The sequence below is a fragment of the Bacillus cereus group sp. TH152-1LC genome (assembly GCF_027710505.1).
Taxonomy (GTDB): domain Bacteria; phylum Bacillota; class Bacilli; order Bacillales; family Bacillaceae_G; genus Bacillus_A; species Bacillus_A mobilis.
Genome location: NZ_JAQFNK010000009.1, coordinates 115343 through 173013 on the forward strand (window position 1 = coordinate 115343; position 57671 = coordinate 173013).

Consider the following 57671-nt stretch of genomic DNA (forward strand, 5'->3'; position numbering starts at 1 on the left):
ATATTAAATGCAACACTTAAAGATTTAATCTCATCATCTGTTTTTGGTAACGGGACATCTTCACGAATATCGCCATCGGCCGCCTTCCGTGCAGCCTCCTCCAACTTTCTAAGTGGTTTAATTAAAAAGATTGCTGCTCCATACGCTAAAATTCCAGACCATACTACACCTAATAACATAACGATAATATTATAAACAGTTTGACTTACATAACTTTGAAAATAATCGTATATCACGTAGATAAAAAATATACTTGTTGAATATGTAATAAAAGCTAAAACTGTAGTAAATAGCATAAGTTGTGTACGTAAACCAAAAGAAAATGTTTTCCTTTCTTTTTCCATCTTCCCTTTCCCCCTTTTTATAAGCAATATAAATACTACCTATATATTATTATCCATATTTTCATTATAGAAGGATATAGGGATTTTAAAAATCATTATTTCTTTGAATATCCAATTGCACGAAAAAAATAAAGGATTCTGACAATTCGTGGCTAATAACAGAAATAAGGGGCAACATTTGTAAAATATATTTTTGACTGGGGGTTTTGTATGATTCAGGTTCGAAATCTAGTAAAATCATTCGGCTCACTTGATGTTTTAAAAGGAATTGATTTAGAAGTCAAAGAAAAAGAAGTTGTTGTTTTAATTGGTGCCAGTGGTTCCGGTAAAAGTACATTACTTCGCTGTCTTAACTTTTTAGAAATGTACGATGAAGGTGAAATTCACTTACAAGGTGAACGAATTGATCCTAAGCATTCAAATTTAAACAAAGTCCGTGAAAATGTCGGTATGGTTTTTCAGCACTTTAACCTTTTTCCCCATATGACCTCACTAGAAAACATCATAGAAGCACCTATTCATGTAAAAAAATTAGAAGCAGCAAATGCAAAGGATATCGGAAATCAACTATTGCAAAAAGTCGGCCTACAAGATAAAGCAGATGTAACGCCTCACCTCCTGTCAGGTGGTCAAAAACAGCGCATTGCCATTGCACGAGCTCTTGCTATGAACCCTAAAATTATGCTATTTGATGAACCTACCTCAGCCTTAGACCCTGAACTTGTTGGAGAAGTATTGCAAGTTATGAAAGAACTTGCTGAAGAAGGAATGACCATGGTTATCGTTACTCATGAAATGAATTTCGCAAGAGATGTAGCTGATCGCGTCATTTTTATGGATGATGGAAAAATTGTAGAGGACGCTCCGCCAACGCAATTCTTTTCAGCTCCATCACATGAACGAGCAAAACAATTTTTACGCAACGTTTTATAATGTAACTTCTGTTTCAAACGAAAAGAAATACATTCATACGGTGCACAACTCAATAACATACTTAAAACCATCCGTATGATCAATATATAGGAGGGGTTTTATGAAAAGAAAACTATTAACCATTGTTGCGAGTATTACATTATGTACATCCTTCATACTAGGAGCCTGTAGTAAGGAAAGTGCTACTACTTCTTCAAATGGTGAAAAAGAATTCCGTTATGCGATGAGTGGCTTATATAAACCTTTTAACTATAAAGAAAATGACGGAAAGCTTGCCGGTTTTGATGTGGAAATTGGTGAGGCACTCGCAAAAAAAATGAATATGAAACCCACTCCTATTACAAATCCGTGGGAAACGCTAATTCAAGGTCTACAATCGAAAAAATATGATGCTATATTGGGCAGTATGGCAATTACAGAAGAACGCTTAAAAGCTGTTAATTTCTCAAATCCTTATTATCGTTCTGGTGCCCAAATTTTTGTGGCTAAAAAGAATACATCTATCTCTTCTCCAGAAGATTTGAAAGGTAAGAAAATTGGTGTTGTAAAGGCTAGTACCTTTAAAGCCCTTGTTGCAAAACATACAGATCAAATCACAGAATATGACAGCGATATTACTGCACTTATGGACCTAGAGCCTGGGCGTGTTGACGCAGTAATCACTGATCAAATGGTCGGTTTACGTATGATCAAAGAAGGTAAATCAAATATAAAAGAAGCTGGAAAACCATTAAATCTGGATGAAATGGGAATTGCTATTCGTAAAGATGATAAAGCAATGGTTGAGAAAGTAAATAAAGCTTTAGATGAAATCATTAAAGATGGTACGTATGAAAAAATCAGTAAAAAATGGTTTGGGCGTAATATTCTCGGTGAAGAGGAAAAAACGAAGTAAATTAGCCCTTCAAATGTTTCATACATTATGCCCCACTTTTTATGTGGGGTATTTCATTCCCTACCAAAATCCATACAATATGAGGTGACACATATGTTTGAAATTTTTATGTCTACTTATCCCACACTCTTAAAGGCTACTATTGTCACATTACAATTAACATTAACTTCCCTAGTACTCGGTTCACTAATTGGATTACTATTCGCTTTTTTTCGAATCTCTAATAATAAGATTTTAAATAGTATTGCTCATGTATATATCGCCATTATTCGTGGTACACCTTTAATTGTTCAAATTGCCATTCTCTATTTTGGGATTACATCCGTTGTTGTTTTCACTCCTTTTTGGGCAGGAGCAATTGCTTTAGCAATCCATAATGGTGCATATATTACTGAAATTTTCCGCGGATCCATTCAATCTGTCGACCGTGGACAATTAGAAGCTGCTCGCTCTCTAGGTATGCCTTACCCTTTAGCAATGCGCCGTATTATATTACCGCAAGCATTTCGGCAATCTCTTCCTCCTTTAGGAAATCAGTTTATTATTGGATTAAAAGATTCTTCACTTGTTGCTTACGTAGGAATGTCCGAATTATGGGGATCAGGTTTATCTATTGCTGCAGGTAACTTCCAACAATTAGATACATATGTAATCGTTGGTTTATATTATCTCGTGCTTGTTCTCCTATTCACTTACCTTGTTAACCTTTTGGAAAAACGACTACAACGAAAAGAAATGAACTCCGGCCAAGTCCATAGAAAGAATAAAAAAGAAGTCTCTTTATAAAAAAAGCAAGCCAGAGATGGCTTGCTTTTTCATTGCAAAATATATCAATTTTTACTGATTTACTTTTTTAATACTCTCTTTTTCCTCTATATGTTCCTCACGATATGAAATATTATGAGGATCTAGTCCATTTCCTAAAGAACCATAGAAATGCTCTCTATGCGGATCCACTAATTCGCTTCCTTGATAATACACACGTGGTGTATTCCATAGTGCTGCCAAAGCTTTTGTCATTGGCATCTCATGATAGCGTTCCGGCCACATTTCTTTAATTTTATCTTTTACTAACGGATAGTATTTAGAGCTCATAGCAGGGAACAAATGGTGTTCTGTATGATATGAGAAATTGAAATGTAAAACATCTACCCAGCGCGGCACTGTTACTGATAAACAGTTTGCTAACGGATCATTTACTGGAACAATTGGATTTAAGCGGTGATTTGTTGCGATATATGCCATTACAATAAAGTTGGCAATTAACAACGGAATCACATATGCAAATAACCATTTTGCTGGTCCCATAATAAACAATAAACTAATCCAAACTGTCCAAGGCAAAAGAAGTTGAAGCCATACAGATTTTTGATTGGATGACTTAAATTCTTTTATAAAATGAAAGAACATTCGAGTCGAATGCAATGTAAATTGAATGGTTAATGACAGAAAACTAAAGAATGAACGTACATGAAGAGGCATACGATATACCCAGCTCAAAAACTTACTCTTTTTAAGCTTCTCAAGTGTCGGCCATGCATCTGGATCATTCTCTTCATGTTGTGTATGAACGTGATGCGTTGCATTGTGCCACTTTCTCCAAAGTTTAGGTCCTGTTGATAATGGCATAAACGCAATTGCTCCTAAGAAATCTCGAAGCCATGCCTTTCTTACAACAGTTCCATGTAAAATTTCATGGCCTAAAAACCCAAGTGAAGCAAAACATAATCCAAGAACAATCGCAATTCCTAGATTCGCCCACACATTCAATTCAAATACACCAATCGATATTAACCCCGCCAATGCCACAAGCAAATAAGCCAGTCCACCAAATAAACGAGTAGGAACTGGTTTAAATGCTTTTTTCGGCAAATGTGGTGATACACGTGCTGCATACCACCCAAACGTATGAAGCTCCTTCATCCTTTTGCCCCTTTCTTATGCCGCGCCTTGCGCAACTTACATATATCAATTCTTGCTTCCAGATTGATTTTACTAGGTGATCAAAAAAGCATCTATTATAAGGAAAATATACTCACTCTATCGTCACTTATTTTTTCGCTTTTATTATCAATGAAAAACATTTCTCTTTTTACTCTCTATCAACCTTTCCACATGATGAATCATATCAATAGAATTTCTATATTGTCAACAACTTTTATGACCTAGTAATAAAAGTTGGCTATATTTTTATAATCATACTTTATTTCACTAAAGAAAAAACATAGACTTTATAAGGTTTCACCCATTATGCATATACATACACTGACATACTATAGACTCTATCTTATTCAAGAACTCTCTATGTAAACAACAAATAAACTCACCTGAATCTAGCTTTACACAACTCCTACCTCTTCATACCGATGACATTAAATAATTATATTAAAATAATGTTATCTTTCTTTTAATAAAAATAGACTCCTTCTAAAACAGCACACATGAATTTCCTATCATATGGAAATATTAAAAGGAAAATTGTTCTAAAATCGGGAGGTTTCTATAATGACAAGCGATACATTTCCACAATTCCCATTATCTTATTGGATTGAATCTACTCAAATCCCTGCTTTTCCAACTTTATCTGAAAATATAAAGACGAAAGTTGCTGTTATCGGTGCTGGTATTACAGGTATTACTACTGCCTATTTACTTGCGAAAGAAGGAATCGATGTTGCTTTAATTGATTCTGGTCTTATTTTAAATGGAACGACTGGGCATACAACTGCAAAAGTAACAGCTCAACATGATCTTATTTATGATGAATTAATCAATCATTTCGGTTTGGAAAAAGCGAGGCTTTACTATGAATCAAATAATCATGCTCTACAATTCATCAATGAGACTGTGCAAACATATAAAATCGACTGTAATTTCTCAAGTGAAGATTCATATTTATATACAACTACTGATAATGGATTAAGAAATTTATCGAAAGAATATGAAGCCTATCAAAAATTAAATATACCTTGTGACTATGTTCAATCTCTATCGATTCCGATTCCCATCCAATCCGCACTTGTCATGAAAAATCAAGCACAATTCCATCCCATCCTTTATTTAAAAACACTTTTAGAAAAGTTTGTGGAGATGGGCGGAAAAGTTTATGAACAAACAACAGCTATTGATGTGGAAAAAGGTGATTATCCACAAGTCATTACAAAGGGCGGACATCGCATCACTTGTGAATATGTTGTCTCTTGTTCACATTTTCCCTTTTATGATGCAAATAGCTTTTTCTTTACGCGAATGTATGCCGAACGCTCTTATGCTCTTGCAATCAAAGCAAAAACAAATTATCCAGGTGGCATGTATTTAAGTATTGATGATCCAAAACGCTCCTTACGCTATACAACAAACAACGGGGAAAAATTAATTTTAATTGGCGGAGAAAGTCATAAAACAGGACAAGGAATAAACACGATGCTTCATTACGAAGCACTGTATTCTTTTGCAGAAGCAACGTTTGGAGTAGATGAAGTTCCCTATAGATGGTCAGCACAAGATTTAATCACGCTAGATAAGCTTCCTTATATCGGACATATTAACGAAAGGAATCCAAATATATTTGTTGCAACTGGATATCGTAAATGGGGAATGACAACTGGAACTGCTGCTGCTCATTTATTGAAGGATTCCATTCTAAAAGTACACAGTCCATATAAAGAACTGTATGCACCATCACGCTTCCATGCAAATCCAGATATAAAAACGTTCCTCTCCCAGAACATAGATGTTGCGAAACATTTAATTGAAGGAAAGATCGAAACCGCATTACGTAAACCAGAAGATCTCGAAGTTGGTGAAGGATCTGTCGTGCATGTTAATGGGAAACGAGCAGGTGCTTATAAGGACAAAGATGGAAAATTACATATTGTCGATACAACTTGTACACATCTTGGCTGCGAGGTTGAATGGAACAATGGTGATTGTACTTGGGATAGTCCTTGCCACGGTTCCCGCTTTTCAATTGAGGGCGATGTTATGGAAGGTCCAGCAGATCAACCGTTAAAACGAGTTGATAATGAGTAAACAAATAAATTCCGACATAAGAAGGAAAATTTTAACATCAAATAAAATAATATATTTATCTATAAATCAAAAGGGGTGAACATTATGCAACCTTCAGCTCCACCTCATCTAGAATCTACTGAAACTGTCTTTTCAAGCTCTATTACAAAACTTGTTGTTTTTATTTGTTGGCTAGCCATTCTAGCTGATGGATATGATTTAGGTATTTACGGTGCCGTTCTACCAAAACTCCTAGAAGACAAAAGCTGGGCACTTTCACCCGCACACGCTGGTACAATTGCTAGCTATGCTTTATTTGGGATGTTTATTGGCGCTATTCTAGTTGGAACCATTACAGATCTAATTGGACGAAAATGGACACTTATATGCTGTTTAGCACTTTTTTCTATCACAATGGGCCTAGCTGCACTTGCTCCTTCCCCCGAATTATTTGGGTTATTTCTATTTATTGGAGGAATCGGATTAGGCGGTGTTATTCCAACAGCTTCAGCACTTACTGTTGAATATTCACCAAAAAAGCGGCAATCTTTTATTTATGCTCTTATGTTTACTGGCTATCCTTTAGGGATCGTGTTAGGGGCTATTTTGTCTATGTTTATGTTAGAAGATTTCGGATGGAGAATTATGTTTGGCATCGGAATGATTCCACTGCTCCTCATTCCTTTCATCATTCGTTATTTACCTGAATCCATTCAATTTTTATTATCACGTAATCGCCAAGAAGAAGTGAACCAAATTCTTAATCGTTTTCAAATTAAATTCCATGAAAAAGATGAAATTCCTGAAACACTAGCTAATACACAAAAGAAAAACGGATTTCTTACTTTATTCTCAAAAGAATACATAAAAGCAACGCTACTTTTTTGGATTACTTATATAATGGGAATGTTTTTAATATACGGTTTAAATACTTGGTTACCGCAGATGATGCGCCAAGCAGGATACCCTCTTGGATCTAGTTTATCATTTTTACTTATGCTAAATATTACTGCCGCTATCGGTGCTTTATTTGCTGGAGCAATCGCGGATCGTATAGGGGCCAAAATTGTTATTAGCATCTCCTATCTTATGGCAGCTATATGTATTGGACTATTAACCATTAAACCATCCGTTACAATCATTTATCTTTTAATTGGTCTTGCTGGAATTGGATCAGTCGGTATTACTCAAATATTGAATGCATATGTAACACAATACTTCCCATCCCATATCCGAGCTACTTCCTTAGGCTGGGGACTTGGACTTGGCCGAGTTGGTGCGATTGCTGGTCCTATTCTTGTCGGTATTATTATGACAATGCAATATGACTTAGCATGGAATTTTTACTTATTCTCATTCGCAGGTCTCATCGCAGCTATGTCTGTTTTCTTTATTCCTACAAAATAAAAAAGAGCACAAACTCACTTGTGCTCTTTTTCAATTCTTGCTAACTCCGCTTTAATTTTCTCTCTCATTTCATACCCTCTCCATTTTTTGATTATTTCCTTGGAAATTCGACAAATGTATTACTAAGTTTACTACATGCTAAAATAGCTGTCAGAAAATTCCCGACAGCCTGCCAAAATCCCTTATTTTTTACTTGTTCTTTTCTGTTACACTAACCGCAATTCGTTCAAACTCTTTTTGAATCTCCTCTTTATATGCATCTACTTTTGAAAAATCCATAGCAGCAATATAAATTCGTTCTAATTTATCACGAACTGATTTCGCTTTCGCTAAGAAAGACATCGCCTCATTCATTTTTGCTCTATATTGAATCGACACGTCGCGAATTTCTGTCGCATACTTCTCATCTGTCCCTGGTGTCACAATCAGGGCATACATATCTATAATTTCATCACCTTCACGGCTTGGAAAATATTCATGTGGTGCGGTACTATCAAAAATTGCAAAACCTAACTCTCTTACGATAACCATATCAAGACTATTTGGATCAAATCCACAATGATATACTTCAACCGCAAAGCCTTTTTCTTCTGCTACCTTAGCTAATTTTTTGAGCATTGTTGATTTCCCAGAGCCTGGGCGTCCTTTTATAAAATAACGATGTGGTAATCCTTCTGTTAAATTAGGAACAAAATCAACTGCTCCTTTCGGTGTAGCTGCTCCTAAAAAGCGATGTTTCACAAGCGATTGTTTCCCGCTTTTATCTGTAAATAGCTTCTGAATCAGCTGATCTGTTAGTTCATTTGCTTTATTAAAATCAATATTATTAATATATATTTTCTCCCACTCATCATGTATAATTAGCGCCTCGTGAAAACAAGCGTAAGCAGCTTGAAAAGCTTTGCTTGCTTCTGAAACAAATCGTTCAATTTCCACCTTCTGCTTTCTTAATTTATCTGAGTCCCAAGCAACCCCTAAATTGATATACTCCTCAACAACTCCTGGCATTTTCGGCTCGATAACATGCGGAGATGTTCCATCAACAATTCCTACTTTTAACTTCGGGATAATGACACCATCAACCGATTTATTATCGGAAGAACAATGTAAAAATTCAATACCATATCCTTTTTCAACCCATTCACGACCTATTGCCTTAATTAAAGAAGATTTCCCCGTTCCAGGGCCACCCTTTAAAATAAATAATCTGTCTAACCCTTTTAAATTCTCATCGTATAAATTATGAAATCCTCTAGCTGTATTTCCACCAGCATAATAATTCAATACAGTCCCTGTCACTGCACTCACTCCTTCGCAGCATTCTATTTACATAAGCTACAATATGCAAGCAGCTTTATTTGGGTGAATACCTATTTTGTATTGCACGAAAAAAGGAAATGAATTATAATTTAAATACAATGAATATTCAGAACTAAAATTAAATATGTCTTTATCAAGAGAGGCAGAGGGACCGGCCCTTTGACGCCCAGCAACCTCAGTTTATAGAAACTGAATAGGTGCTAATTCCTGCAAAATGCATTGCATTTTGAAAGATAAAACGTAACTATTGTGTGCACAACTCATCTTTCTTGATTACGAAAGGTGAGTTTTTTTATTTCAAAACATATACTGGAGGTATTTAAAGTGAAAGTAATTGACCTATCACAAACATTTGAAAACAATATGTCCCAATTCCCTGGAACACCAAAAATCAATTTAGGGGCCATTACAAGCGTTGAAGAGACAGGCTATCAAGTTACAGATTTTCATTCTGTCGTTCATGTTGGCACGCATTGTGATGCTCCTGCTCATTTCATTTCAGGCGCAACGACTATTGATCAATTACCCCTAGATCAATTTGTAGGCGAAGCGGTTCTTATTGATGTAACTCATGTACAAGAACGAAAACTACCGAAAGAAGTATTGCACAACGCTGACATAAAAAAAGGTGATATTGTTATTTTCCATTCCAATCTATCTACTAAATGGAATACAGAGGCATATGAGCAAGAATCTTTTTATCTTTCTGAAGAATTAGCCGAAGAACTAGTTCAATTAAAAGTAAAATCGGTCGGCCTAGATTTCATTTCTCCTGATGAGGTATCGACAGAAACATCACCAATTCATCACATACTACTTGGAAATAATATTTATTTAATTGAAAACTTAACAAACTTAGATGCCATTCACACGAAACGTTTCTTTTTCTCAGCGGCACCTTTAAAAATTAAAGATAGCGACGGTGCTTTCGCAAGGGCATTCGCTGTAATTTTTTAAACAAACTATACAAAAAAGCAAAGATCATCATTGACCTTTGCTTCTATTTTTTTTATTTAAACTAAGAAAGAATTGCTCAACACGAGGACGTAACCAAGCTAAATAATCTTTCTCTTTCTTCTTTGTACAAGCTATTTCTTCTCCATCTACCATTCCGACAAGCTCTAGCTCTAACAGTTGCCTCGTAAATGCTAACATATTTATTTCTTCGTCTGGATACTCTTCTTTTAATTTCTCCTCAATTTCCCCTAATAAAAAACCGTCACGCATCATTGCCAATGCATCAATCCAAAGTGGCGGCATTTCATATTTCTCTCCTGTAATTGTATCTTTTACAATATAATTCTTTTGCTCTTTTCGAAATTGAATCGTGTGTAAGCATACAGTCGAATTTAATGTTAATTCCATCATACCACCTCTTTCATAATATCTGCATAGAAAAAAGGATGCGCGTGCACCCCTTCTTTTCCTAACACTACCGAACCGTTACATGAATAACAAATCTCATGTCGATATTTTCCTCCATTATAAACGAAGTATTTTATAAAAAAAACCCTTCTTGGAACATTTTATAAAATGTTTATATTTACACAACAAGAACACTTTTCTGAAAAATATTTTCTTCTAGCACATTATACTGTCGGTAAAGAAATTTCCACTTTCGTTCCTATTCCCACGTTACTTTGAATCGCGATACTTCCTTGATGTTCCTTAATAATTTTATATGTAATCATTAATCCAAGTCTCGTACCATTCTCCTTTGTTGTATAAAAAGCCTTTCCAACCTTCTCTAGCTTCTCCTTCTCTATACCAAAGCCTTGATCTTCAACAGACATGCACAAATGCCCTTCCGTTTTTCGATATGCACGGATATGAATACCTCCACCTTCTGGCATTGATTCTGTTCCGTTTTTAATAATATTTATCTACTTGTAAATGAAATCCCACTCTATACTGCGCTGCATAACTTTCCATTAGCTGTACAGCATATAAAAGGATTGCTTGTATATTACACCATTCATAATTTGTTGGCTTTGGTTTCCTTAACAAATCCGTTAATTTTTTAAAATACTTTTAAGGCTTCCCTTTCCTCATAAATCAAGCTTCATATAAATACTCCTCATGGATCCATACAAAAACTCTGCGTGTTATCTCCTTAAATTATAGCCTTCAGGGCAATATACAACCTTATCATACGAAAAGGAAGGAGATCTCTCCTTCCTTTTCGCTATAACTTATATCCATCTTACCCGATCATGTAGCAGACCATCCGTAAAATTATTATGTCCTATTACAAAATTATTCATATATAAATCTAGATATTCGCCGTACTTACTTTCTGTATTTAATAATAATTCCTCGACATAGTAAGCACCTTGTTTAAAGTTATCGAACAGTAAACTACACAAGCCAGCATAAATTCCGCACCCTACTTGGAAGTAAGTCGCGTTCGTTTTATATTTATGAAAAACTTGACTGCTATTCATCACGTTATACATATACATCTCGCTATTTTCATAAACGAGTAGCACACCAACCAGATCCTCCCCTGCAATCTCTTCTTCCGCTGGATTAAATACTTTACGATTCCAATTCCATAAATCTTCAACTTGATCTAAGTTCTGTCTAATTATATTAGTCGTATACTCATTAATTTGATAAAGAAAACCCACTTCCATATTGAAGTTTTTTCCTAAAATTAAAACTTCCTCATGTGGCATTAAACAACCATAAAACTCTTTCTCTCCTAACTTTACTTTATACTCTGAAGCATATACATCTTCATAAAAATAAAGAGGTCGATGATGGCTCATATACATCGGATAACTCCATATTGCTTCATCTAGAAATCGCTCTACTGCCCATGAAGCATAAAGTGTATGAGGCTTTATAAGTGCTGTATCATTTAAAAATGACGTATCATGTTCTACTATATAACATGCTTTGGGCTTTTCATTTGGACGTTCCTTCATAAGTTCAACAACCATCCATTGAACAACACCTGGATTCATACCTGATCCTATAATTGCTTTTGTATTTGTAAATTTCTCTTTTTCCTTCTCAAACCGCGTATATCTTTCCGTAAGCTGAAAGCCAATTAAACTATCGTCTTGATCTACTGCCTCATTTTCCAAAGCTGAATTAATATAGCAAATTCCAAGTTCATTACAACAGCTTAATACTCTGATTGTATCTGCCCCTGAAACATCAATAACAACACCGGTTCTTTTTTCTTTCAAATGTTGTTTGAATTTCACTACATCTTGAAGGTCAATTTCATATAAAAACAATTGCTCTTTCAAATTTGGAAACAACTCATCATAATAAGTCCTATCTTTTTGTTTTATATCAACCAAATGAAATGTAACATTCTTTATCGCTTCATAAATCGGGTCTTTTTCATTTACTATCGCTTGATTTAAAATGGCTAAAACTGCTTTTGCTGCTCCACCAGCACTACCAAGTAATGTAATCGATAACGGATTCGAAAACTGCTCCACAAACAAAACCCCTTTAATGTATTAGTTGAACAGTTCTCCCTCAAAAAATAAATTGAATATATGAAAAGATGGCTCGTACATATCTTTTATAATTTTGCACAAGATTAACTCTTCATAGATAAAGCTAACATATTTATATTCAATTCATTTTCCCCCTCATATTCAAATCGTGCTAAACAAATAGGCTCGACCTTTTCTTCTGTATATAAAAGAAAAAGCCAGCCCTTTCAACTAGTCTACGGACAATGGACAGATTTCACATGTTGAATATTCACATACATTTTTGCATCACGTGCTTTTAATATTTCAATATGTCCCTCATCAATCTTCGCCATCTTTCCGATTTTATTAGATTCCTCGCCTAAATCGAACACCATGATTTTACCAGCCATTTTAATAAGCTGCTCTTCAAATGTTCTAGCTAACGTAATATTTAACGGATTCACGGGAAGTTCATTTTTATTGAGGGCATAAGGGACTTGATTTTCTTTATATGGAATTAACCATTTCAAATGCTTTAAAGATATATATACTGTTTTATAAACTGGGCTATAAAAAACGATATAATCGTTCATTACACTTGTAACATAACCGTGTATTGGAGCATTTCCTGCTACATAAACTTCTGTAAAAATCCCCTTAGAAGTACTTAATACTTTTCTCAAAGAAATGGAAGGTGATTCCCTCTTAATTACAGAATCAACATCAGGTTTTGATATTTCTTCATCATGTGGTCTTAAAAATTTATAATATTGGACATGGTATAAAGATATATATACGTAGTCTTGTCCATTGTAAAGAACAACAATATCATTTCCTACGTCTATTAATACACCTTTAAATCTTTGTTCACCGATTAATTTAACATATATATTTTCTCCAATGCTTTTGTTTAACTCATTCATCTATATCCTCCTTCCTATGAATTTCTTCTTTCCTGTCTTCCATTTCAAAAAAATAATCAGGGCAAAGTTCTGTCTTAATAGTAAGTAATTCCTTTTCATACTATCGAAATAAGAAATTGTTCTTCTCTTTCCCTCATAATGCCCCTCTTATTTATTAAACATTATTCATCTTCATTCTTTTTACATTTAACTACTTGACTCACACTCTTAATATGAGACTTAACTACATAAATAACTTCATCACAGTTTACTAGTGTAATACAACCATGGTGTACCTCACTTAATAAACCTTCCACACATTCTGGACCGCCACGATTAATTTTTACCCACTTATACTTCAAGTCTTTTAATATATCTAAAAAAGTATCCTCATCAGAACAGAAACATGAACTATAGCAATCGCCGCATTTACTTTCTTTCACTTTCTTAACTAGGCTCTTCACATGTTTCAATTGATAATATACTAATTCCCCATGAGGTAATTGTAGCGTTAGATAATCTTTGCCTAACGATACGAGCTCACCCACTCGACTTTCTGGTCCACGAAGGTTTACTTTTACAGTCTCACCAACTAAACATTTAATTTGGTCACAGCATAATACATTCTCCAATTTCGTATCCCCCTTTCTTATTATCTTCCTCTACTTGATTGTCTTTGTGCACGAGCGCGACCTGAATTATTGCTACTACTTTCCTTACTGCTACTATCGTCGCTCTCATTGCTCTCTCCACATGCTAATGCATTATAGTTAACGCTTTTAATATGCTTTACTGCAATTAATATAACTTCTTCTTTTACAATTAATGTCACAAAGTCACAAGAAACATCTTGTAAAATGCCTTCCACTTTCTCTGGACCACCGCGATTAATTTTCACCCAGCAATATTTGAAGCTTTGAAGTAGTGCTTCAAAGTCTTCTGCACATTCGCAATCTTCCCACTCGCACTTACTTGCTCCGCATTCTTTCGCATTTTTTGTAATACTTTTTAGATGATTAAGTTGATAGTAATAAAGTTCACCTTTTTCATTCTGCAATACGAAGTAGTCCGGACATACTGATATTATTGTTCCTTTTTGAGATTCTGGACCACCCCTGTTTACTCTCACAAAAGATCCAATTAAGTCTTTCAAAAAATCACAATGAAATATACTCACGAGAAAACCCCTTCCATTAATTTATAAGCTTTTGCACTGATAGTATATGTATCTGTACAGGTTACGTTCTCTATGTTTGTCCTAGCTAGAAAAAAATATGCTTTTAACATGGTAGACTACTACCTATCAAAATCTTAAAAAACGTTTACGGTCTTTTAAATTTGACATTTTTGCACAAAAAAATCCCGTATGAAGATACATTTCTGCCTATCTTCATACGGGATTTCCCATCGTTTAATCTTCGTCTTTAACATCCATATCTTCTGGAATTGGTTCGTTCAATATTTCTTCCACTAATTGCTTATATTTCTCCATTTGTTCTAAATGTGTATTAAATTGTTCTTTATTTAATAAATATTGTTCTCCATCAAATAGCGCACGAACTTTCTTTTTCTGAATTAGCTCTTCAATATACGATTTTGGTAAATTCAAATACTCCGCAGCTTCTTCTACTGTTATATACAACGCGTTCATTCCTTTATTATTTTTTCCTATATACTGTATCTTACTTTATTTTTGTAAACAAATAAAAAAGATTTTGTAAATGCAATTTAAAAAGAAGGTGGATGCATTCCATATATTGTATAATAATATAGTAAGGATTTTTTAAATATAGAATGGTATTACCCATTTACACAAAGGAGAGTTAACATATGGCTACTCGTCACATCATTACAATGTTAGAAAAAACATTACAGGTTGAAACAAAAAACACAATTTCTCATTTAACTACATCTTTATCTGATCGTATTCTTTCTCAAAGCTCAGCGATACATGAAAACAATTGTTACCATACAATTGGGGAATGGTACAAAAATCATTTTTTATTCCAACAAGATGATTTCCTTTGGGCTAAATACGCTTTCTATGACGCATATTGTGAAGCTATAAAGGGACAAGGACATCTTACAAAACGCGTCCGTCAAATATTAGAATCATTAGCTCGAATGCATGGAAAACAGTACATTGCATCTATATTAAATATGCCATTTCCTAACGAAAGAGCTAAAGGGACAGCATAATATAATACTGTTCTGCATCAGCAAAGCATAGATTCATTGCTTTCTAGGAAGATTTACAAATAAAACGTTCATATCACATGAACTGATGAAACCGGTGTCATTATAATGATTGAAAATATAGTTAACAGGAAAACCCCCATTTACCTCTCTTATCACTCGAATAGAGAAGTAAATGGGGGTATACTTGTTTTTTATTATTTCATCATCTGCTTGATCAATTCACGATTTCTTTTCTTAAATACTTCATTATGTGAAGAAACCATTCCATATTCGCTTGCATCTGGCTGAATAAATTGTTTCGCTTTATTTACAGCATTTCCTGCATCTTGGAACGCTCCCGCAATTAAGTGTAATTTCCCTTCATGCTTTAAAATATCTCCCGCAGCATATAATCCATCTACTGAAGACTCGCTATTTGCATTCCCTGCAATATAATAATTATCTATAATTGCAACGTCTAACTCACTATTTTCTAATAATGTAATGTCACGCTCATATCCATGGTTAATAATCACTTCTTCAATAGGTAAATGGGCAACTTCACCCGTCTCATGATTTGTTAATTCTACATATTCAATTGCTTCATGATTATCACCAGCAATTAATTTTGTAATAGAGGTATTAAAGAAACACTCCGCTGAGCTGTTCATAAGTTGCTTCACTTGTGCTTCATGACCAGATAATTCTTCTTTTCTATATGTTAAATAAACTTTTTTCGCAATTGGTTCTAACTCATTTGCCCAATCAATTGCAGAGTTACCTCCGCCTGAAATAATGACCGTTTTATCTTTGAAACGTTTTAACGATTTAACTGTATAATTTAAGTTTGATACTTCAAATCGCTCCGCACCTTCAATTGATAACTTTTGTGGATTCAATATACCACTTCCAGTTGCAACGATCACTGTTTTTGAAAAGTGTTCTTCTCCATTGCTCGCCTTTAACGTAAAAGTGCCATCTTCGTTACGAATAATCGATTCTATTTTTGTATTTACTACCACTTCAGGCTGAAATGTTAACCCTTGTTGTACAAGTTGCTCAATTAATTTTTCACCAGTAACCGGTAATAATCCGCCAATATCCCAAATCATCTTCTCCGGATAAACATGTATTTTTCCACCTAACTGTGGTTGAAATTCTATTATTTTCGTTTTCATCTCTCTGAGTCCACTATAAAAAGCTGAATAAAGCCCTGCAGGTCCCCCGCCTATCACGGTTACATCAAACAATTCTTCTCTATTCATTCACCTTCACTCCTCAGCTACTAATCATTGATTATCATTCTCAATAAAATATAACCTGTTTCCGCAAATTTTACAATCAAAATTACTATTGACAATACACCTATATAAAATTATATTATTTAAAGAATCAATAGTGATAATCATTATCATTTTGTTAATAATTAGCAAATTTGAGATTACATCTTCTTTCACTAATATGGTTAATACTATATTGTGAAATCTCACATTCAAGATTTTTAATAAGCATTTTGCATTACCACTACTCTTTCAAACAGATTGCAGTTAAACAAATTATTGTATACACATATCATCTATGTTAAAGGAGAAAGACGATGAAAAAGTTATTTATTTCACTAACAGTTCTTTTCGTTCTTGTTATGAGCGCTTGTAGCAATGGCTCTACAGACAAAAAGAACGATGCAAAAGGTAGTAAATCAGAAACAATTACATACCAATCTGAAAATGGTAAAGTAGAAGTTCCTGCAAATCCAAAACGCGTTGTTGTTTTATCATCATTCGCTGGTAACGTAATGTCATTAGGAGTAAATCTTGTTGGGGTAGATTCATGGTCTAAACAAAACCCACGTTTTGATAGTAAACTGAAAGATGTTGCTGAAGTATCAGATGAAAACGTTGAAAAAATCGCTGAACTAAATCCAGATTTAATCATTGGTTTATCAAATATTAAAAATGTTGATAAGTTAAAGAAAATCGCTCCTACTGTAACATATACTTACGGAAAAGTTGATTACTTAACACAGCATTTAGAAATCGGTAAGTTATTAAACAAAGAAAAAGAAGCAAAAACTTGGGTTGATGACTTCAAGAAACGTGCACAAGACGCTGGTAAAGAAATTAAAGCAAAAATCGGTGAAGATGCAACAGTTTCTGTTGTAGAAAACTTCAACAAACAGCTTTATGTATACGGCGAAAACTGGGGCCGTGGAACAGAAATTCTGTACCAAGAAATGAAATTAAAAATGCCTGAAAAAGTAAAAGAAAAAGCATTAAAAGAAGGTTACTACGCATTATCTACTGAGGTATTACCTGAGTTTGCTGGTGATTACTTAATCGTAAGTAAAAACAAAGATACTGATAACTCATTCCAAGAGACAGAATCATATAAAAACATCCCAGCAGTAAAAAATAATCGCGTATACGAAGCAAACATGATGGAATTCTATTTCAATGATCCACTTACATTAGACTTCCAACTAGACTTCTTCAAGAAGAGCTTTCTTGGTAAATAATACAAACATGAGGAATTCTTAAATTAAGAATTCCTCTTCCTTTATTCTATGAACAGAAAAGATGTGAAACGAATGACAAAAGATCACGACAATCCACGTTCTATAGCTTTTACATACAAACTCATTTTGAGCATAATTGCATTCTTTCTTATTTTTATGGTGGCAATGGTATCAGGGGCTGCCGATACTTCAATAAAAGATGTATGGTTAGCGCTCACTTCTTCTGCTAAAGGGGACAAAATATCTATTATTCGAGAAATTCGTTTACCACGTGAAGTAGCTGCAATTTTTGTAGGAGCTGGACTTGCTGTTTCTGGAGCAATTATGCAAGGATTAACACGAAATCCGCTTGCAGATCCTGGATTACTAGGGCTATCTGGTGGAGCAAATGCTGCACTTGCACTGACACTTGCTTTCAACCCTTCCATCAGCTATCTTTACTTAACATTAGCTTGCTTTATCGGTGCTGCAATCGGTGCGATTATGGTATTTGGAATTGGTATGGTGAAAAAAGGCGGGCTGTCCCCTCTTCGAATTGTATTAGCCGGTGCTGCCGTTTCAGCATTTCTACTCGCAATTTCAGAAGGAGTCGGCATTTACTTCAAAATTTCACAAGAGGTATCACTTTGGACTGCTGGGGGCGTAATTGGAACAACTTGGGGCCAATTAAAAATTATTATTCCAGTCATTTCACTTAGTATCTTTATCGCTATCTTACTAGCAAAAAAATTGACAGTTCTTAGTTTCAGTGAAGAAGTTGCTATTGGACTAGGTCAAAAAATTATTGTTATTAAAACCATTCTATTTATCATTATTATATTACTTGCTGGTGCGTCTGTAGCGCTTGTCGGAAATATGGCATTTATCGGCTTAATGGTACCTCATATGGTACGTCCAATTGTTGGGCCAGACTACCGATTTGTTATACCGATGTCAGCAATTGCTGGAGCTTCCTTTATGCTACTTGCAGATACAGTCGGACGTACTATTAACGCTCCGTACGAAACACCAGTTGCCGCTATTGTCGCAATTGTAGGATTGCCATTCTTCCTATTCGTTGTACGTAAAGGAGGAAAAACATTCTCATGATGCAATCTATTCTAAAAAAACAACGTCTTATTATACTGACTTTACTTATACTAACCATCACAACCATTGTAGTTGGAATGGGACTCGGTTCAGCATCTTTATCTTATGATCGACTACTCCCAACATTAATGGGACAAGGAACTTTTAAAGAGGAGTTTGTTTTATACTCTTTACGACTACCTAGAATTGTTATTACATTATTAGCTGGTATGGCTCTCGCTTTATCAGGTGCTATCCTGCAAGGTATTACCCGAAATGATTTAGCGGAACCTGGTATTCTCGGAATCAACTCCGGGGCTGGTGTTGCTGTTGCTATTTTCTTTTTATACTTTCCAATAGATGTAGGTTCATTTCTTTACTTACTACCTGTCGTTGGATTTATCGGCGCATTTCTGACAGCTGTTCTAATTTACGTATTTTCTTATAGTAAATCAACTGGACTTCAGCCAATCCGACTAACATTAACTGGTATTGGTTTTTCATTTGCACTATCTGGAATGATGATTGTCCTTATTTCATCCGCTGATCGTATGAAAGTTGACTTTATCGCCAAATGGATTGCCGGAAATATTTGGGGAGATGACTGGGTTTTCGTTTTGGCAATGCTCCCATGGTTAATCGTATTAATTCCGTTCGTTTTCTATAAAGCAAATCGATTAAACATTCTAGCATTAAACGAACCAGTCGCAATCGGTGTTGGAATTGAAATTGAAAAAGAACGCAGATACTTATTAGTCGCAGCCGTTGCGCTTGCAGCTGCAGCTGTTTCCGTAACAGGAGGAATTAGCTTTATCGGACTAATGGCTCCTCATATCGCAAAATCTTTAGTAGGTCCAAGACATCAAATTTTCATGCCTATCGCCGTTTTAATCGGCGGATGGCTATTGTTATTAGCAGATACAATCGGACGTAATATCGTTGAACCTAATGGCATTCCAGCAGGTATTGTCGTTGCTTTAATTGGTGCTCCTTACTTTATGTATTTATTGCTTAAAAAGGCGTAGGAAACACCCTCAAGATTTTTTCTTGAGGGTGTTTTTATTTCATTCTACTGCTGCCCATACCCTTCAAACTTCTTCGCCAAATTCGCCATCTCATCTTCTGGCAAAAGCTTCGGCTCTCCGACACTTTTCGTTTGATAATAAATTTGCGCACAAAACTCAATTTCTTCTGCAACAGTAAACGCCATTTTTATGTTATTTGCACCTGCAATTAAACCGTGGTTCTCAAGTAAAACAGCACGACGATCAATCATGCCTTCAAAAGCAGCATCTGCTAATTGCTTCGTACCAAATGTTTCATACGGTGCACAGCGTACATTCGGGCCTGCGAAAGCAATTAAATACGATACTGCAGGAAGTTCCCATCCTAATGATGCAATCGTCTTCGCGTAAGGAGAATGTGTATGCACAAGCGCATTTATATCTTCACGCTTTCTATAATAAATAAGGTGCATATCGAGCTCACTTGATGGTTTTCTCTCTCCCTCTACCACTTCACCATCTAAGTTTAATATAACTACATCCTCAGGTTTTGTTTCATAATACTCTAAACCACTTGGGCTAATTGCAACAAGACCTTGCTCGCGATTGAAAATACTAATATTGCCGCCTGTCCCCTTTGTTAAACCGCTAGAAATCATTTTCTTTCCATACGCTACAATTTCTTCTCTTTCTTTTTGTAATAACATATACATCCCCCTAAGTATGAAGCTTATGATGACTGAATCTTTAACTCTATCTACTTATTGAAATAGCTTTTTTAAGTTCTCCGTAAACGGTGCTTTTACAATCCCTTTTTCCGTAATAATCGCTGTTACATTTTCATGTGGCGTGACATCAAATGCCGGATTATATACTTTACTTTCTTTCGGAGCAGAATATTGTCCGAAACGATTAATCACTTCAGAGGCATCTCTTTCCTCGATCGGAATTTCTTTTCCTGTCGGTGTTTTTAAGTCGATTGTTGGTGTTGGTGCTGCTACATAAAACGGAATGTTATAGTATTTCGCCAAAATAGATACGCCTAATGTCCCAATTTTATTTGCTACATCACCATTTGCTGCCACACGGTCGCATCCAACGATTACCGCATCAATCTTTCCTTGTGACATAACCATAGCTGCCATATTATCCGTAATAACAGTAACATCAATCCCCGCTCGCTGTAGTTCTAATGCTGTTAACGTTGAACCTTGTAACCTAGGACGTGTTTCATCTGAATAGATTTTTAAGTCCCATCCTTTTTCTTTCGCTAAGTACATTGGAGCTGTCGCAGTACCATACTTAGTCGTCGCTAACGCACCGGCATTACAATGTGTTAATACTCCCATTCCATCATGGAATAATGTTAGTGCATGTTCTCCAATTTGACGGTTAATTTCTTCATCTTCTCTATGAATCTCTTTTGCCTCTTCTAGTAATCTGTCTTTCAACTGGACGATTGATAAGTGCGCGTTCTCTGTCGCTACCGCTTCCATTCTTTCAAGCGCCCAAAATAAGTTTACTGCTGTCGGCCTTGATGTCGCTAAATATGCACATACCTTTTTTACTTCCTCTATAAATTCTTCTACCGTACTTTGAGTAACTTCCTTAGCCCCTAAATACACACCATAAGCTGCTGAAACACCAATCGCTGGTGCTCCTCGTACTTTCATTACTTGAATGGCATCCCACACACTTTCAGCTGTCTTGAAAGATTCATAGACAACCTCATTCGGTAATAATGTTTGATCTAATAAAACTAAAGCATCCTCTTTCCACTGAATGGGTATTAATTGCTCTTCCATCATCTTCTCCCCTTACTTCGCGTAGTTCATCGACTGTTCTTTTAACGTTTCTACAAAGCTTGTGCCTGTTTTATATTGATTAGCCCGTAAAATAAATTTCTTCGCTACTTGAAGACAAATACGTTCTGCTCTAGCACGTGCTTCCTCATTCTCAATGCAAGTAATATCTTTTACTTTCGCTAGCCCAACAATGCGACGAATTAACTCAAGACCTGTCACTGCAGCTGCATCCTCTAATACAGAGTGTAAATATACTTCGTTAAAGCCTTGTTCCTTCGCCATAATCTCGGTCACATGAATATCCCAAGCATTTAAAAACTTCTTTTTAAACAAATCAATTACCTCTACCATTGTCGATTGTAGCCAACTCATATACGTATCTTTCTCAGCACCGGGCGGCATGGTTACATCTGCATTCACCCAAGCAAACATTAAATTCGCCATTACATTTCCAACGTCATATCCCATCGGTCCATAAAAGGCAAACTCAGGATCAATAACCTTTGTAGAATCATCTCTTACAAAAACAGAACCAGTATGTAAATCACCGTGAATAAGCGCTTGTGCATTCGTCATAAAAGAAAACTTAAGTTTTGCTACTTCCATACGAAGCTCTTTATCACTATAAATATGCTCTCTAATCCATCCTTCATTTAATGGAAACAACTCATTACGCTTATTATGATTTGTAAATGGCTCAGCGTATACGAGGTCCTCTGTAATCTCACATAATTCAGGATTTATATAGTTTTTCACAAGCTCCTTCTTCTCTTTATGATTCATTACAACATCCGATGTTAATAACAGTGTGTTTACCAAAAAGGTCGTTAAATCATCCGCAAGCTTTGGAAACATTTGATGATTTATAAGTGCTGTACGTAATATTGTGTGGTCCGATAAATCTTCCATTACGCAACAATTCATCACACTATCAAACAAATACACCTTTGGAACAAGCCCAGGTGCTAACTCCTCCTCTAACTGCAAAACATCTGATTCTATACGAATACGATTCGTCGACAACTTAAACTCATCTGAAATGCGTGCTGTATGCCCAGCTTGCTTTACAATGACAGAAATATTCTTCTGCTCATCCCAAACGCGGAATACATAGTTTAAATTACCATCGCCTATTTCTTTACACTGTAACCCCTTTGCATCTTCAAACTTAGATAATTTCTCTTTCGCATACACAATCACATCGCTAGCTTCCATTAAAAAATACTTCGTGAACTTAGACATGGTTTCCCCTCCACACTAAATGTAAACGTTTTCTAAAAGCTATAAAAAATAATAGTTTGAAAAATTTTATCCTATATTATATCTTCTTCTTTTTGAAAGGTATATCTAGGTTTTATTATATCTTGTTAAAAATGGGAGTCAATGCTTCCTCTTTCTTAGTCTATTTTCTCTAAATAAAGGAAAATTTCAGTGCTACTGATAATTCGTTTGCACCACTCCCATACTTACAATGGCTATATTCATCTAACCCCTTTCCTTATCTTTGAACTTTCATGTAGAACATTATTTCCTCTACATTACAGGATACGTCATTAAAAACCACAGATTTCATAACATGTAAATACATTAAATCTTTATATTTAATATATACAATTTAAATATTGGAAATTTTATTATATATTATTGAAGAAGAGGTGATTACTCCATGTGGAAACAAGGCATCGGTTGGCTTCTCATCACTGTGATGATTTTTTTAATGATACATATTAACTTTCGAGATAGTGATACAAATCTCATTCAAAAACGTGCACAAAATGGGACAATCGACTTACGTGATCTTCCTTCAAATGCGAAAATATTATCTTTAGCAGGCGAATGGAAATTCACCCCAAATAAATTTGTGGATGTGAACCAATTTCAAGAACAAGCTACAAATCAACTTGTGCCAGGACAGTGGGAATCCAAGGCACAATATGGTTCTTATCAATTAAAAATCGAGCTACCTAGGCATTTTTCTGAAGTTGGTTTTCGTATTCGAAACATTTGGTCCGCCCATACCATTTATGTAAACGGCGAAAAGGGTTCTGAAATAGGTCAGATTGGAAAATCAAAAGAAGCTACAAAACCTGAAAATCCATCATATGAAATGTATTTAAAACCGAAAACAAAAGAATTGCTCATAACAATTCACGTTTCAAATTTTTACAATGTACGCGGAGGTATTATTTTCCCAATCGATTTCGGTGACGCTAAAGCGATGCAAGAAGACGTAGCTGAAGATACAAATATCGAATGGACAGCCGTTTCCATCTTATTAGTTTTTAGTATTTTTCATCTAACTATCTTTTTATTACGTAAAAAAGATGATGGCTTTTTTTATAGCGGTTGTTATTTCCTAAGCCTAGCACTAATTGTTATGACACGAGGAGAACGTATATTACTTCGTGCGGTTCCTAATATCCCTTTTGAATTTTATTTTCGCTTACAGGACTCTATTACATTTTTTAGTGCTATTTTATTACCACTATTTATTTCAAAAACTATGCCGACTATTATAAATAAAAAACAACTGCTTTTATTATTTTCGCCTTTCTTTATTTATAGCGTAGGAATAATCTTATTTCCAGCTCGATCACTGTCAAATCTACAAACACCATTCTTTTTTTATATGAATATAATGTTGTTGTGGATTATTCTGAGAATGACTCAGCTCATCATACAAAAAAAGTGGATTATTAGTAAAAACGAAATTTTAATTTTCACCCTGATGTTACTTACTCTATTTATGTTTCTTTTTAGCGGTACACTCGAACAACTTTTTGCATCAGGTCGTAATATATTTAACCGCTTTGGGCTACTGGGGTTCATTATTATGATGAATGTTTTTTTAGGCACACGTTTTATTAATCGTACCGAAGAGGCCGAGCACTTATCAAAAAAATTAGAAGCTATTCATTTAACAAAAGATTCTTTTTTAAAAGTAACAACACAAGAATTAAAAGATCCTTTATACCATGCAATTAATTTAATTAAATCTGTAAAAGCTAATGATAAAAAGGAGAAGCATTCAAATGAGCTACATGTATTAGAACAGCTTACAGAACGTTTACTATACCTTACTAATGATCTACAAGATTTTACAAAAATTAAATTTCATGATTATTCTTTTACAGCAAAATCAACAAATATAAAAATGATTGTGAATCATCTTTATAAATTAATGGAACTACCTCTCTCAAGAAAACATATTACGTATCAAGAATATGTACCAAATAATTTACACGGATTAGTAGATGAAGACCGATTAACACAAGTGCTTTACCGTATTTTAGAAGAATGTTGTTACTATGCAGTAGATGGGAAAATTGTTATTGATGCTCAGCATATAGGAGAAAATATCCATTTAACCTTTAAAGCGACTAGCAACTCTACCGTTACTTATGAAGATACTCACACTGAAATCGGGTTATTAATAAGTAAAGAACTGCTAGAACGTATGAATGGACATTTGCAGGTAGATTACTATAAAACTTCTATCTTATTTAAAATACAAGTTCCTTTTTATGAATATAAAGAAATACATACTATTTTACAGGAACAACATAATTTTAAAGAAGTTTCTCAAGCAAACACTAGTATGCTGCCAACAATCTTAATTGTAGATGATGATGTCATACATACAGAGGTACTAAAATCTTTACTAGCAGCAACATACAATATTACCATTGTGCATTCGGCTCAAGATGCTATTTTCTTATTAGAGAGCACGAAAGATTTCGAGCTTCTTATCATAGATGAAACTCTTCCTGAGATTGGAGGAGTCGAACTAGCTAAACATATACGCAAAAAAACATCAGTATTAGAATTACCTATTCTAATGTTAAGTTCAAAAGATTATCCAACGAATGTAGATCATTTATTTGCAAATGGAATAACTGATTACTTAGTCAAACCTTGTACAAAACAAGTGCTATTAGCTAGATTACATACTATTTTCCAAACAAAAGAAGCGATACTCCAAGCATTTGAAAATGAAATGGCCTTTCTACAGGCACAAATTAAACCGCACTTCTTATATAATGCAATGAGTAATATTATTTCATTTTGTTATACAGATAGCGAACGGGCTGCACATCTCCTAACGATGCTAAGCTCCTACTTACGATATATATTTGAATCTGGAAACGAAACAAATTACTCTACATTACAAAAAGAAGTTTCTATCATTCAAGCATATGTAGAAATAGAAAAGGCACGATTTGGCGAACGTCTTTCTTTTTCATATGAAGTTGATACTATTGAATCTTTAGATGAAATATATATACCTAATTTACTCGTACAACCACTTGTGGAAAATGCAATACGCCACGGTCTATTTGAGAAAGAAGGAAACGGTCATGTACAAATTAATATAAAACAAATAAAAGAAATTTTATTTATACAAGTAATAGATAACGGGATTGGAATGTCAGAAACAACCATACACAATTTGTTAAATGGGACTCTTCAGAACCAAGGAATTGGATTTTCCAATGTTCTACGTCGTGTTCGAAAGTTTTCCAATGGAACTGTAGAGATTTATTCTATTGAAAATAAAGGAACAACTATTAATGTAACGATTCCATTAAAGGAGAGAATGTAGTGTGGCGAATAGTAATAATAGAGGATGAAAAGCCTATTTTAGATTTACATAATCATTTATTAACAAAACATGGTGGATTTCAAATTATTGATACTTTCCAATCACCATTAGAGGCAATTAATATGCTTCCGGATTACACATTAGACGCTATTTTACTAGATATTGAAATGCCTAAAATGACAGGAATTGAACTCGCTAAGAAATTAGTAGATGACGGTATCGATGTTCCGATTATCTTTTCTACTGCTTACCCAAATTATGCTTTAGAAGCGTTTCGGGTACAAGCTCTCGATTATATATTAAAACCGCTAACACCTAGCGCTGTACAAGATTTAGATGACCGCCTAAAAAAATATTACGGTGTTCCGAATCAACAAAGAAATTCAAATACTCTTCAAGTACAACTGTACGGTAATACATTTATAAAAAAAGACCATCAATCACTAAAGTGGCCTACCCGTGTTACAGAAGAGCTTTTTTATTACTTCCTTCTCCATAAAGAAAAAACTGTTTCGAAGTGGCAGATCCTTGATGATATTTGGCCTAACATAGATGAAAAACGTGCATTAGCAAATTTGTATAATACTATTTATCGAATACGCCAACTATTTAGTGAGCTAAATATCCCTCTCAAAATCGAGCGTACAACTGATGGTTATGAAATGCAGATTAACCAAACAGTTCAATTTATAGAAGCACATAATACCGACGACCTATTATTAGAGTCCAAAGGATATTTATGGGCTTACAAACTTCAAAATATACAACTTTAAGAAACTTGTTTCTAAGCTGAAACAGGTTTCTTATTTTATAACAAATACCTTGAGAGATTTTTGAGAGAAACGTTTGATACATTAATGAATAGAAATAAGTCCTATTTAAAGTATTATCCCATTTCATAAAACTATTTTCTTACTATCTATATAAGGAGAAAAAAATGAGCACTCACACTAATCAAGACATTATGCTTACAAACATTGAATCCATTTCCGACAGGACCAATTTTAATTTATATTTACAAGAATCCAATTATTTCGATCCTAACCTTATAAAATGCACCATGTTAGAATTTATCGTCACAAAAGACAGTGTAAAGATTTACATAAAACATACACCAAATTGCGATTCTGAAATTTATACGATCAAAGAGTACATGATTCCAAGCTCAGTATTCCATTACGTTTTCCCAACGATTCATGAAAATAACGAGGAAATATCCGTACACATGCAATGTTTTGGTATACATGGCGAACTACTCGTTGCCGAAAAATTATTTATCCATAAAAACAATCAGTTAAGTTCTAAATTACGTACATTTTTCGAAACACTGAACAGCAATATACATAACGCCCTACACGCATTAAAAAAGGATTAAAAGGTCCCCTATCAAGTCACTTTACACTTGATAGGGAATTTTTCAATCCTTTAATTTTACAAAAGAAGCTGAGTTATTTCTTTTTCTCTAACCCCTCGCGAAACAACTTACACTTCAATATATGTCCAATAAATGAACAGTTAAAATAACAGTAATTTTTCAAAAAGATTCCGATTCATTTTGTTTTATTTATCTCATCATTCTTTGTACAATAAAGTAAGAAGTTACTTTTCAACCACATAACCTACTAAAAAATCTTTCCTCAAAACATTTAATTATCATCTATATGTTTCAAGCTTAAATGTAAACAAACTTCCACCTATGATTATACTGATTCCTTTACAACTAAATTTTCTACTCTATCACTGCCAAACTGTTTTATCATCTCAATTGAGAATAAATATTAATTAAATTGATATAAAGTTGGTATATTCTCTTGACAAAATAACCACTTCTATATGATAATTAATATTGAATTAGAATTATTATAGTTAATTAAAAAATATATTTTATGAGCACACTATTTTTTGATGCTCAAAACCAACATTTAGGAGGAATTTTAATATGTTATTAATCGGCACAGAAGTAAAACCGTTTAAAGCTAATGCTTACCATAATGGAGAATTTATCCAAGTTACTGACGAAAGTTTAAAAGGAAAATGGAGTGTAGTTTGTTTCTACCCAGCTGACTTCACATTCGTTTGCCCAACTGAACTTGAAGACTTACAAAACCAATACGCAGCTCTTAAAGACTTAGGCGTTGAAGTATACTCTGTATCTACAGACACTCACTTCACTCACAAAGCATGGCATGATGGCTCAGAAACTATCGGCAAAATCGAATACATTATGATTGGTGACCCAACTCGCACAATTACTACAAACTTCAACGTTTTAATGGAAGAAGAAGGTCTTGCTGCTCGTGGTACATTCATCATCGATCCAGACGGCGTTATCCAGTCTATGGAAATCAATGCTGACGGTATCGGCCGTGACGCAAGCATTCTTGTTAACAAAATTAAAGCAGCTCAATACGTACGTAACAACCCAGGTGAAGTTTGCCCAGCTAAATGGCAAGAGGGTTCTGCAACACTTAAACCAAGCCTTGACCTTGTAGGCAAAATCTAAGGAGTTCGATCAAAATGATACTAGATGCAGATATAAAAACACAACTATCCCAATACCTTCAGTTAATGGAGAACGATATTTTACTTAAAGTAAGCGCTGGAGACGACGACGTATCTAAAGATATGTTAGCTCTAGTAGACGAATTAGCTACTATGTCATCTAAGATTACAGTAGAAAAAGTTGAATTAGAGAGAACACCAAGCTTTAGCGTAAATCGCCCTGGTGAAGACACTGGTGTCGTATTCGCTGGTATTCCATTAGGACACGAATTTACTTCATTAGTGTTAGCTTTACTACAAGTAAGTGGACGCGCTCCAAAAGTTGAACAAAAATTAATCGATCAAATTAAAAACATTCAAGGCGAATATCATTTTGAATCTTATATCAGCCTAAGTTGTCATAACTGTCCTGATGTTGTACAAGCTCTTAACGTAATGAGCGTTCTAAACTCTGGTATTACACATACTATGATTGATGGCGCTGCATTCAAAGAGGAAGTAGAAAGCAAAGACATCATGGCAGTACCAACAGTTTTCCTAAACGGCGAATCTTTCGGAAGCGGTCGTATGACTCTTGAAGAAATTTTAGCTAAAATGGGTAACGGTCCAGATGCATCAGAGCTTTCTGATAAAGATCCATACGATGTTCTTGTTGTTGGTGGCGGCCCTGCTGGTGCAAGTGCAGCAATTTATGCAGCACGTAAAGGCATCCGCACTGGTATCGTTGCTGAGCGCTTCGGTGGTCAAGTAATGGATACTATGGGTATTGAGAACTTCATCAGCGTAAAACGCACTGAAGGTCCTAAGCTAGTAGCAAGCCTTGAAGAGCACGTAAAAGAATACGACATCGATGTAATGAATCTACAACGTGCAAAACGTTTAGAGAAAAAAGAACTTATTGAAGTGGAACTTGAAAACGGCGCTATTCTGAAAAGTAAAAGCGTAATCGTTTCAACAGGTGCTCGCTGGCGTAACGTTGGCGTACCGGGTGAAGCTGAGTTCAAAAATAAAGGTGTAGCATACTGCCCACACTGTGACGGTCCATTATTCATTGGAAAAGACGTAGCAGTTATCGGCGGAGGTAACTCTGGTATTGAAGCAGCTATCGACTTAGCAGGTATTGTTAAGCACGTAACTGTTCTTGAATTCATGCCAGAATTAAAAGCTGATGCTGTATTACAAGAGCGTCTTAACAGCTTACCAAACGTAACTGTTCTGAAAAACGTTCAAACGAAAGAAATCACTGGTACTGATAAAGTAAACGGTATTTCTTACATCGATCGTGAAACTGAAGAAGTTCATCACGTTGAATTACAAGGTGTATTCGTACAAATCGGTCTTGTGCCAAACACAGACTGGTTAGGCGAAACAGTTGAACGCGCTCGCGGTGAAATCGTAACAGACAAGCACGGCGCTACAAACATACCAGGAGTGTTTGCTGCAGGTGACTGTACAAATAATCCGTACAAACAAATCATCATCTCTATGGGTTCAGGTGCAAACGCAGCTTTAGGTGCATTTGATTACTTAATCCGTAACTAATTATATAGACGTGAGTAAAGAAAAGCAGGTGCCAAGGCACCTGCTTTTTATAATCTTAATGTATAAACTAAAAACCTCTCATTCCCATTCTTCTCATAAGCTCCAGGCAACCTGACTTCCTTCTTCAGCTCAAACGCAGTCTGATTCTCCAAGAAGAAAATATAATCTTCAGAAGGATAGTATAAAATAATATCGACTTCTCTCTCCGCCTCTTCTACCGAAAGTAAAATATTATTTACTACGTTCATAAATACTTGCACAGAAAATGGATTGAAGAAATAAAACCGGTTATCCCGTGGATCAATTTCATATTCCTGCGCTAAACAACATTCAAACCCAATCTTATCTTTACTGTTTCTTACCTTTCGTGCATAGCGCTCTAGATTATCCATTGCTTCTTTATAAAACTCTTCATTCATTTCAATTCCAACCGCTGAAGCGCCACACTTATGGTGCATGTAAAAGTTTAATCGTCCTTTTCCGCATCCAAAGTCTACAACTCGGTCGCTACTTCTTATTTCATATTGATTTAATAGTTCATCTAATCCGCTATATGGCGTTGGTTCATAACGGTGATAGTGCATAGACTTGTTAAAGCCCTTTTGCTCACCGACAGTTTTTATATGTAATACAGCATCGTAATATTGTTCGTTCATTTTTCTTCTCCTATTAGAAAATGGTACTTATTATTATACACCATGTACCGGAGAGGGATTTTTCATTGCATTAATTGGTGCGTGAAATTATATCGACGATTTTTTTAATATATCGACTTACCGACAATTCACGAAAAAAACAGGAGCTCTCTAGCTCCTGTCCTCTAATACCTTTAATACAGTTTGTTTCAATATTTCTACTCCATCCATAATACAACTATGATCGAACTTCATATACGGATGGTGTAATCCAGGTTGTAAGTTTGCCCCTAGTCCAAGCATGACAGCTTTTAAATGTGGTCTCTTCACTGTGTAGTAATGGAAATCATCGCTTCCTGTCGTATACAGTGGTCCCGTGCATCCCTCTTCCCCGTATACTTCAAGAATGCCTTTTCGCATAAAGCACTCAGCTTCTTCTGACACTTCAGCTCCTGGTGCAAGATCGATCCATTTATATAAAGTTTCCGATCCCATCGATGCGGCCGATTCTATTACATGTTCTATTTTTTTCTTTAATTCTTCTAATAACGTATTACTCTCTGCCCTAACATCTAAGCTAAAGTGGCCGTTCCCCGGAATAATATTTAAATTATCTCCACCAACTTGGCACCTCGTCATCTTTACTGAATAGGAACTTTGCGGTGGTAACCATATATTTTTCAAACCGATATTGATCATAGAAATGACATCAATTGCATTTATCCCTTGATGCGGACGTGCCCCATGTGCATCATCTCCATGAATCGTTCCTTCTAAAAATCCTGCCGCTCCGTGACGAATAGATGGGGCAGCTTGTTTCAAAGGCAGTTCTTCAATCGGTCTTAAATGAACACCAAATAAGAAGTCCGCATCATCCACAGCCCCCTTCTCTACCATCTTTAAAGAGCCATTTCCTTTTTCCTCTGCCGGCTGAAAAATAAACCTAACAGTACCGCTATCCCATCTCATATTTTTCAATTGTAAAATAAGCCCCATCACAATTGTCATATGTGCATCATGACCACATGAATGGTTCGCTTTAAATTCTCCGTCCACTTCTTGCCATAGTGCATCCATATCAGCACGAATCGCAATAACTGGATTCCCGCTTCCGATTTCAGCAATCACACCTGGGCAATCATCAAATATTTTATATGAAATTCCTTCTTCTTTTAAAAAGTTAGTAATATACGCTGTCGTTTCATACTCTTTCCAACTCACTTCAGGGTTTTCATGTAAATGCTGAAAAATTTCAGTTAAACGCTCTTGTAGTTCTAATGTTTTCAAAGCTACATTCTCCTTCCCAAATTCCAAAACCATTCAGGTTAATTATACTTATGAAAAACAGATGTTTTTATGAACATATTGAATTTTAAGAAAAAAGTCAATTGTTTATTTTTAAATACGATCAACAACTCATTTCCACTCATTCCATAACGATAGAACATTCCTTATTTTCTGTTTTTTATTGACGCTCATATCAATTTTTAGTTATTATAATTTAATAACGTCTATTTTGCGACAATTCTAAAAATACAAACATACATAATGAGGAGGCATTTTATGAAAAAAGAAATACCTTTTGGCGTAGCAATAATCCCTATTATCATTACAGTTGCAGTTATGATGGTTACAATTGTTGTATTAAAACAAAGCCCTCACGTCCCACTTATTATCGGTACAACCGTTGCTTCTATCGTCGCTTGGCGTTACGGTTACAAATGGCACGATATTGAAGAAGCGATGTATAAAGGAATTCGCCTCGCATTACCCGCTATCGTTATCATTATTCTAGTAGGTTTAACGATCGGTGCTTGGATTGGCGGCGGAATCGTCGCAACAATGATTTATTACGGTTTAAATCTTTTAACTCCATCACTATTTTTAGTTTCAATTACAATTATTTGTTCTATTGTTGCATTAGCTATCGGTAGCTCTTGGTCTACAATGGGAACAATTGGTGTTGCAGGAATGGGAATTGGACTAAGTATGGGAATCCCAGCTCCAATGGTTGCCGGTGCTATCATTTCCGGTTCTTATTTCGGCGATAAAATGTCACCGCTTTCAGACACAACAAACTTAGCCGCAGGATTAACAAATACAGATCTATTCACACATATTCGTCATATGTTATTTACTACAATTCCAGGTTTACTTATTACTCTTATCGTTTATGCGTTCTTGGGAAGAAGCTTCGGTGCTAACAATATTGATGCAAAAGGTATCGATCAAACGTTACAAGTATTGCAACAAAACTTTGTTATCTCCCCTTTCCTACTAATCATACCTGTAGTTGTTATGGTATTAGTCGCTAAAAAGGTTCCTGCGATCCCAGCTATTCTCGTAGGTATTATTTTAGGATTCTTATCACAAGTCTTTATTCAAGGCGGTTCTGTCTCCGCTTCTGTCGGTGCACTCCAAAATGGATTTGTTATAGACACTGGCAACAAGCTAGTAGACGAACTCTTTAACCGCGGTGGCTTAGATTCGATGATGAATACCGTTTCTATGACAATTGTCGCTATGACTTTCGGAGGAGTACTAGAACATACTGGTATTCTTCGCTCAATTGTAAATCAAATTTTAAAATTAGCGACATCAGCAAAAGGGCTTATCGCTTCTACTATCGCATCTTGCTTTGCAACCAATCTTACTTGCTCTGAACAATATATTTCGATTGTTGTTCCTTCAAGAATGTACGCAAATGCATACACAGAAAAGGGGCTACACTCTAAAAATTTATCCAGAGCATTAGAAGATGGTGGAACATTAACTTCTGTGTTCGTACCTTGGAATACATGTGGTGTATTTATACTCGCAACACTTGGAGTTGGCGCATTCGAATATGCTCCTTATGCTATATTGAATTTCATCGTACCTATTATTTCGATCATTTATGGTATAACTGGTCTCACAATTACAAAACTATCTGACATTGAAAAAGCAGAACTACTAAAAAAACAAAAGGCTCAATTAGAAGCTTAAAGATAACGGTAAATTCAGTTCATATATTGCGCGAGGGCGTCCTTGTTGATAGGGCATTTCCTCGCCGCAAATATGAGCATACCCGTAATCAACTAGTTTCTTTAATAACCTTTCTGTTGATCGGCGAGTCACTTGTAAGTATTCAGAAAGGTCTGCTGCGGTAAACTTCAATGACGAATGTGATTGACTAAATTGAATAATTTTTGATAAGTTTGCTGGACTAAGTTTTGTTTCCTTCGCTATTTTCATGAGTTCCGGGTTTTCATTCTTCAAACTTTGTACTCTCTGTTCTTTCGGGAACGGACCAAATAGTTCTTTATCACTTGTTAGTATATAAAAGCAGTGGTCTATTGGATTATTCTTCGCGAAACTTTGAGCGATTTTAGCATTTTGCTCCGCTTCTTTCACAGTTTTTCCGTAACCAAATCCAATAGCTATCGTTCCTTCTATACTCGCAAATAAAGTATGTATCATATTTGTTTTTATAATCGATTCAATATCACCACGAGTCGTATACAAAATGAACGTCATTCCATCAACTTTTTTAAATGAACCATGTAGTGCTTTTGAAATGGCATCTAATTGCTCAAGCAAACCTTCTCTTAATTCTAAAGAAGAAATCATACAAGCACCGACAGTAGCTGAATGGCTTTTTGCTAACTCAGCTTTTATTTTTGCATCTTTTAACCCATGTATAATGGATTTCTTCGGATCTATCATACGCTCTGAAGGAATACCTACTTTTTGAAGTTCATCATAGACAGCATGAATACTAGTTAAAGCTAAATGAGCTTCTCCTGATTGATATTTAGCTATATGAAAATCCGTAACTCTATTTATTTCATCTTTACTCCACAGCATGTTTTCATAATCAAACACTTGTGGACTTTCTTTTATACCGATATCATGGAACACATTTGTAATGAATGAGCGGTCTACTAAATCAATTGAAATTTTATGTGGTTGAATACGTTGGTGATACATGACAGAAAGAATGGAAGATACGACAGTTGTCTCGTCTTGCTGTAAATACGTACTTGGAATTCGTAATTGTTCTCTTATTTCTTTTGCCATATAATAAGGTAAAGCACCTGAGAAAAAGATGAAGTCACAAGGCTTTAAACGCTTTAATAGTTCAGAAGATTCTGCAGGATGAAGGTAAATATATGGATCAATCTCTATTTCTTCTAGTTTATGAGCAATAGGTAAAAGTGTCTCCATAAACTCTTTTGAACCGACGACTGCAATTTTTATCATCATTTCTCTAACTCCTTATCATTAATTAACGACTATTTAACGTCAACTATATCAAATGTACAAAACTATTGTAAACAGGAAGGGGTCTCTACCTAATGAAAATTACAGCTATTCATCTTTATGCAATTCGTTTACCGCTTCGCGATCCGTTTGTTATTAGTTATGGTTCTTATTCTGATATGCCTTCTATTATCGTCAAAATGGAAACAGATGAGGGTATTATCGGTTACGGTGAAGGTGTTGCTGATGATCACGTTACAGGCGAATCATGGGAAAGTACTTTCCATACTTTAAAACATACACTGGCTCCTGCGCTCATCGGGCAAAATCCAATGAATATCGAGAAAATGCACGATATGATGGACAATACAATTTACGGTGTGCCTACTGCGAAGGCCGCAATTGATATTGCTTGTTTTGATATAATGGGCAAAAAACTAAATCAACCTGTATATCAATTAATTGGCGGACGCTACCATGAAGACTTCCCTGTCACTCACGTCTTAAGTATCGCCGAACCAGAAGACATGGCTGAAGAAGCTGCTTCCATGATTCAAAAAGGTTATCAATCTTTCAAAATGAAAGTCGGTACGAATGTAACAGAGGATGTAAAAAGAATTGAAGCGGTACGTGAACGTGTAGGAAATGATATTGCAATTCGTGTTGATGTAAACCAAGGGTGGAAAAATAGCGCCAACACATTAACAGCACTTCGTTCATTAGGACATTTAAACATCGATTGGATTGAACAACCTGTTGTCGCAGACGATATTGACGCAATGGCTCACATTCGTTCTAAAACAGACCTTCCACTTATGATTGATGAAGGATTAAAAGGTTCTCGTGAAATGCGCCAAATCATTAAATTAGACGCGGCTGATAAAGTAAATATAAAACTAATGAAATGCGGCGGCATATATCCCGCTGTAAAACTCGCTCACCAAGCAGAAATGGCCGGCATTGAATGCCAAGTTGGATCCATGGTCGAATCATCCGTTGCCTCTTCCGCAGGATTCCATGTCGCTTTTTCGAAAAAAATCATTACGAGCGTTGAACTTACAGGTCCATTAAAGTTCACGAAAGACATCGGAAACTTACATTACGACGTACCATTTATTCGCTTAAACGAAAAGCCAGGACTCGGCATTGAAATAAATGAAGATACATTACAAGAACTAACCGTCTTTCAAGACGTTGTACGCTAAAGGAGGACTAACACATGACAGTTCTATACAAAGGATCATTAAAACAAAATAACGATCCATTTCACGTTACATTACTATCACTAGAGAACATCGAGCAAATCTTATCACTACAAAACGTCATAGTTGAGGCGCTAGAAGATAAAAGTCGCTTACAACCACTCTCGCTAGAAGAGTTTCAATACATTCTAGAAGGAAACGGCATGATGATCGGTGCTTTTATCGACAACGAACTCATCGCATTTCGTGCCCTACTCGTCCCTCCTATTGACGACGAACATTTAGGACTTGATATTGGCATAGCAGAAAGCGAACTACATCGCGTCATCTATCAAGAAATTTCAAATGTTCACCCGAACAACCGAGGAAATGGGATGCAAAAAATATTAGCGACAGTCATCATGGACGAATTACAAAAAGAAGATAGTAAATACGACTATGTTTGCTGCACCGTTGCCCCTTTTAACATTCCAAGTTTAAAAGATAAGTTTGCGCAAGGAATGGAGATTGCTGCATTGAAGGAGAAATATGGCGGAAGTATGCGGTATGTTTTTGTGAAGGAATTGCGCGGGGATAAGGAAAGAGATTGGACGGATGTTAAGAGTGTTCCGATGAGTGATGCTGTTAGACAGCGGGCGTTGCTTTCGGAGGGTTATCGTGGATATGAGATGGTAAAACTAGATAATACTTTTTCCGTTAAATTCTCCAAATAATTGCCGATTATTGAAAAAAACAAATGACCAATGCGCCTTACTTTTCATTGGTCATTTGAATTAATGTACCCATAACCTATAAATAATTTCACTTATTCATTGAATGGATATTTTCCCTCTGAACCTCATCTACATTATCTACTATAGATTTATAATACGGTTTCTGAGAAAATCGTTTATAATCACCTACCACATAAAATTCCTTTTTAGCTCTTGTAACTGCAACATTTAACAAATTAGGCTTCGAACATGACCAATTAGCCGCACTATCACTATTCATATCTGTTCCAGTTATAAAATAAACAACATCTGCTTCCTTTCCTTGAAATGTATGAACAGTACCTATAGAATTTTTCAAGAAATTTTTAATTAACGTACGAGAGATATTCATATCCTTCAATTTACTTTCCAACTCTTGTTTCATACTATCCTTTACTGCAGTAAAAGGAGAAATTATATATACATTTGGCGGTTTTGAAACATTTGTCCATAGGTGCACAATATGCTCTATTACTAATTTTCCTTGTTGCTCTACAAATTGGCGATCTGTGGTCAAACCTTTACAGTCAAACCACACACTCTTTCCTCGCTCTTTTTGAGCTAATACCATTTTATTTTCGTAAGCTATTTCATTAGCTATTGTAAACATTGGATCTAAACACCTTCTATGAACCCATAATGGTGTTCCAATCCATTGTCCAGAATTATTAAATGTACCATATGGATTTGCTAAATCTGCCAATGTTTGAACAGAACTTCCCATATCAATATATTTATTATCTATACTAAAATATTTTCTAATATCCCCTAAAATTGTTCGGTCGATTGTGACAACTGGCTCAATTTGAATAGGGTCCCCAACTACTATTACATTCTTTGCTCTCCATATAGCACCAGCTGCCTGTTGAGGACTCGCCTGTCCTGCTTCATCTATAAATAAATAATTAATGCTATCCTTTCCTATACCTTTATACATAGAACTAAAACTTGCAAAAGTCGTACTAATTAAAGGTGTAATTAAATGAATTGTTTCCCAAATATTTTTTAAATATCTTATATTCTCCGCATTATTCAAATCTAACTTTGTGCGATTATTAAGTAAACGTATAGTGGATTTAATCGCTTTAAAATTGAACGCAAGTAATAACTTATGAATTTTCATAGCCTTTAAAAACAGCAAGCCTCTTTCAAAGTTCAATTCGTCGGTAAGCCAAATTGTATTTAGTTGACGATATTCATATGCCTCTTTTGAATTTGACCAATACTCTTCACTCGGTAGTACTACACCCTGTTCTTTATAATAATTTTTTTGTTCTATAAAAATAGAATTCTCTATCTTTATTTTCTCTATTATCTTCTTATTATCTTTTATTTGTTCCCCTTTTAAATAAGCTTCTTCTTGTTTTACCTTTAATTCACAAATAATATCATTTAATTCCTTTTCTAACTCCAGTTTTTTAACATTTTTCTTGCCCAAAAGCCTTTTAAAAAAAGATAGCTTAGGTACCATTTGAATTTGTTGCTCTGTCAGCTTTCTTTGCACTTCTAAATACTCGCATCTATCATCTATCTTTGTTTTCTCTTCTTCAAATATAAGGATTTGTTCTTTCTTTTTTTCTAATGAGTCATTCAAAGATAAATTCACCTTATAATTATTAGAAAATTTTTGAAGTTCTTCTTTTTTCTTAAGTATCGCTTCAAAAACATTTTGAAAATCTTCAACCGCATTTTCCCATTTTTCTAATGTTATTTTTTTGCTCTCTTCTTCTAGTTGCTGTATAAATCCTTTACCATTCTCCTTTGATTTATACAAGGCTTGACCAAAGTTATAAATATTTTCTGACTTCCCAAGAACCCCTGAAAATAGGCCCCATGTTTTTATCTCATCTCCTAAAAGATCTTGCGCTACCGATGAATACATTTCTAGTTTGCTTGCCTCTTCAGCATACAAAGTATCATAATGATTCGGTTTCTTTTCATTAGACGTACGTATTACTTCTTTTTCTTTTGGTAAATCCTTTGAAATATTTTCAACAGCCCCGTTATTACTTGATGCAACTACCATTGAATATTTTCTTAAATTAGGAGCCAATATGTATATTGGATAATGATAGTCGTCTACTTTAATTGTTTTCTCTTTTTGAAATGCTTGGGTAGGATCTTTAAACTTTATTATTTCCTTTGCCCTTTCAACTACAATATTTGCAAAAATATCTTTTAACAATGTAGTTTTACCTGTTCCAGGTGGCCCATTAACAGAGCTAATTTGTTGATTACTATTTAAAATCTGGTTAACAGCTACTTGCTGCATTAATGATAATCTATGTTCTACAGGTGATGGCCAACGTCCATCGGGTATACGGCTAGGTTGTAAAATCGTTTCGATATATTCCCGATTCTCATTTATATCTATACGTTTTTCAGTATTCACTCCCTCAATAAACTGACGAAGCGCTTCATTTTCCCCTTTTTCCAGTATATTAACCAAATCTCTTAAATAAAAACTATTAAAGTTTTGAATAGGAACTTTCTTATCCGCTTTAACTACTTTCAATTCCAAATAATTTATATTCCTATCTTCGACTTGATAAAAATAACGTTGGTAAATTTGCTGAACTTTGATTAAGGCCTCGCTTGTTATTCCATTAATAAAAGTATTTTTTATCTCTTCCTCAAACAACTTTAATTGACCTTCAAATTGAACAAGAAGATTACTATAATAATTTTCCGTATTCTGTATCATCCTTTTCATTACATACATAAGCAAAGGAACAAATATTGAACCTGTAATATAGTTCCCTTCATCATCTACAGAAAAAGAAAAGCCAAATAATGTTTTATAATCTTTATTAATAACCTCGTCACTATTTTTTAAAATTCCTCTTATAAAATCAACTAGTTTATAATGTTCAAAACAAGACATATAGTATTGATGTTGCACTTTATAGTTCTCATCATCTTTCAATTGATTTTCTTCCCAAGGATATTCCTCAAGTTGTATTAACTTTGTTCTATCTCTATCTTGATTATCTTTAAAATAACTCTTTTTTATTCTTTCTTCCTTACCAGGAACTTCACTTGGATTTAATGACTCTATCAAACGCCACGCTTCAAGGACTGATTTCACATTATTTATTTGCATTTTCTCACTCCCACCACAATAATATTCCATTTTTTTCAATTTACATTCTTGATAATATCACAATGCACTGAAAATTAATAACTCTATATAACTCAAATAATACTATTCATTTACACAATACCTTGGGTTGGGAATTCCTACTAAACCGTCATCTTCCAACTAGATAACGCTAACCAATTCTCCATTTCCTTATAATCAGGCATTATCTTCCCGACAAGGCGCCAAAAAGAGCGATCATGATTTAAATGAACCATATGACACATTTCATGAACAACTACATAATCAATTACTCGCTGTGGTGCCATCGCTAGTTTCCAATTGAATGTCAGCTGTAAATTTGAATCACAAGTTCCCCACGTACGGCTACTATCTGTAATACGAATAGAACGAGGTTTTGTTTTGAAGTTACTTTGATGCGCTTTAATACTCTTCTCTACTAACGACTTACACTGCTTATAGTAAAATCGTTTTAAAGCCTGCTGGATTTTCTCATCCTTAAGCTCTTCCACATAAATATGTAGCTTATCTCCTTCAAACACTGCACTGTCTTGCGTAATACTTGCATCTTGAGAAATCTGTATCGGATACGTATTTCCTAAATACAGAAAGCCCTCTCCTTGATCATAATCCTTTTCCTGCGGTCCGAGTGCTCGCTCTTGCATTTCCTTACGTGTTTTCTGAATCCAATCCCATTTCTCCTCTAGCAACTGGACTAAGTATTCAACAGGTGTTCCCTTTGGAGCCTGCACTTCCACGTTTCCGTACGAATCTACAAAAAGACGCACCGACTTTTTCTTCTTATAAGTTATATGAAAATTAATTGTCTCACCTAAATATGTATGTACCATTTCATCACCTAACGTATTATTTTACAAATAAAAAAGAGTAGGATACGAACGTCCTACTCTATCTATTATATCATTTACCGCTTTAACAAACTCATTACCCTCTATACTTTACACCTAATCCCTTAATGAAATTCCTTGCGTATCTATCGCCGCACTCTTTGTAATTTTTATGGCCTTTTTTTCTTAATAGGGCTCCTAGTTCTCCCTTTGTTACCGTAACGCCTACGCTATCTAATATATCAAGTACATCCTCACTCGTTAAAGATAGTGCAATTTTCATTTTCTTTAGAAGAAGGTTATTCGCACTCTCTTTGCTTTGTACAGGTGCCGGTTGTCCTGGTTTCGGATCTTGCTTGCCTCTTTTTAAAGTGATAAATCCATTGAAGAATGCCTCTAACATCATCATATCGCATGTTAATACGTACTCATCTTCGACCACATCATCATTTTCAGCTTCATGCTGAGGCGCTCTCTTTATTTTTGTAAGCATATCAACTACGTCTTCTTTCGTTACTTCCATCCCGCCAAGTTTAAAGATTTCTACCATATCTATATCTCTTATATCTAAAGCGTACCTTACTCTTTTTAATATATCGTTGTTGCTCATTGCCATTGTTTTTCCTCCTGAAATGTTGATTATAGTAATGCTTTTAGCATGTATAAATGAATGTCGTTAAGTTACTACTTTAACATTTTAGGGGGAGGTTTTGTAGTCTTAGGTGGATTAATGCTTGTGGGGAGTAATCCTAAGAAGAGTTTTGAATGCTTTTTGGGGCACCTTTACCTATATTATTTTTTTATAACAATACACAGATATTAATTAGTATAATAGAGTAACAACATCTTAAGGGCTTTTAGTTGAGTGGAGAATATCCAGCCTATAGCAAGTAATTTGTAAACTCTTTCTATGTTATGGATAAAAAACATACTTTATTTTTACGATTGGAGCTTGTTGTACATGTTAGAAAAAGGTTTAGACCAAATGAACAAAGTAGAATTAATGGACAAACATCTTGATTCTCATCAAGGAAAAATAACTAGTACCGAGATTTGTAACATCGTAATGTCCATTTTCAAATTTAATTTAACAACTAAACCTGTCCTATCAAAGGAATCGATAATGGCAGGAGCGGTTTCCTCAACTGAGAACATTGCTAAAATGGCCATAGATTCTACCCTCGCTCATTACGGAGAAAAGGTGACAGGAATAGAGATTCGCCAACTTATCAATCAAATTTTTGGCATTAACTTAGATGCGATATCCTCTTTAGAGGGAGCAAAAATTTCTTTATTTTCTAAAGAGCAGTGGGTTGTTCGAGATGAACAAGACTTATTTGTTGTTCATACTGGATTAGGAGATGTTGATGTGAAAATTTTCGCCACTGACTATTTTACTAAACAAACTGGATTAGAGGAGTTGCCAAAGACCCTACAGCAATCATTAACAAACTTTGGGTTCTCTTGCGATAAGGGAAACGGATATTATTATTACTCAAATCCATCTGAAGAAGCAATTCCAGATGCCTTTAAGGGGCAGATCATCGGAACAATCCTTAAGGTAATTCACGATTCATATCAGTCTTTATAAAAAAAAATCATATAGGGAAACCCTATATGATTTTTTTTATCGGTGAATACAACAACTTTATTTTCCAAAAGACGATAAAAATTTAACTCTATCTCCCATAGGAGGAGTATTGTTATCGACTAAAGCGACTTCTAGAACTGCTGGTCCATTTGAATTCATTAAGCCGTTTATAACATCTTGATTGATATCTTCTAGTTCAGTGATTCTGTAACTTGGGATATTCATAGCTGCGGCCATTGCGCTAATATGTATGGATTCCTGTTCGAAGGATGGATGAGTCCTACGGAACTGTAGCGAATGACCATGATATACCATCCCTAAACGGGCATTATTCATCACAACAAATAAAATTGGCAAATTATATTCCTTTGCCGTCAGTATTTCCATTCCGTGCATGAAGAAGCAACCATCACCCGTAATACATACAACAGGGCGCCCCGGTTCAGCCAGATTTGAACCAATCGCAGAACCAATCCCGCTTCCCATTGCGCCAAAATGCACGTTAATATTATAGGAATCAAAATCTATGACCTTCATGTGATGGATAACATACGCCATAAATTCACCAATATCAATGGTATACCTAGTAGTTGATGGTAAACATTTTTGAAGGGTCAGGAGAACATTTTTCGTATTATATTCCTCCGTATTCTCTTCCTCTTTTTTCTTTTCAACGGTAAGCGCGGCGCTTTCCTTTTGCAACCCTAAAGCTTTTAATTCTTCTATTAATAATAATAAACTTAAATTTATATCGCCTAGTACTGGAATATCCACTTTGTACTTCCGATTAAAGACAGATTGGTCAAAATCCATTTGAACAGAGAAGCGATCTTTTATTAAGTTTCCATTATAATTATTTGTCGCAGTTTCTCCCAAGCTGGAGCCTACAATCAATAATGCTTTTCCATCACCCTCATTAATCAGTGCGGAAGCAGCCTCATGGCCAGCAAATCCAAACACTCCGACTAAAAGCGGATGTTCTTCAGGGATATATCCCTTCGCTTGTGGAGTTGTTATAATCGGCCACTTCAGCAATTCTGCCAACTCTATTAATGACTCAACAGAGTTTCTTATTCCCTGTCCTGCAAAAATATAACCCTTATCCCTTTTTACTAGCTCTCTAGCTGTTTCTTTTATTGTACCTAGGTCAGGAACAATAGGAAGTCTTTTAGGAATTGGCGGCATTTCAACACCTTCAATCTTTTCGTGTTGAATATCAATCGGTATCGCAACATGGACAGGTCCTGGTACTCCGGATAGAGCAATTTCAATTGCTAGTGCAACTTCTTTAAGTACATCCTTTACATCATTAACCGTAACACTATATTTTGTAACAGACCTGAAGACTGGTTCTACATCTAATTCTTGTGATGCATTTAAACCTACCGTATTCATAGGTACAGCACCTGTAATGAATAAAACAGGTAAATGCTCTCGCATAGCATTAGCAGCACCCGTCACAAGATTTGTGGCACCCGGTCCGCTACAACCTATACATACACTTAGCTGATTTGTGTATTTCGCATAAGCGGCGGCCATGTAGGATGCGGCACCTTCATGCTTTGCTACAATTGGTGTTAATTCAGGCATATCATACAACTCATCGAAAAACGCATTTACAGAACCGGCTGGAATACCAAATATATGTTGAACTTCATTAGCTATTAAATATTCTAATACATTTCGAGCTGCTCTCATATTTATTCCCCATTCATTTAAAAGTGATTTCTCTATTAAAAAGCTTTTCCATGTCTTCAGCTGTTATAGGACGACTGAAGAAATACCCTTGCATTAAATAACAATTTCGTGCAGATAAAAAGGCTACCTGTTCCTTTGTCTCAACACCTTCAGCAATAACGTCAAGATTCAAATTCTTAGCCAGCGTAATAATAGTATTCGTAATGGCTGCATCATCTTTTGTCATGTCTTGCACAAAGGATTTATCAATTTTTAATGTTGAAATAGGCAATTTTTTTAAATAACCTAAAGATGAATAACCAGTGCCAAAATCATCAATAGCGAGATTTATTCCTAGACCTTTTAATTTCTTCATTGTTTTTAAAGTTGATTCTGTATTTTTAACAATTAAATTCTCAGTGAGTTCTAGTTGTATATACCTCGGAGATAACTCTACTTTCTCTAACACATTTTTAACGACAGCAAATAAATCACTTTGTTCAAATTGACGTGCAGATAAATTCACGGACATACTAATTAATGGGAAACCTTGATCGTGCCATTTCTTTAATTGCTTGCAGGCCTCTTCCAGAACCCATTCACCTATTGGGACTATTAATCCCGTTTCTTCAGCTATTGGGATAAACTTATCAGGCGATATCATCCCATGTTCTCGATGGTTCCACCTAATTAAAGCCTCTACTCCCTCAATCTCATTCGTTTTACCATTTATTTGCGGTTGGTAATAGATTTCAAGTTCTTCTTGTTCCAAAGCCTTATACAAATCATTTTCTAGCTTGATGCTTTCAAAGGTTCTGGTATCCATTCCTTCACTGAAGAAATGATAACTGCTTCCTGATATTTCTTTAGATTTGTACATGGCTGTGTCTGCATTTTTAATTAAGATTTCAGTCGTATCACCGTTATCAGGAAATATACTAATACCAATACTCGTTTTCATATACATTTCATTTTCTACTAAATTAAATGGTTTTGAAAAAGAATCAATGACACGATTTACTACCTTTAACACTTCTTTTTCACTTTTGATATTGGGTAAATAGATAGTAAATTCATCCCCGCCCTGTCTCGATACCGTAGCACTTTTTGGGACACAGGCACTTAATCGATTTGCAACTTCTCGTAGTAATAGATCACCGAAGCTATGTCCAAGCGTATCATTAACAAATTTAAACCTGTCTAAATCTAAATACAGAACCGCTAATTTTTCAGCATGCAATTGAGCATATGTCAGCCCTTGGGTTAGCCTGTCCTTTAATAGAACTCTGTTAGGTAAATCTGTTAAACTATCAAAATAAGCATGATATTTTATTTCTTCCTCCATCTGTTTCCTTTGGGTTACATCTTTAAAGGTAATAACTTCTCCGACAATCTCGGTCCCTTCTTTTATAGAGGAAATAACATACTCCACCGGAAAGCAGGATTGATCTTTTCTAAAAAATTGCTCGGTTTTATCGTACAGACTCCAATTCTCATCACAACCTGAGGCCACCTGCTTTTTCTGTCCTGTTTCAATTCCGTTGAAAACCATACTGGATGGTTTTCCTATTAGTTCATTTTCCATATCATAACCTAACATGGAGGCACCCGCTGGGTTACAAAAGGTTATATTCCCATCAAGGTCTAAACCAAAAATCCCTTCCCCAGCAGAATTGAGAATCAATTCTTTCTCACGGCTAAGCTGTTGCAATTCAGTTATTACTCGCTCCAATTCCTTATTTTTCACAGTAATTTCTGAGGTTCTCTCTTCGATAATGACTTCCTGTTTTTCCATATATAAAAGGTTTGATAGCGTGGAGGTAGTTGCATCGACAATAGATTGTGACAGCTGTATTTGTGCTTCAGAATAATTGAAATTACTATCACCTAGATTGACTACAGATATTTGTCCTAATACCTCTCCCATTGAAACCAATGGCAGCATCAAGAGTCCCTTCATGTCAAAATTACGACAAACATCATGGTTTGGCCGCGAATCTGTATAAACATCTGGAATCCAGATTGATTTTTTTGTCTTAATAACCTCTTGCGTGACTCTATCATTGCTTTGATCAAATTGTATCTTATCGTGTGTCTTCATCCAGTCTTCTTCTGTCCATTCGGAATCTTTACTTAATTTCACTGGTTTAATTCTTTTCTCCGCTAAAGGCTCTAGTAAATGAACTCCGATATTATAATTACCTAAAACCTTTCCCAAATATGAAAAACAAGTGTCAAGACTCTCCTGCATAGAGGAACACATAGATAGATCCCGTGTCACATCAAGCAAAAGCTGTTTTTCAGCAATAAGGTTTACCTTATGAGTTAAATTGTTCGCATTTTGAATGGCAACGGCCGCCATATTCACATATGCCTCAACCGTTTGAATTTCTGACTCTGTTAAATTCATGGGAATTCCATAATCAAATAAAAAAACTAGACCAAATAACTCTTCTTCAAAAGAGATAGGAAGTACGAATAAAGATTTAATTCGAAACCCTTCCACTGCTCTCGGATCCGGCCTACTATCCTTTGATGTATCCGGTATATAGATGGCTTTTTTTGTTTCAATTACTTCTTTCGCCAGCAAATCAATATCTGTATCAATGACATGCATATCCAGTGTCCATCCATTAATAACTTCTGGTTTTCCTACATATCCCCTAAACGTCCCATCTTCCTGCGGCAAATATATACCAACAGAATCGCATTGAACGATTTCTTCAGAAATTGCTATTGTGACTTGCTCTAAAACTTCACGTAAATCTAACTTTGTATTAATCATTTTAGTTATATTCGCAAGTCGAGAATACCTTGTTTGTTCCTTCAACATAAAAACGAACTCCATTTCATTGAAAATATATATTTATATTCAAACTTAAATTCTTATTTAAAACTAATCAATACTATAAGTTTGCTATGTAATTATTGTTAATTCGACAAAATATTTCATATTTCTCACTATTATAATGTTTTTTATAGATTTAATATAGGAATTGTTTGCATAATCATTTAATATTTTTATTACTCAGTTGCGAGATACATACATTGTCATTACTAAAGGTCATACAATTTTTTTCAGCAACAAAAATTCATTTACTTATAATACAACTCAGCTTACTTAAAATGAAGCAAATACCACTCTATTTAGGTAAAAATGTACAACATTACTTATTACTTTTTTAATATATTAAAACAAAAAACAGATGGGAATTCCTACTCATCTGAGTCAAGATTCCCATCTGTCTATTCAAACTATCCCTATATGCCAGTCACAAACTCCACATACACGGAAATACAAAACTGCTGGTTGGTTCAATACGTTTATAAAACTGTTTTCTTTCTATCGTTATCTACAACAGAAGTCAAAACTAAATAAAGTGAAACTTTAATCAGTGGGGGTTTTCTTCATCCCCCACCTAACTTCTTTGCTTTCGCTGAATTTTGAGGTGGGGGTCTTACTGCCCATTAAAGCGGGATAAACAGAATCCATTTCCCTCTACTTCAGAGAGTTACACCGTTTCACTACTTTCTACCGCATTTACACTCGCCTCAAACTTATCAAGTAATGCGCGTACTTCATCAGTTGATTTTGTACTCATCAATTGATTTCTTAGTTCAGCAGCCCCTGGGAAGCCTTTTACATAAATTTTGAAGAAGCGATGTAGTCCTGTGATAGAGCGTGGTAATACTTCTGCATATTGATCTTGCAGATTAAGTTGTAGTCTTAAAAGATCTAAATGTTCTTTACGGCTATGCTCTCTTGGCTCTTTTTCGAAAGCAAACGGATTTTTAAAGATACCTCGTCCAATCATAACACCATCAATGCCGTATTTTTCAGCAAGTTCCAGTCCGACTTTACGGTCAGGAATGTCTCCGTTGATTGTTATTAGCGTATTTGGTGCGATACGGTCACGTAATTTTTTAATTTCCGGAATTAGTTCCCAATGCGCATCCACTTGGCTCATTTCTTCTCTTGTACGTAAGTGAATAGAAAGGTTTGCGATATCTTGTTTGAAAATATGCGTTAACCAATCTTCCCATTCACTTAACTCTTTAAAGCCAAGTCGTGTTTTTACGCTGACAGGTAATCCGCCCGCTTTTGCTGCTTGAATAAGCTCTGCCGCAACTTCTGGACGTAGAATAAGGCCACTACCTTTTCCTCTTGATGCTACGTTCGGTACAGGGCAACCCATATTAATATCGATGCCTTTAAATCCTAACTCTGCCATGCCAATACTCATTTGGCGGAAGTATTCAGGATTATCTCCCCAAATATGCGCCACGATCGGTTGTTCATCTTCTGTAAAAATTAAACGACCACGTACACTTTTCATACCCTCTGGATGACAATAGCTATCCGAGTTTGTGAACTCTGTGAAGAATACATCTGGGCGACCAGCTTCACTTACTACATGACGGAAAACAACGTCTGTCACATCTTCCATTGGTGCAAGTACAAAAAATGGTCGTGGTAAATCACGCCAAAAATTATCTATCATTTCAAATTCAAATCCTCTCAATATGAATGCAATTTCAAATTCTCAATAAACCAAAAAGCAGATGGTATAGATTTTCCTATATCAACTGCTTTCCTATTATACCAACTTAAGCCAAGCCACACACTCCACATGAGTTGTATGCGGGAACATATCAACAGGTTGTACTTCCTGCGTTTTATATCCGCCTTCTTCTAGTACTTTTAAGTCACGTGCTAATGTTGCTGGATTGCATGATACGTATACGACGCGTTTCGGTTTCATGTCGATGATTGTGTTTAGTAGTGCCTCATCACAACCTTTACGCGGTGGATCTACGACCATTGTGTCAGCGATTACGCCTTCTTTGTACCATTTTGGAATGACTACTTCTGCTTCTCCTACACCAAATTCAGCGTTTGTCATGTTGTTTAGTGCTGCGTTTCGGTTTGCGTCTTCGATTGCTTCTGGAACAATTTCAACACCGTACACTTTTTTCGCTTTTTGCGCTAGGAATAAGGAGATTGATCCAATTCCACAATAGGCATCAATTACTGTTTCGTTACCATCTAATTTTGCGTATTCTAACGTTTTATCGTATAACACTTTCGTTTGTTCTGGATTTACTTGATAGAATGAACGTGCTGAAATTGCAAATTTAATGTCACCGATAAAGTCATAAATGTATTCTGATCCGTACAGTACTGTAGTTGTGTCTCCAAAGATTACGTTTGTACGTTTCGTGTTTACGTTTTGAACAATCGATTTTACTTCTGGGAATTTTGAAGCAATTTCTTCAATGATTGCTTCTTTGTTTGGTAATTCTGCTGTACGAGTAATGAAGACAAGCATAATTTCCCCTGTTACTTGTCCGTAACGAGCCATTACGTGGCGAAGTGTTCCTTTATTACGCTCTTCGTTGTATGCCGAAATACCGTGTTTTTCACAAATACGTTTTACTTCCTGGATTAATGTATCGTTTTCTTCTGCCTGAATTAAACATGATTCCATATTAATGATGTCATGTGTTCCTTGGCGATAGAAGCCAGCTACAAGACCACCTTCACGTTCTCCAATTGGTACTTGTGCTTTGTTACGGTATACCCATGGGTTCTTCATGCCAAGTACAGAATGCACAGGAACATCGCTTAATCCGCCAATGCGCTGCATAACGTCACGTACTTGTTTTTCTTTCGCTTGTAATTGTCCTTCATATGTTAAGTGCTGAAGCTGACAACCGCCGCACTGATTGTACACTGGGCATTCTGCATCTTTACGATATGGGCTTTCTGTATGAAGTTTCATTAAACGACCAAATGCGAAGTTTTTCTTCACTTTAATAATTTTAATTTGTGCTTCTTCACCTGGTAATCCGTTTTTAACGAAAATAGGATAGCCCTTTACTTTCGCAACACCGGCACCATCATGTGTTAAATCTTCAAATACTACATCTATAAACTCATTTTTCTCAACTGGTGGCGTCATTTTTGTACTCATTTTCCGACCTCTCTTTTTCATAACACTGCGTTACATTTTATCATACTTATATGGTCTATTTCTATCGGAAGAAAAAAAGCTATTGACGATAGTTCTCTGTTAATGTTACGCTACTACTAATTTAATACGGACGATGTTACCTCATATATATTCGATAATATGGATCGAGAGTTTCTACCCGGCAACCTTAAATTGCTGGACTATGGGGAAAACTAATGAATATTAGCCTATGTGCAAAAAAGGACTCATATTGATTAGCTTTCTCTCATAGATGAAAGTGAATCCATATGGGTCTTTTTTTATTTTTATTTTTCTAAAAGGTCAGACATCTTACGTATGACATAAAACCTCTTTGTTTTATTTTTAGTAATATAACGAGCGTTTTATGTACAAACTTTATACGAACTTCTGAAAGGGGCAACTACATGCAATATGTAATGAGCATTATCGGTATTCTTGTCGTTTTAGGTTTATGCTTTGCTTTGTCAAACAATAGAAGTAAAATCAACTTCCGTGCAATTGCTATTATGATTGGTTTTCAAATTTTAATCGGTTGGTTTATGTTTGGCACAAAGATTGGTCAACAAATCATTATTTTCATTGGTAAAGTTTTCAACAAACTAATTAAACTTGGTACGACAGGTGTCGATTTTCTCTTTAACGGAATTCAAAGAGATTTTGTCTTTTTCTTAAACGTACTATTAATTATCGTATTTTTCTCAGCACTACTTTCTATCTTTAGTTATTTAGGTGTTTTACCATTCATCGTTCGCGTTGTCGGCGGTGCAATTTCAAAAATTACTGGTTTACCACGCGTCGAGTCATTCCACGCAGTAAACTCTGTATTCTTCGGTTCAAGTGAAGCATTAATCGTTATTAAAAATGATTTACAACATTTCAATAAAAACCGTATGTTTATCATTTGTTGTTCTGCGATGAGCTCAGTTTCTGCTTCTGTTACAGCATCATACGTAATGATGTTAGATGCAAAATATGTACTAGCAGCTCTTCCGCTAAACTTATTCTCAAGCTTGATCGTTTGTTCGCTATTAACACCAGTTGATACGAAGAAAGAAGATGAAGTGATTCAAAAATTTGATAGAACTTTATTCGGTGACAGCTTTATCGGTGCAATGATTAACGGTGCGCTCGATGGTTTAAAAGTAGCCGGTATCGTTGCCGCATTAATGATTGCCTTCATCGGTGTGATGGAAGTTGTAAACTACGTAATTAGCGCAGCTTCAGGTGCAATGGGATATGCTGTTACTTTACAACAAATTTTCGGTTATATACTTTCTCCATTCGCATTCTTAATGGGTATTCCAACTCAAGATATTATCCCAGCTGGTGGTATTATGGGTACGAAGATTGTATTAAACGAGTTTGTAGCAATCCTTGATTTAAAAGATGTTGCATCAACATTATCTCCACGTACAGTTGGAATCGTTACAGTATTCTTAATTAGCTTCGCAAGTATTAGCCAAATTGGTGCGATTGTTGGTACAATCCGTGCCCTTTCTGAAAAACAAGGAAGCATCGTTTCTAAATTTGGTTGGAAAATGTTATTTGCATCCACACTTGCTTCTATCTTATCTGCAACAATCGCTGGATTATTTATTTAATAAAAAACTCCACCTTACTTCTCCTTTTTCAAAAGGAAATTTAGGTGGAGTTTTTTTATTTTCTTCTATATGTATTTTCATGTAAACTTCACCAGAAAAATATAAAGGGTTTTTCCGAATTATTCCAAAAATGTATTCCCCTATATATTCTATAATGATATGATGTACAAGGGTATAATTCAAATTTTTTAAAATCGAAAATTTGAGTTAGTGTCATTTATGCGAATGATGATTTCATGACATAATTGATGATAATTAAAACACAATAGAAGGATGATAGAATGAAAAAATATACATATATCGCTTTACTTTCTTCTGCTATTCTCGTAGGTTGTAACACTAGTAGCACTAGTGATAAACAAATAAAAGAAGCAACGGCGAAACAAACAGTTGAACAAAAAAAAGCGAAAGCAGTGGAACTTCCTTTAACACAAGGAACTATTACATGGGATCCATATGAATATAACGCACAAAACACCACGCTTTATACAAAAGATTTAAGAGACTCATTCACACAAGTACGTTACAATATTTGGCGTACTGCTGATGGTCCTGAAAGCAAACAAACTTTTACTTCACAAGAAAAAGAACGTAACTTTGCCCTCCCACTACATTTAAAATCATTTCATTTAAAACGTGGCGAATTTCAAATTGAAACAGTAGGAATCAAAGAAGATCATACTGAAACAAATCTAGTAACATCTAAAATTACATTCCAGCAAAGTGTACCCGTATTAATGTACCATGCGATTGAAAAATACCCTGGACCAAGTGATGGGGATTATGGATTATACGTACCACCTGAGCAATTCGAAAAACATATGCAACATTTAAAAGATAACGGTTATACGATGCTTACATTCGAACGTTGGAGTGATATAAATCGTGTAAACAAACCTGTTTTTGTAACGATGGATGATGGTCGAAAAAATAATATGAACGCTCTTCATATTTTACAAAAATTAAAGGATGATAGATTTCACCCTATGGCTACTGAATTTCTTACTGCAAATGAGATAGACAAACCAAATCGTCTATCAACAGATGAGATAAAACAAATGATGGATTCAGGCATTTTTTCTATTCAATCACATACTGCTAATCATACGATGATGGCTCATTCAAGTAATTATGATGAGGAATTACGTAGTTCGAAAGAAAAAATCGAAGCCCTTACTGGTAAAAAGGTCATCGCTCTCGCCTATCCAGTAGGTTCTTATAATGACCTAGCTGTTGAAGAAACAAAAAAACATTATGAGTTCGCAGTAACTACTGATCACGGCAATCACATTACAAAAGGAATGCCAAACGAACAGTACTTAATTAAACGCCATTTTGTAGGCCCTAATACATCGATGGAAAAATTCATATCTCTTATAAAGTAAAACTTTAATTAGTGGAGGATTTGTTCACCCCCACTAATTATTAGCCCTCACCAATCGGGCTTTTACAAGCAGTTGCTCCCCCCACCTAACCTCTTTGCTTTTGCTGAATTCTGAGGTGGGATCTTACTGCCCGTTAATTCGGGATAAAGTAAACTTCACTAGAAGACGAACGAATAGATTTATTGAAAGTTACTAACCTATCTCATTACTAAAATGATATGATGAACAAGGGTATGTCCCCACCTCTCTTACAGCGGTGGGGATTTTAAATACGTATGCAACATAATACACAATAGAAGGTGATTTTATGAGAAAATATGCAGCAATCGCTTTATGTACGTCTGCCATTTTAGCTAGCTGTAACAGTAGCAATGTAAGTCCTGAACCTAAAAAAGAGAAAAAGGTTCAAGAGACTAAGAAACAAGAAGTGACCGTACAAGAACAAGGTAAAATTTCTTATCACCCAATTACACACGAATCTACGAATACTACTATTCATATGACAGATATAAAGGATACTTTAACTGAGGTACAATATAAAATTTGGCGCACCGCTGATGGAAAGGAACACACTAAATCTTTTTCTTCTAAAGAAAAGGAGAAACAATTTACACTTCCTTTTGACATAAAAGAATTTGAAGGAAAACGCGGTGAATTTCAAGTTGAAGCAATAGGAGTGACAGAGGATGGGAAAACCATTCCACTCACTAAATCTGCTATTACTTTCGAGCAAAAGGTTCCCGTTCTTATGTACCATGCAATTGATGATTATCACGGACAAGGTATTAAAGATTTATTCGTATCCCCCGCTAACTTTGAAGCCCAAATGAAGTATTTAAAGGACAATGGTTATACATTACTAACTTTTGAACGTTGGGGCGATATAAATAAAGTGAATAAACCTATCTTTGTTACATTTGATGACGGTATGAAAAATAATATGAATGCATTTCATATTTTGCAAAAACTAAAAGACGATACGTTTAAACCAACGGCAACAGAATATATGATCGTTAATAATGTTGATGCTGAAGGATCTCTTTCTACATCTGACATAAAAGAAATGGTCGATTCCGGCATTTTCTCCATGCAATCTCATACTGCAACGCATGCAGACTTACCGAAGATTACAAACTATGAAGAAGAATTAAAGGGATCGAAAGAAAAGCTAGAAAAAATAACAGGTAAGCCCGTTATCGCAGTTGCTTATCCATTCGGTCATGTCGATGATAAAGTCGTTGCAGAAACGAAGAAATATTATCAGTTCGCGACGACAACAAAACCCGGAAAATTCATTACAAAAGGTGAACCCGATGAATTATTAAAAATGAAACGTGTTCGCATACACAATTCGACGACTGTGGAACAATTTGCTTCTTCAATTAAATAACGATGAGAGCTCAATATATTTTGAGCTCTCTTTTTACGCTATATTTATATATATTTTTTGAATTTTCTTGTATTATATATAGTAAGAAATCTTTCAAATTAAAGGAGATTATACATATGTCATTTGAACAAACGTTAGAGAAATATGCTGCCCTTGCAGTCAATGTTGGTGTTAATATTCAACCAGGACAAACATTATCAATTAGTGCACCTCTTGAAGCTGTACAATTTGTACGCCTCGTTACAGAAAAAGCATATAAATCTGGTGCAAAACACGTATATGTGGATTGGAATGATGAGACGTTAACACGCTTAAAGTTCGATCTAGCTCCTGAAGAAGCATTCGCTGAGTTCCCATCTTGGAAAGCACACGCTCGTGAAGAATTAGCAAAAGAAGGCGCTGCATTTATGTCTATTTATGCAGAAAACCCGGATTTATTAAAAGGTGTAGAAGCAACGCGTATTGCAACAGCTCATAAAGTAGCTGGGGAAGCAATGAAAGTATACCGTGATTACGTACAAACTGATAAAGTAAGCTGGTGTGTCATTTCTGTCCCTACGAAAGAATGGGCTGCGAAAGTATTCCCTGACGTTGCGCCAGAAGAACAAGAAGCAAAACTATGGGATGCTATTTTTAAAGCTACTCGTGCTGATTTAGAAAATCCTGTGGAAGCATGGAAAGAACACGATGAAACGTTACATACAAAAGTTGATTACTTAAACGAAAAGCATTATAAAGCTCTTCACTATACAGGTCCTGGAACAGATTTAACAATCGAACTTCCAGAAAAGCATGTATGGGCTGGTGCTGGTAGCTTAAATGAAAAGAACGTACCATTTATGGCGAATATTCCAACTGAAGAAGTGTTTACAATGCCACTTAAAACAGGTGTAAACGGCCAAGTATCTAGCACAAAACCGTTAGCATTTGCAGGTAACATTATCGATAACTTCACGTTAACATTTGAGAACGGACGTATCGTAGATTATAAAGCTGAAACTGGTGAAGAGGCTTTAAAACATTTAGTAGAAACAGATGAAGGTTCTCACTTCTTAGGAGAAGTAGCTTTAGTACCTCACGATTCACCGATTTCAAACACAAATGTTTTATTCTACAATACGCTGTTTGATGAAAACGCATCTTGCCACCTTGCAATCGGAAGTGCTTATGCATTCAACTTAGTTGGCGGAAAAACAATGTCTAAAGAAGAACTTGCTGAAAACGGAGCAAATACTAGTATTACACACAACGACTTCATGATCGGATCAGCTGAGCTTGATATCGATGGTATTACAGATGATGGAAGACATGAACCAATCTTCCGTAAAGGTAACTGGGCATTTTAATATAAATAAAAGGCTATCTTCCACACCGGAAGATAGCCTTTTATGATGCCGATGAAACCTTAAGTCCAATTACTCCTAAAACAATAAAGAGAATACAAAATGCTTGGAATAAGCTAATGTGTTCTTTAAAGAAATACACGCTAATGATTGTAATAAGTAATGTTCCTACACCAGACCAAATGGCATAAGCGATACTTAAATGAATTTTTTTGACAACGATAGCAAATACGCTGAAACAAATTCCATAAAACACGAAAATTAGTACACTTGGAACGAGCTTTGTTAAACCGTTTGATAATTTCATCGCAATTGTTCCAGCTACTTCAAAAATAATTGTTACGAGTAATAATAGCCAATATACCATACTAGAATCTCCTTCTCTGTTACCTTATAGAGATTCTAGTATACTACTTATAGTCCTAATGAAATATATTTAATTTCTAAATATTCCTCGATACCGAAATGGCCTCCCTCGCGGCCAATACCACTCTCTTTAAAGCCACCGAACGGTGCTTGTGCAACTGATGGAAGACCATCATTCAATCCGATAATGCCGTACTCTAATGCTTCACTAATTTGGAATGCTTGACTAATATCTTTTGTAAAAATATATGCAGCTAAACCGTATGGTGTATTATTTGCACGTTCAATTACTTCTTCAACCGTTTTAAATTTTGCAACTGGTGCAACTGGACCGAATGTTTCTTCATTCATACAAAGCATCATATCGTTCGCCAATCCAATTACAGTTGGTTGCATAAAGTGTCCATCTAGCTCTGCAACCTTTTGGCCACCATATAAAACTGTTCCACCTTGTTTAATAGCATCTTCGATATGTTCCTGTACTTTCGAAACTGCATTCTCGTCAATAAGTGGTCCTACAGTCGTTCCGTCACCGAAACCGTCTCCTACTTTCAACTGCCCTACTGCCTTTTGGAACTTCTCTGCAAATACTTCATACACTTCTTCCTGAACAAATACTCGGTTTGTACATATACACGTTTGTCCTGCGTTACGGAATTTCGAACCGATTACCGCCTCTACCGCTTTATCTAAGTCCGCATCGTTCATAACAATAAACGGCGCATGACCACCTAACTCAAGTGAAACTTTTTTCATCGTTTGTGCAGCACTGGCCATTAATTCTTTCCCAATTTCTGTTGATCCTGTGAAGGAAACTTTTCGAACACGTCCATCTTCCATCCACGTATCAGCGATTGCTTTCGCACTGCCTGTTACAATATTTATTACGCCTTTTGGAATATCCGCTTCATGAGCTAATTCAGCTAATTTCAACGCAGTTAACGGCGTTTGACTTGCAGGTTTTACAACTGCCGTACATCCTGCTGCAAGTGCCGGAGCTACCTTTCTCGTAATCATAGCGGCCGGGAAATTCCAAGGTGTAATAGCTGCCATAACCCCAACTGGTTGCTTCAT

Annotated in this window: 48 protein-coding genes, 2 pseudogenes and 2 riboswitches (3 of these 52 only partly in view); of the genes and pseudogenes, 23 read left to right on the forward strand and 27 right to left on the reverse strand. The window is 35.4% G+C overall.

Annotation, left to right across the window (positions count from 1 at the left end):
* Nucleotides 1-2 carry a 2-nt sliver of a methyl-accepting chemotaxis protein gene (locus tag PDL00_RS20260; protein WP_442868343.1) on the reverse strand. Its footprint begins 949 nt before the window's first position, so a 2-nt sliver of its 951-nt coding sequence is all that appears in the window; only part of the start codon is in view: it crosses the left edge, with 2 bases visible at nt 1-2; the stop codon falls past the left edge of the window.
* A pseudogene (locus tag PDL00_RS34885) lies at nt 1-344 on the reverse strand (HAMP domain-containing protein) (its annotated part extends 7 nt beyond the left edge of the window); the annotation flags it as partial. The pseudogene PDL00_RS34885 and the gene PDL00_RS20260, both read right to left, overlap by 9 nt.
* 210 nt (nt 345-554) lie before the next feature.
* Here PDL00_RS34885 and PDL00_RS20265 point away from each other — a divergent pair.
* The 3 genes from PDL00_RS20265 (at nt 555) to PDL00_RS20275 (ending at nt 2958) form a co-directional block, all read left to right on the forward strand.
* Nucleotides 555-1277: an amino acid ABC transporter ATP-binding protein gene (locus tag PDL00_RS20265; RefSeq protein ID WP_098872603.1), complete on the forward strand. Its 723-nt coding sequence runs from the start codon at nt 555-557 to the stop codon at nt 1275-1277.
* 100 nt (nt 1278-1377) lie between these two features.
* Nucleotides 1378-2172: an ABC transporter substrate-binding protein gene (locus PDL00_RS20270; protein ID WP_073518117.1), complete on the forward strand. Its 795-nt coding sequence runs from the start codon at nt 1378-1380 to the stop codon at nt 2170-2172.
* A gap of 93 nt (nt 2173-2265) precedes the next feature.
* Nucleotides 2266-2958, forward strand: coding sequence for an amino acid ABC transporter permease (locus PDL00_RS20275; RefSeq protein WP_242253246.1), 693 nt, complete (start codon nt 2266-2268; stop codon nt 2956-2958).
* Nucleotides 2959-3009: 51 nt separating this feature from the next.
* Here PDL00_RS20275 and PDL00_RS20280 read toward each other — a convergent pair whose 3' ends face one another.
* Complete coding sequence (locus PDL00_RS20280; protein WP_097817910.1) at nt 3010-4095, reverse strand: fatty acid desaturase family protein; 1086 nt, start codon at nt 4093-4095, stop codon at nt 3010-3012.
* 582 nt (nt 4096-4677) lie between these two features.
* Between PDL00_RS20280 and PDL00_RS20285 the strand changes: the two genes are divergently transcribed.
* Nucleotides 4678-6204, forward strand: coding sequence for an FAD-dependent oxidoreductase (locus tag PDL00_RS20285; protein ID WP_270730881.1), 1527 nt, complete (start codon nt 4678-4680; stop codon nt 6202-6204).
* Between the two features lie 84 nt (nt 6205-6288).
* Nucleotides 6289-7590: an MFS transporter gene (locus PDL00_RS20290; protein ID WP_270730883.1), complete on the forward strand. Its 1302-nt coding sequence runs from the start codon at nt 6289-6291 to the stop codon at nt 7588-7590.
* Nucleotides 7591-7779: 189 nt separating this feature from the next.
* Here the strand turns inward: PDL00_RS20290 and PDL00_RS20295 are convergent, their stop codons facing one another.
* Nucleotides 7780-8889: a PRK06851 family protein gene (locus PDL00_RS20295; protein ID WP_242253240.1), complete on the reverse strand. Its 1110-nt coding sequence runs from the start codon at nt 8887-8889 to the stop codon at nt 7780-7782.
* 148 nt (nt 8890-9037) lie between these two features.
* Nucleotides 9038-9150: riboswitch (SAM riboswitch) on the forward strand.
* An 84-nt stretch (nt 9151-9234) separates the two neighbouring features.
* Between PDL00_RS20295 and PDL00_RS20300 the strand changes: the two genes are divergently transcribed.
* Nucleotides 9235-9867 (forward strand): cyclase family protein, encoded by a 633-nt coding sequence (locus PDL00_RS20300; RefSeq protein WP_270730885.1) that lies wholly within the window; start codon nt 9235-9237, stop codon nt 9865-9867.
* 27 nt (nt 9868-9894) lie between these two features.
* On the opposite strand, the gene PDL00_RS20305 is transcribed toward PDL00_RS20300, so the two are convergent.
* From PDL00_RS20305 to PDL00_RS20335, 7 genes and pseudogenes are all read right to left on the reverse strand, one after another.
* Entirely contained in the window at nt 9895-10275 is a 381-nt protein-coding gene (locus PDL00_RS20305) for a hypothetical protein (protein ID WP_000424111.1), read from the reverse strand.
* A 224-nt stretch (nt 10276-10499) separates the two neighbouring features.
* A pseudogene (locus tag PDL00_RS20310) lies at nt 10500-10917 on the reverse strand (ATP-binding protein); the annotation flags it as partial.
* A 185-nt stretch (nt 10918-11102) separates the two neighbouring features.
* Entirely contained in the window at nt 11103-12368 is a 1266-nt protein-coding gene (locus PDL00_RS20315) for an S-adenosylmethionine decarboxylase related protein (protein ID WP_270730888.1), read from the reverse strand.
* Nucleotides 12369-12604: 236 nt separating this feature from the next.
* The gene (locus PDL00_RS20320; RefSeq protein WP_242253235.1) at nt 12605-13273 is read right to left on the reverse strand and encodes a DUF2642 domain-containing protein; all 669 of its coding nucleotides are present in this window, start codon (nt 13271-13273) and stop codon (nt 12605-12607) included.
* A gap of 161 nt (nt 13274-13434) precedes the next feature.
* Nucleotides 13435-13884 (reverse strand): spore coat protein, encoded by a 450-nt coding sequence (locus tag PDL00_RS20325; protein WP_242253233.1) that lies wholly within the window; start codon nt 13882-13884, stop codon nt 13435-13437.
* A gap of 20 nt (nt 13885-13904) precedes the next feature.
* Nucleotides 13905-14429 carry a spore coat protein gene (locus PDL00_RS20330; protein ID WP_242253231.1) on the reverse strand — a complete coding sequence of 175 codons (525 nt, stop codon included), beginning with the start codon at nt 14427-14429 and terminating at the stop codon, nt 13905-13907.
* A gap of 234 nt (nt 14430-14663) precedes the next feature.
* The gene (locus PDL00_RS20335) at nt 14664-14903 is read right to left on the reverse strand and encodes a helix-turn-helix domain-containing protein (protein ID WP_242253229.1); all 240 of its coding nucleotides are present in this window, start codon (nt 14901-14903) and stop codon (nt 14664-14666) included.
* A gap of 179 nt (nt 14904-15082) precedes the next feature.
* Here PDL00_RS20335 and PDL00_RS20340 point away from each other — a divergent pair, with 179 nt between their 5' ends.
* Entirely contained in the window at nt 15083-15451 is a 369-nt protein-coding gene (locus tag PDL00_RS20340; protein ID WP_242253227.1) for a hypothetical protein, read from the forward strand.
* Between the two features lie 194 nt (nt 15452-15645).
* Here the strand turns inward: PDL00_RS20340 and PDL00_RS20345 are convergent, their stop codons facing one another.
* On the reverse strand, nt 15646-16695 hold the full coding sequence (locus tag PDL00_RS20345) for an NAD(P)/FAD-dependent oxidoreductase (protein ID WP_242253225.1): 1050 nt from the start codon (nt 16693-16695) through the stop codon (nt 15646-15648).
* 332 nt (nt 16696-17027) lie between these two features.
* Between PDL00_RS20345 and PDL00_RS20350 the strand changes: the two genes are divergently transcribed.
* The 3 genes from PDL00_RS20350 to PDL00_RS20360 are packed head-to-tail and all read left to right on the forward strand — an operon-like array spanning nt 17028 to nt 20038.
* A complete protein-coding gene (locus PDL00_RS20350) occupies nt 17028-17945 on the forward strand; it encodes an iron-hydroxamate ABC transporter substrate-binding protein (protein WP_000732577.1) in 918 nt (305 codons plus the stop codon).
* A gap of 48 nt (nt 17946-17993) precedes the next feature.
* Nucleotides 17994-19034, forward strand: a complete 1041-nt coding sequence (locus PDL00_RS20355) for a FecCD family ABC transporter permease (protein ID WP_270730893.1) — start codon at nt 17994-17996, stop codon at nt 19032-19034.
* Nucleotides 19031-20038, forward strand: a complete 1008-nt coding sequence (locus PDL00_RS20360; RefSeq protein WP_242253220.1) for a FecCD family ABC transporter permease — start codon at nt 19031-19033, stop codon at nt 20036-20038. Before PDL00_RS20355 ends, PDL00_RS20360 begins: the two co-directional genes overlap by 4 nt.
* 44 nt (nt 20039-20082) lie before the next feature.
* Here PDL00_RS20360 and PDL00_RS20365 read toward each other — a convergent pair whose 3' ends face one another.
* The 3 genes from PDL00_RS20365 to mtnK are packed head-to-tail and all read right to left on the reverse strand — an operon-like array spanning nt 20083 to nt 23064.
* The gene (locus PDL00_RS20365) at nt 20083-20724 is read right to left on the reverse strand and encodes an L-fuculose-phosphate aldolase (protein WP_000926556.1); all 642 of its coding nucleotides are present in this window, start codon (nt 20722-20724) and stop codon (nt 20083-20085) included.
* Nucleotides 20725-20778: 54 nt separating this feature from the next.
* Nucleotides 20779-21822, reverse strand: a complete 1044-nt coding sequence (gene mtnA / locus PDL00_RS20370; RefSeq protein ID WP_270730895.1) for an S-methyl-5-thioribose-1-phosphate isomerase — start codon at nt 21820-21822, stop codon at nt 20779-20781.
* A 12-nt stretch (nt 21823-21834) separates the two neighbouring features.
* Complete coding sequence (gene mtnK, locus PDL00_RS20375; protein WP_270730897.1) at nt 21835-23064, reverse strand: S-methyl-5-thioribose kinase; 1230 nt, start codon at nt 23062-23064, stop codon at nt 21835-21837.
* Between the two features lie 424 nt (nt 23065-23488).
* Here mtnK and PDL00_RS20380 point away from each other — a divergent pair, with 424 nt between their 5' ends.
* The 5 genes from PDL00_RS20380 (at nt 23489) to ahpF (ending at nt 30469) form a co-directional block, all read left to right on the forward strand.
* Nucleotides 23489-26425, forward strand: a complete 2937-nt coding sequence (locus PDL00_RS20380) for a histidine kinase (RefSeq protein ID WP_270730900.1) — start codon at nt 23489-23491, stop codon at nt 26423-26425.
* The gene (locus PDL00_RS20385) at nt 26425-27198 is read left to right on the forward strand and encodes a response regulator (protein ID WP_242253200.1); all 774 of its coding nucleotides are present in this window, start codon (nt 26425-26427) and stop codon (nt 27196-27198) included. Before PDL00_RS20380 ends, PDL00_RS20385 begins: the two co-directional genes overlap by 1 nt.
* Nucleotides 27199-27362: 164 nt before the next feature.
* Complete coding sequence (locus tag PDL00_RS20390; protein ID WP_270730902.1) at nt 27363-27800, forward strand: DUF3978 family protein; 438 nt, start codon at nt 27363-27365, stop codon at nt 27798-27800.
* A gap of 564 nt (nt 27801-28364) precedes the next feature.
* Entirely contained in the window at nt 28365-28928 is a 564-nt protein-coding gene (gene ahpC, locus PDL00_RS20395) for an alkyl hydroperoxide reductase subunit C (RefSeq protein ID WP_270730904.1), read from the forward strand.
* 14 nt (nt 28929-28942) lie between these two features.
* Nucleotides 28943-30469: an alkyl hydroperoxide reductase subunit F gene (gene ahpF / locus PDL00_RS20400; protein WP_242253198.1), complete on the forward strand. Its 1527-nt coding sequence runs from the start codon at nt 28943-28945 to the stop codon at nt 30467-30469.
* A 47-nt stretch (nt 30470-30516) separates the two neighbouring features.
* On the opposite strand, the gene PDL00_RS20405 is transcribed toward ahpF, so the two are convergent.
* Nucleotides 30517-31125 (reverse strand): SAM-dependent methyltransferase, encoded by a 609-nt coding sequence (locus PDL00_RS20405; RefSeq protein WP_270730906.1) that lies wholly within the window; start codon nt 31123-31125, stop codon nt 30517-30519.
* A gap of 150 nt (nt 31126-31275) precedes the next feature.
* Nucleotides 31276-32391: a M20 peptidase aminoacylase family protein gene (locus PDL00_RS20410; RefSeq protein ID WP_270730908.1), complete on the reverse strand. Its 1116-nt coding sequence runs from the start codon at nt 32389-32391 to the stop codon at nt 31276-31278.
* A 276-nt stretch (nt 32392-32667) separates the two neighbouring features.
* Here PDL00_RS20410 and nhaC point away from each other — a divergent pair, with 276 nt between their 5' ends.
* Nucleotides 32668-34089, forward strand: coding sequence for a Na+/H+ antiporter NhaC (gene nhaC, locus PDL00_RS20415; protein WP_242253186.1), 1422 nt, complete (start codon nt 32668-32670; stop codon nt 34087-34089).
* On the opposite strand, the gene PDL00_RS20420 is transcribed toward nhaC, so the two are convergent.
* Nucleotides 34078-35349, reverse strand: coding sequence for a transcriptional regulator (locus PDL00_RS20420; protein WP_270730910.1), 1272 nt, complete (start codon nt 35347-35349; stop codon nt 34078-34080). The genes nhaC and PDL00_RS20420 overlap by 12 nt on opposite strands.
* A 92-nt stretch (nt 35350-35441) precedes the next feature.
* On the opposite strand from PDL00_RS20420, the gene PDL00_RS20425 reads away from it, so the two are divergent.
* Both PDL00_RS20425 and PDL00_RS20430 read left to right on the forward strand, forming a co-directional pair.
* Complete coding sequence (locus PDL00_RS20425; RefSeq protein WP_270730912.1) at nt 35442-36551, forward strand: mandelate racemase/muconate lactonizing enzyme family protein; 1110 nt, start codon at nt 35442-35444, stop codon at nt 36549-36551.
* Between the two features lie 14 nt (nt 36552-36565).
* On the forward strand, nt 36566-37261 hold the full coding sequence (locus tag PDL00_RS20430) for a GNAT family N-acetyltransferase (protein ID WP_270730913.1): 696 nt from the start codon (nt 36566-36568) through the stop codon (nt 37259-37261).
* Between the two features lie 88 nt (nt 37262-37349).
* On the opposite strand, the gene PDL00_RS20435 is transcribed toward PDL00_RS20430, so the two are convergent.
* The 3 genes from PDL00_RS20435 to PDL00_RS20445 form a co-directional block, all read right to left on the reverse strand.
* A complete protein-coding gene (locus tag PDL00_RS20435) occupies nt 37350-40403 on the reverse strand; it encodes a DEAD/DEAH box helicase (RefSeq protein ID WP_270730914.1) in 3054 nt (1017 codons plus the stop codon).
* Nucleotides 40404-40543: 140 nt separating this feature from the next.
* The gene (locus PDL00_RS20440) at nt 40544-41251 is read right to left on the reverse strand and encodes a M48 family metallopeptidase (protein WP_270730916.1); all 708 of its coding nucleotides are present in this window, start codon (nt 41249-41251) and stop codon (nt 40544-40546) included.
* Between the two features lie 94 nt (nt 41252-41345).
* Nucleotides 41346-41864, reverse strand: coding sequence for a DUF1456 family protein (locus tag PDL00_RS20445; RefSeq protein WP_242243103.1), 519 nt, complete (start codon nt 41862-41864; stop codon nt 41346-41348).
* 345 nt (nt 41865-42209) lie between these two features.
* Here PDL00_RS20445 and PDL00_RS20450 point away from each other — a divergent pair, with 345 nt between their 5' ends.
* Nucleotides 42210-42839, forward strand: a complete 630-nt coding sequence (locus PDL00_RS20450) for a hypothetical protein (protein ID WP_270730936.1) — start codon at nt 42210-42212, stop codon at nt 42837-42839.
* 57 nt (nt 42840-42896) lie between these two features.
* Here PDL00_RS20450 and PDL00_RS20455 read toward each other — a convergent pair whose 3' ends face one another.
* From PDL00_RS20455 to rlmD, 4 genes are all read right to left on the reverse strand, one after another.
* A complete protein-coding gene (locus tag PDL00_RS20455; protein WP_270730918.1) occupies nt 42897-44537 on the reverse strand; it encodes a thiamine pyrophosphate-binding protein in 1641 nt (546 codons plus the stop codon).
* A gap of 13 nt (nt 44538-44550) precedes the next feature.
* Nucleotides 44551-47349, reverse strand: coding sequence for an EAL domain-containing protein (locus tag PDL00_RS20460; protein ID WP_097865335.1), 2799 nt, complete (start codon nt 47347-47349; stop codon nt 44551-44553).
* Nucleotides 47350-48028: 679 nt separating this feature from the next.
* Nucleotides 48029-49018, reverse strand: a complete 990-nt coding sequence (locus PDL00_RS20465) for a tRNA dihydrouridine synthase (RefSeq protein WP_270730920.1) — start codon at nt 49016-49018, stop codon at nt 48029-48031.
* 96 nt (nt 49019-49114) lie between these two features.
* Nucleotides 49115-50491 (reverse strand): 23S rRNA (uracil(1939)-C(5))-methyltransferase RlmD, encoded by a 1377-nt coding sequence (gene rlmD, locus PDL00_RS20470; protein WP_242253163.1) that lies wholly within the window; start codon nt 50489-50491, stop codon nt 49115-49117.
* Between the two features lie 121 nt (nt 50492-50612).
* Nucleotides 50613-50714, forward strand: a riboswitch (purine riboswitch).
* A gap of 202 nt (nt 50715-50916) precedes the next feature.
* Here rlmD and PDL00_RS20475 point away from each other — a divergent pair.
* From PDL00_RS20475 to PDL00_RS20490, 4 genes are all read left to right on the forward strand, one after another.
* Entirely contained in the window at nt 50917-52113 is a 1197-nt protein-coding gene (locus tag PDL00_RS20475; protein WP_001200509.1) for a NupC/NupG family nucleoside CNT transporter, read from the forward strand.
* A 281-nt stretch (nt 52114-52394) separates the two neighbouring features.
* Complete coding sequence (locus PDL00_RS20480) at nt 52395-53498, forward strand: polysaccharide deacetylase family protein (protein WP_242253152.1); 1104 nt, start codon at nt 52395-52397, stop codon at nt 53496-53498.
* A 307-nt stretch (nt 53499-53805) separates the two neighbouring features.
* Complete coding sequence (locus PDL00_RS20485; RefSeq protein ID WP_270730923.1) at nt 53806-54888, forward strand: polysaccharide deacetylase family protein; 1083 nt, start codon at nt 53806-53808, stop codon at nt 54886-54888.
* Nucleotides 54889-55004: 116 nt separating this feature from the next.
* The gene (locus tag PDL00_RS20490) at nt 55005-56234 is read left to right on the forward strand and encodes an aminopeptidase (protein WP_242253148.1); all 1230 of its coding nucleotides are present in this window, start codon (nt 55005-55007) and stop codon (nt 56232-56234) included.
* A gap of 40 nt (nt 56235-56274) precedes the next feature.
* Here PDL00_RS20490 and PDL00_RS20495 read toward each other — a convergent pair whose 3' ends face one another.
* Nucleotides 56275-56598 carry a DMT family transporter gene (locus tag PDL00_RS20495; protein ID WP_000263262.1) on the reverse strand — a complete coding sequence of 108 codons (324 nt, stop codon included), beginning with the start codon at nt 56596-56598 and terminating at the stop codon, nt 56275-56277.
* Between the two features lie 47 nt (nt 56599-56645).
* Nucleotides 56646-57671, reverse strand: the 3' portion of a protein-coding gene (gabD, locus tag PDL00_RS20500; RefSeq protein WP_242253146.1) for an NADP-dependent succinate-semialdehyde dehydrogenase. Its footprint extends 426 nt past the window's final position; 1026 of the gene's 1452 nt are visible here — the last part of the coding sequence; the start codon falls outside the window, past its right edge — the gene reads right to left on this strand; it ends in the stop codon at nt 56646-56648.

What these genes read in the sequence shown, in the direction of transcription:
- rlmD (WP_242253163.1), bottom strand. Translation starts at nt 50,491, where the DNA reads ATGAGTACAAAAATGACGCCACCAGTTGAGAAAAATGAGTTTATAGAT.
- ahpF (WP_242253198.1), top strand. Translation starts at nt 28,943, where the DNA reads ATGATACTAGATGCAGATATAAAAACACAACTATCCCAATACCTTCAG.
- PDL00_RS20465 (WP_270730920.1), bottom strand. Translation starts at nt 49,018, where the DNA reads ATGATAGATAATTTTTGGCGTGATTTACCACGACCATTTTTTGTACTT.
- PDL00_RS20460 (WP_097865335.1), bottom strand. Translation starts at nt 47,349, where the DNA reads ATGTTGAAGGAACAAACAAGGTATTCTCGACTTGCGAATATAACTAAA.
- PDL00_RS20365 (WP_000926556.1), bottom strand. Translation starts at nt 20,724, where the DNA reads ATGTTATTACAAAAAGAAAGAGAAGAAATTGTAGCGTATGGAAAGAAA.
- PDL00_RS20445 (WP_242243103.1), bottom strand. Translation starts at nt 41,864, where the DNA reads ATGGCAATGAGCAACAACGATATATTAAAAAGAGTAAGGTACGCTTTA.
- PDL00_RS20425 (WP_270730912.1), top strand. Translation starts at nt 35,442, where the DNA reads ATGAAAATTACAGCTATTCATCTTTATGCAATTCGTTTACCGCTTCGC.
- PDL00_RS20305 (WP_000424111.1), bottom strand. Translation starts at nt 10,275, where the DNA reads ATGGAATTAACATTAAATTCGACTGTATGCTTACACACGATTCAATTT.
- PDL00_RS20345 (WP_242253225.1), bottom strand. Translation starts at nt 16,695, where the DNA reads ATGAATAGAGAAGAATTGTTTGATGTAACCGTGATAGGCGGGGGACCT.
- PDL00_RS20430 (WP_270730913.1), top strand. Translation starts at nt 36,566, where the DNA reads ATGACAGTTCTATACAAAGGATCATTAAAACAAAATAACGATCCATTT.
- PDL00_RS20355 (WP_270730893.1), top strand. Translation starts at nt 17,994, where the DNA reads ATGAACAGAAAAGATGTGAAACGAATGACAAAAGATCACGACAATCCA.
- mtnK (WP_270730897.1), bottom strand. Translation starts at nt 23,064, where the DNA reads ATGTCTAAGTTCACGAAGTATTTTTTAATGGAAGCTAGCGATGTGATT.
- PDL00_RS20280 (WP_097817910.1), bottom strand. Translation starts at nt 4,095, where the DNA reads ATGAAGGAGCTTCATACGTTTGGGTGGTATGCAGCACGTGTATCACCA.
- PDL00_RS20265 (WP_098872603.1), top strand. Translation starts at nt 555, where the DNA reads ATGATTCAGGTTCGAAATCTAGTAAAATCATTCGGCTCACTTGATGTT.
- PDL00_RS20405 (WP_270730906.1), bottom strand. Translation starts at nt 31,125, where the DNA reads ATGAACGAACAATATTACGATGCTGTATTACATATAAAAACTGTCGGT.
- PDL00_RS20320 (WP_242253235.1), bottom strand. Translation starts at nt 13,273, where the DNA reads ATGAATGAGTTAAACAAAAGCATTGGAGAAAATATATATGTTAAATTA.
- nhaC (WP_242253186.1), top strand. Translation starts at nt 32,668, where the DNA reads ATGAAAAAAGAAATACCTTTTGGCGTAGCAATAATCCCTATTATCATT.
- PDL00_RS20440 (WP_270730916.1), bottom strand. Translation starts at nt 41,251, where the DNA reads ATGGTACATACATATTTAGGTGAGACAATTAATTTTCATATAACTTAT.
- PDL00_RS20485 (WP_270730923.1), top strand. Translation starts at nt 53,806, where the DNA reads ATGAGAAAATATGCAGCAATCGCTTTATGTACGTCTGCCATTTTAGCT.
- PDL00_RS20275 (WP_242253246.1), top strand. Translation starts at nt 2,266, where the DNA reads ATGTTTGAAATTTTTATGTCTACTTATCCCACACTCTTAAAGGCTACT.
- PDL00_RS20390 (WP_270730902.1), top strand. Translation starts at nt 27,363, where the DNA reads ATGAGCACTCACACTAATCAAGACATTATGCTTACAAACATTGAATCC.
- PDL00_RS20335 (WP_242253229.1), bottom strand. Translation starts at nt 14,903, where the DNA reads ATGAACGCGTTGTATATAACAGTAGAAGAAGCTGCGGAGTATTTGAAT.
- PDL00_RS20495 (WP_000263262.1), bottom strand. Translation starts at nt 56,598, where the DNA reads ATGGTATATTGGCTATTATTACTCGTAACAATTATTTTTGAAGTAGCT.
- PDL00_RS20380 (WP_270730900.1), top strand. Translation starts at nt 23,489, where the DNA reads ATGTGGAAACAAGGCATCGGTTGGCTTCTCATCACTGTGATGATTTTT.
- PDL00_RS20360 (WP_242253220.1), top strand. Translation starts at nt 19,031, where the DNA reads ATGATGCAATCTATTCTAAAAAAACAACGTCTTATTATACTGACTTTA.
- PDL00_RS20475 (WP_001200509.1), top strand. Translation starts at nt 50,917, where the DNA reads ATGCAATATGTAATGAGCATTATCGGTATTCTTGTCGTTTTAGGTTTA.
- PDL00_RS20350 (WP_000732577.1), top strand. Translation starts at nt 17,028, where the DNA reads ATGAAAAAGTTATTTATTTCACTAACAGTTCTTTTCGTTCTTGTTATG.
- PDL00_RS20290 (WP_270730883.1), top strand. Translation starts at nt 6,289, where the DNA reads ATGCAACCTTCAGCTCCACCTCATCTAGAATCTACTGAAACTGTCTTT.
- PDL00_RS20340 (WP_242253227.1), top strand. Translation starts at nt 15,083, where the DNA reads ATGGCTACTCGTCACATCATTACAATGTTAGAAAAAACATTACAGGTT.
- PDL00_RS20450 (WP_270730936.1), top strand. Translation starts at nt 42,210, where the DNA reads ATGTTAGAAAAAGGTTTAGACCAAATGAACAAAGTAGAATTAATGGAC.
- mtnA (WP_270730895.1), bottom strand. Translation starts at nt 21,822, where the DNA reads ATGGAAGAGCAATTAATACCCATTCAGTGGAAAGAGGATGCTTTAGTT.
- PDL00_RS20490 (WP_242253148.1), top strand. Translation starts at nt 55,005, where the DNA reads ATGTCATTTGAACAAACGTTAGAGAAATATGCTGCCCTTGCAGTCAAT.
- PDL00_RS20435 (WP_270730914.1), bottom strand. Translation starts at nt 40,403, where the DNA reads ATGCAAATAAATAATGTGAAATCAGTCCTTGAAGCGTGGCGTTTGATA.
- ahpC (WP_270730904.1), top strand. Translation starts at nt 28,365, where the DNA reads ATGTTATTAATCGGCACAGAAGTAAAACCGTTTAAAGCTAATGCTTAC.
- PDL00_RS20480 (WP_242253152.1), top strand. Translation starts at nt 52,395, where the DNA reads ATGAAAAAATATACATATATCGCTTTACTTTCTTCTGCTATTCTCGTA.
- PDL00_RS20285 (WP_270730881.1), top strand. Translation starts at nt 4,678, where the DNA reads ATGACAAGCGATACATTTCCACAATTCCCATTATCTTATTGGATTGAA.
- PDL00_RS20420 (WP_270730910.1), bottom strand. Translation starts at nt 35,349, where the DNA reads ATGATGATAAAAATTGCAGTCGTCGGTTCAAAAGAGTTTATGGAGACA.
- PDL00_RS20270 (WP_073518117.1), top strand. Translation starts at nt 1,378, where the DNA reads ATGAAAAGAAAACTATTAACCATTGTTGCGAGTATTACATTATGTACA.
- PDL00_RS20455 (WP_270730918.1), bottom strand. Translation starts at nt 44,537, where the DNA reads ATGAGAGCAGCTCGAAATGTATTAGAATATTTAATAGCTAATGAAGTT.